Genomic DNA, 55,698 nt, shown 5'->3' with positions numbered 1-55,698 from the left:
CGCGGAAGCCGTTGTCCGGTGGGCGAGTTCGGGCCGGCAGGAGTCCACCGACCTGCGCACGCCGCTGGCCACCATCCGCTGGTCCGTCGGCGGGGTGATCCTGGACGCCAACTCGGCGCTGCTCGTGCTCTTCGCGCTCGCCGCCGTCACCGCGCTGACGCTGTTCCTTTCCAGGTCCAGGTACGGCCTCGCGGTGCGGGCCGCCGCCGACGACCCGGCCCGCGCCGCCCAGCTGGGCGTCCCGGTACGGCGGGCCGGGACCCTCGTCTGGATCGTCGCCGCCGGGCTCGCCGCGGCCGCCGTCTCGCTCCAGGTGCCGATACTCGGGCTGGCCGGCGGGCAGGGTCACGGCCTGCTGTTGCGCGCGCTGGCCGCGGCCGTGGTGGCCAGGATGGTGAGCCTGCCCGTGGCGCTGGTCGCCGGGCTGGCCACCGGCGTGATCGACCAGGTGGTCTATTCGCTGTTCGGCGGCTCCACGCCGGCCGACGTGCTCTACGCGGTGCTCATCGTGGTGGCGTTGCTGCTGGTCAAGCCGCTGCCTGGGCGGACGTTCCGGCCCGCGCAGGCGCTCGCGCCGCGCGGCCGGGTGCATCCGGCGTGGGCGCTGCCCGCGGTGGTGCCGGTGTTCCTGGGAGAGGGAACGGCCAACCGCGCGGCGACCGTGGCGATCTACGCGATCGTCGTTGTCTCGGTCGTGGTGGTGGCGGAGTGGGCGGGCGAGCTGAGCCTGGGACAGTTCGGGTTGGCCGGGGTGGGCGCCGTGGTGGCCGGACGGTTGACGGCCGATGCCGGGGTGGCCTTCCCGACCGCCGCGCTCGCGGGCGCGCTGGCCGCCGGACTCGCCTCCGTCCTGCTCGGGCTGGCCACGCTGCGAGTGCGCGGGCTGGGCTTCGCGGTGGCCACGCTGGGCTTCGCGGTGGCCGTGCACTCGGCGATCCCGCTGCTCGCGCCGCGTGCCCGGCCGGCGCTGGTCGCCTCCGACCGGGTGCTGTACGTGATCGTGGTGATCGTGCTCGGGCTGGTGATGCTCGGGCTGGTCAGGCTGCGCCGTACCCGGACAGGACGCGCGGCCCTGGCCGTGCGCGACGACCCTGCGAGCGCACGCGTGTACGGCATCAGCCCGATCCGCGTCCGCCTGACCTGCTTCGCGGTGGCGGGGATGGTGGCCGGGCTCGGCGGCGCGCTGCTCGCGGTGCACCAGCACGCCGTCACCGCCAGCTCGTTCCCGGTGGCCGAGAGCATTGCCGTGCTGACCATGGCCGTCGTGGGCGGCGCCTGGTCGCCCGCGGGGGCGGTGCTGGGCGCGGTGGTGATCAGGGGCTCGACGCTCTTCCTGCCCGCCGACTTCTCGCTGCTGCTGACCGGGGCAGGGCTGATCGCGGTGCTGCTGCTGGCCCCGGGAGGGCTGGCGGCGCTGCGGCCGGTCCGAGCAGCGGCATGAGGACGCGCGGCGCGGTCGCGCTCATCGCCGCCTCCGAACTCCTGCTGGCCTTCGGCGGAGCGGGCACCGGCGTGCTGCTGCCGGACATCCAGCGGGCCTTCGGGCTGGAGCTGACCGGGATCACCATGGTGGCCACCCTGTCCACGCTGGCCGCGACGCTGTTCGGGCTGCCGGTCTCCGCCTGGATCGACCAACGGGCCAGTCGGGTCACCTGGGTGGCCGCCGGCGCCCTGCTGGCCGGGCTGTCCGGCGCGGGCGGCGCGCTGGCGCCCACCGCGGTGCTGTTCGGCCTGGCCTGCTTCCTCGACGGGTTCGCGCTCGGGGTGACCGGGCCGGTGCGCAGCAGCGTGCTGGCCGACTACACGCCGGTGGGCGGGCGGCCCGCCGCGTACGCGGCCACGTCGGCGGCCAGGTCGGCCGGGACGATGCTCGGCCCCGCCGCCGTCGGCGCGGTCGCGGTGCTGGCCGGATGGCGGTGGGCGCTGCTGGTGACCAGCGCCCTGGCCCTGGCCGTCGGCCTGGCGAGCCTGCGCCTGCGCGAACCGGTGCGCGGCGCCCAGGAACGCCTCGCCCTCGGCCTCGATCACCCGCAGGAGGAGTCCAGGCCCAGGCTGGCCGAAGCGGTGGCCCTGTGCCGGAGCGCCCGAACGGTTCGCAGGTTGTGGTGGTCCACGCCGTTCACGGTCGGCGCGCTGGCCGCGCTCGGCCTGTTCCTGCCCCTCTACCTGCAGGAGAGCTTCGGGCTGAACGCCGTCGAGCGCGGGCTTGCCGGGGCGCTGGCGCAACCGTTCGCCATCGCCGGCCTGGTGCTCGGGGCGCCGCTGGCCGGGCGGCTGCTCGCCGGCCGACCGGCACGGCTGTTCCGCGCGGTGTCGGTGATGGGGTTCGTCTCCGGCGGCTGCGTGGTGGTGATGGCGCTGGCGCCGTCGCTCTGGCTGCTGCTGGCCGCCTCGTGTCTGCTGGCGCTGGCCGGATCGGTGCTCGGCCCGGGCATCTCCACGGTGCTCTCCCTGGTCATGCCCGCCAGGGCACGCACGGTCGGCTTCGCGATCGCCGCGCTCTGCTCGCTGCCCGGCATCGCGCTGCTGCCGGTCATGGGAGCGATAGGCGAGGCGTGGGGATACCGGGCCGCGCTGGTCGCGCTCGCCCCGGTCCTGGTGACGGGCGCGCTCGTCCTGGGCATGTCAGGGAACGGCTTCCTGGCCGATCTGCGTGACGCCCGGTCACTGTCGGCGGCACTGTCGGGTTCCTTCCTCGCGCTGCGCGGGGTGTCGGTCGACTACGGCACGGAACGGGTGCTGCGCCCGGTCGATCTCGACGTGGCCGAGGGCGAGCTGGTCGCGCTCCTCGGCACGAACGGGGCGGGGAAGACCACCCTCCTGGGTACGGTCTGCGGTGCCGTACCCACGTCCGGGGGTGGGGTGGTCTTCTCAGGGCGGGACATCGGCGCGCTGCCCGCCGCCGAGCGCGCCGCGCTCGGCATCACGCTCGCGCCGGGCGGCAGCGGCGTGCTCGGCTCGCTCACCGTCGCCGAGAACCTGCGCCTGGCCGCGTGGGCGCACCGCCGCGAGGCCGGGGACCGCATCGCCCAGGCGCTGGAACTCCTCCCTGATCTGGTGCCCACGCTGGACGCCCGCGCCGCCACCCTGTCCGGGGGCCAGCAGCGCATGCTCACCCTCGCCCAGGCGCTCGTGGCCAGGCCCAGGCTGCTGCTGATCGACGAGCTCTCGCTCGGCCTGGCGCCCGCCGTCGTCGAACGACTGCTCGCGGTGATCCGGCGGCTGCACCGCGAGGGGACGACCATCGTGGTGGTGGAGCAGTCGGTCAACCTGGCGCTGGAGCTGTGCCCGCGCGCCGTGTTCATGGAACGCGGCGAGATCCGCTACGACGGCCCCTCAGCCGGCTTGCGCGAGCGTCCCGACCTGCTCAGATCGATCTTTCTGTCTCCCGGTACGGCCCCGGTTTCCACGCAGGCGGGCCCTGCGGTGCTGCGCGTGACCGGGCTGAGCCGCTCCTTCGGCGGCATCACCGCCGTCGACGGGGTGAGCTTCACCCTGCGGCGCGGCGAGGTGCTCGGGCTGATCGGCCCGAACGGCGCGGGCAAGACCAGCCTTCTTGACCTGCTGTCCGGTCTCGACCGTCCCGACGCGGGCCGGATCGAGTGCGCCGAGGTGCTGGGCCGCTGTTTCCAGTCGGCGGGCTCGTTCCCCGCCCTGACCGTCACCGAGGCGATCATGGTCGGCGGTGACCGGCGGCTGGCCGTCCGCGAGCCCTTGGCGCACCTGCTCGCCCTGCGCGCCGCGCGGTCCAGCGAGAAGGAGGCCCGCACCTGGGCCGAGGAGCTGATCGAGCTGCTCCACCTCGGCGACTATCGCGACCACCGGGTGGGCGAGCTGTCCACCGGCACCCGCCGCGTCGTCGACCTGGCCTGCGCCCTGGCTCACCGCCCGGGAGTGCTGCTGCTCGACGAGCCGTCAAGCGGGCTGGCCCAGCGCGAGGTCGAGCAGCTGGCCGCGCTGCTGCTGCGCGTCCGCGCCGAGCTGGACGCCGGCCTGATCGTGGTCGAGCACGACATGCCGCTGCTCGCCAACCTCGCCACCCGCCTGCTCGCCCTGGACGCCGGCCGGGTCATCGCCTGCGGCGCGACCGCCGACGTGCTCGCCGACCCCGCCGTGCTGGCCTCCTACCTGGGCGGCGACCCGCGCGCCGCCCAGCGGTCGGGGAGCCAGGATGCGTAGGGCACCGGGATACGCGCTGGCAGCGCTGTGCCTGGCCGTGCTGCTCGCCGCCGCGCAACTCCTGCACCAGGCGGTCCCGCCGCTGCCCGACTACCTGCGCGACGACCCGGCCTGGCGGCCGCCCGTCGCGACCGCCGACTGCTCCCGCCGCGCCCAGCTCGGCAAGGACTTCCCCTGCCGGGCCCGGCCGCTCCCCAGCTCCGGCGGGACCATCGTGATCGTCCTCTACCTGCCCTGGGAACGGCCCGACGTCACCGCCATGCGCGCCACCATGGGCCTGGCGAGCCTCGACGAGATCGAACGGCAGGCGCACACTTCCTTCGCCTACTTCACCCACGCCTTCGAGACCTACGGCCGCACACCCGTGCTCAAGGTCTACCGCTCCCAGGCTCCGCCGACCGACGACCCCGCCCTGCGCGGCGACGCCACCACCCTCGACGAGGACCTCGACGCCGACTTCGTGATCGGCGCCGTCCACCCCACGCTGATCGACGAGCTCGCCAGGCGCGGCATCGTCTCGCTCAGCGCCGCCTACCTGACGGGCGACTTCCTGCGCGCCCACGCCCCCTACCACTACAGCCTGCTGGCCGACACCGACACCGTGAACCGGCTGCTGGCCTCCTACATCGCCCGCCGGCTCGGGCCGCGCGCCGACTACGCGGGGCGGGGCCTCAAGGGCAGGCAGCGCCGCTACGCCGTACTGCACAACGCCGACACACCCGTCGGCGAGCAGCTCGCCGCCGCGCTGCGCGCGCAAGGTGTACGGCCGGCGATCACGATCGGCTACCCCTCCGACTCCAGCGCCGTGGCCACCTACGCCAACCTCATCCAACAGGTGCGCTCCGCCGGAGCCACGACCCTGGTGTGCGCGTGCGCCCCCGAACCCCTCGCCTACCTGACCGGCATCGCCGCCGGCCAGGGCTACCAGCCCGAGTGGATCATCGGCGGGCACGACTTCAACGACGTGGACGTCGCTGCCCGCGTCTTCGAGCCCAGCCAGTGGCGCCGCGCCTTCGGCATCAGCACCCTCGCCACCCCCGACCGCGACGACCGGGGCGACCCGACGTACTGGAGCATGGCGCTGCTCTTCCTCGGCCTCGAATCCGCCGGGCCCACCCTCGACCCCGGCACCTTCCGTCAGGGCATGCGGCTGCGAGCCGTACCCGCCGACGCCAGGGAGATCTGGTGGGACGCCGAGGCCCGCGTGTACCGCTCGCCGGACGGCGGGCGCCGCCGTACCACGTGGCCTGCCACCCCCGCCAGGCCCTTCGACCCCGCCTGCCTACCGCGCGATTCCTGCAAGGAGTGACCCCCGTGAACCTGACCGACTTCCACAGCACGCCGCAGCGGCCCTTCGACCCCGCTGCCCAGTTGCTCGGGCGGGACGGCGCGCCCCTGGATCCCTTCGCGGCGTTCACCGGGGAATCCGCGGCTCTGGCCGATTACCTGCACGTCATGGGGTACGCGCTGCTCAAGGGTGTCTTCACCCCGTCGGAGACCGCCGAAGCCCTGGCCGCGGCCCTCCGGCTCGCCGAGGCGGCGAAGGAGGGAGACGGACGTTCCTGGTGGGGCCGCGACGCTCAGGACACCCCGGTGCTGACCCGCATCCTGTGGAGCGGCGACGAACCCGCCATAGCCGGGATGTCGGCCGACCCCCGCATCCTGTCGATGGCCGCCTTGTCACCCTTCGGCCTGCGCCCGGCGGGACCCGGCATGATCCTGTACAAGACCCCGGGCGTGACGGGCGGGCTGGCCGACATCCCGTGGCACCGGGACTGCGGCATGGGAGGACACGAAGAACGCTGCCCGATGCTCATCGCCAGCGTGTGCCTGCGCGGAGGGAGTCCGGCGGCGGGGGAACTGCGGGTCCTGCCGGGGTCGTGGCTGACGGCACCCTCCTACGGCGAGCACGAAGGCGTCGGGCTGGACCTGCGGCCCGGAGACGTTTCCCTGCACTACAGCGACATCATGCACGCCTCGTTGCCGGCTGTCGGCCCGGTGGGCCGGATCAGCGTCCTGATCGCCCTGACCCCGGCCGGCCGCGTCCCGCCCCCGGTGTGAATCCTCTGCTGGTTCCCAGCTCAACACGGTTCGCAGGTGCCGGTGCGGTAGCTGTCGCGTAGGCGGTGTTCCGCGACGGCGCTCGCGCCGAGTTCGTCCAGGCCGAGCAACGCGGCGCCGACGGCTGGGGGCACGTCCACCACGCGAGGCGTCGCCTTCGGGGCGGTGCGGGCGCAGCCGGTGTGGATGCGGTCGAGCAGGTACGGGTCACCGCCGGCAAGGACGCCGCCCCCGAGCACGAGGTCGACGGGGACGTCCAGGAGGTCCAGCCGGCGCAGCGCCGCCGACACGAGCAGGACCACCTCATCGGCGAGCCGATCGACCACCTTCCTGGCCACGGTGTCACCGTGCCCCGCGGTCTCCAGCAGCAGGGGATTGAGCTCCTGCAGCCGGGTTCTGCAGACGTCGCCGAAGTGGAATCGCTCAACGAGCTCGGCCACCGAGGACACCCCGAAGTGGGCGGTGACGAGGGGGCGCAACGCGGTGTCGGGGCCGCGGCCATCCTCGGCCCGCACCGCCCGCCACAGCGTCTCGTCGCCCAGGAACAGGCCGCCACCCCAGTCACCGGACAGCCGGCCGATCGCCGGGAACCGCAGGGTCCTGCCGTCGGGTGCGACACCGACGCAGTTGATGCCCGCCCCGCAGACCACCGCTACCCCATGCCCGTGCGGGGTGCCTGCGCGCAGCAGGGCGAAGGTGTCGTTGTCGACGGTGATCCCTTCGGACCAGCCCAGCTCCCCCAGCGCCTGTGTCAGCGCCTCTTGCTCCCGGCCGAAGTCGACTCCGGCGAGGTACGCCGCCGTGTGGCGAACGTAAGGCGCCCTGGCCGCTGGATCGAACTGACGCACCGCCTGCTTGACCAGCGCGTCGAGAGTGGCGGCGCTGGCGGCGACACCCACCCGCTGCGCCGACGCCCCCGGGCCGCGTACTTGGGACAAGACCGTGCCGTCGGTCGTGACCAGGAGGACGTCGGTCTTGGAGTTGCCGCCGTCGAGCGCCAGCACCGCGTCGATCACGCCGCCGCCCACGGCAGGAGGTCGCGGTTGACCGAGACCAGCCGGTCGGCCAGGGTCTCCGCCTGGTCGATCTGTCCGATGAGCGGATGCGCCATCAGCGCGTCGAACACTCGGTCCCGCCCTCCGTGCAGCGCCGCCTCCAGAGCCAGGCTCTCGTACGCGGTGACGTGCGCCACGAGTCCGCTGATCATCGGCGGCAGCGGGGCCACCGGCAGCGGTGCGGGACCCGCGGCGGTGATCCGCGCGGGGACCTCCACCACGGCGTCGGCAGGCAGGAACGGCAGGGTGGAGCCGTTGCGGGTGTTGACCACCTGCACATCTCCCCTGCCGGTCAGTATGGACGCCACGAGCTGGACGGCCGCCTCCGAGTAGTAAGCGCCACCCCGTTGCTCCAGCAGCGCCGGCTTGGCGACCAGGCCAGGATCGCGGTACAGCTCGAGGAGACTGTTCTCGATCCCGGCCACGGTCTCCGCCCGTGACGGGCGGGACCGCTGCTCGGTCACGATCGCGTCGTGACGGTAGTAGTACTTCAGGTAGTACGACGGCACCGCGCCGAGCCTGCGCATCACCGCGGCAGGCAGCCCGACGTGCTCGGCGAGCCGGTCGGCGTGGTCCGTCAGCAGGCGGGGCAGCACGTCCACACCGTCGACCCGTACCGCACGCACCCAGGTCAGATGGTTCAGCCCGACGTGTTCGAGGGCGACCCGGTCAGGGGCGACGCCGAGCTGCCCGGCGACCCAGCGCTGGAAGGTGATGGCGACGTTGCAGAGACCCACCGCGCGGTGACCGGCGTCGAGCAGCGCCCGGGTGACGATGCCGACCGGGTTGGTGAAGTCGACGATCCAGGTCTTCTCGCCGGCGATCCGCCGCACCCGTTCGGCCACGTCGAGGACGACCGGCACCGTGCGCAACGCTTTGGCGAGGCCTCCCGCGCCCGTGGTCTCCTGGCCGAGGCAACCGCACTCCAGCGGCACCGTCTCGTCGGACGCGCGGGCGCGCTGTCCGCCGACGCGCAACTGGAGCAGTACGGCTGCCGCCCCGTCGGCACCGGCCTCCAGATCGGCGGTGAGGCTCAGCTTGGCCGGGTGACCGGCTTGATCGAGGAGGCGGCGGGCGAATCCGCCTACGACCTCAAGGCGGTCGAGGTCTGGGTCGACCAGCGCGATCTCCTCGATCTCGAAGGCGGCGTGACGATCGGCGATCCCACTGACCAGCTCCGGGGTGTAGGTGGAGCCGCCCCCGACGACGGTGAGTTTCAACCTTTGACTCCTGTGAAGGTGATCCCTCGGACGAAGGACTTCTGCGCGAACACGAAAAGGACGATGACGGGCAGCATGACCACCACCGTCGCGGCCATGGTGAGGTTCCACTGCACCTGGTGCGCGCCCCGGAACGAGGCCAACGCCAGCGAGAGCGTCCACCGGTCCGGATTCTCCCCGGCGTACAGGAGAGGCCCGAAATAGTCGTTCCAGGTGTACATGAAACAGAACAGGGAGACGGCGGCGATGCCAGGGCGGGTCATCGGAAGCAGCACGCGAAGCAGCGTGCGCAGATCGCCGCAGCCGTCCACCCGGGCGGCGTCGAGATACGACTGCGGCACCGTGAGGAAGAACTGCCGCAGCAGGAAGATGCTGAACGCGTCGACCAGGAAGTACGGCAGGATCAGCGGCCACAGGGTGCCGGTGAGGTGGAGGCGGGCCCACAGGATGTACAGCGGGACGGACAGCACCTGCGGCGGGATCATCATGGCGGCGATCACCACCAGGAACACCGCCTGGCGGCCCCGCCACCGCATCCGGGCCAGCGCGTAGGCCGCCGGCACACTCGACAGCAGCATCCCGGCCGTGGCCAGCAGCGAATACAGCACGCTGTTGCCCAGATACGCCAGCAGCGGCGCGGTGTGGAACACCTCCGCGAAGTTCTCCGGATGCCAGGAACTCGGCCACAGGTCGGCCGTCAGCGCCTGCCGGTCGGACATGAACGCGGTGAGCGCCACGAAGACCAGCGGCAGGACGAACATCACCCCGATCGCCAGCGCGATGCTGTGCACCGCGACCCAGCGCAGGACGCCGCGTCCCTTCGGCCGGCGCCGCGCTGATCGGCGCGGGGACGCGCGGCCGGAGTCGACACCGCGGGCTGTGAGGGTGGCCATCAGTTCGCCTCCTCGACATGGGACGCGCGGCGCAGACGCTGTACGAAGAGCACCGTGAACAGCGTCGAGACGACGAACAGGACGACCGACATCGCTGAGGCGTAGCCCATGTTGTAGTAGTGGAATCCCTGCTGGTAGATCCAGACGGGGAAGGTCAGCGTGGAGTTGTCCGGATAGCCGATGACCCGCCGGCTCCCGGCGATGTCGGCCGACCCGGAGGCCACCGACGCGGCCACCACGGCCTGGGTGAAGTACTGCAGCCCGAGGATGATGGAGTTGATCACCCCGAAGACGAGCACGGGCGCGATCGAGGGCAGGGTGATGTGCCAGAACCGCCTGACGGGCCCGGCGCCGTCCAGCCCTGCCGCCTCGTAGAGCTCGGCGGGCACGTCGAGCATCCCCGCCAGCAAGATGATGATCAGCTCGCCCGAGGCCCACAAGGTGAGCAGGGTCAGCGCCGGCTTGGCCCACGCGGGGTCGCTGAACCACAGCGGACCGGAGATCCCGAACCAGCCCAGCACGATGTTCACCGGCCCGGTGCCCGGATTGAACAGGAAGGTGAAGGCCAGGGTGGCCGCCACCGGCGGGGCCAGCGCGGGCAGGTAGACCAGGGTCCTGAACAGCCCGGCGCCGCTTCTGACGCGGGCCAGCACGGCCGCGACGCCGGTGGAGAAGACCAGGCGGAGCACGGTGATGACGACGACCAGCCACACCGTGTTGTAGGCCGCCTTCCTGGCCAGCGGATCGTCCGCCACCAGGTGGACGTAGTTGCGCAGCCCGACCCACACCTCGTCGTTGAGCAGGTCGTAACGGGTGAAGGAGTAGTAGACCAGGGCGCCGAGCGGGTAGGCGAAGAACAGCGCCAACCCGGCCAGCGCGGGCGCCATGAAGACCAGCGGCCGGATCCAGTGTCCCGGCCGGGGCCGGATCCGCCTGACGAAGGCGGACCCGGCCACGTGCGGTGTGACAGTCATCGCTGCTCAGCCGCCGAGTTTGGCGTCAGTGTCGATCTGCGCGCCCGTCTTCGCCAGGCCCGCCTTCAGGTCGGTGACACCACCGCCCTGGTAGGCGATGGCGAAGTCCTCGGTGGTCTTGAGATAGGCGCCGCCGTTGGAGCTCGCCGGGTTCGTGGCCAGGTTGGGGCTGGCGAAGATGTCGAGGAAGGTCTTGAAGTGGGCGTCCTGCTGCAACGCCGGGTCGTTGAGCGCGGGAATCGTGGAAGGGACGTTCTTGAGGCCGTGGGCCAGCTCCTGCAGGGGCGCGGGATCCGTCGTCAGGTACTTGACCAGCTCCCAGGCTGCGCCGGCGTTCTTGGCGCCCTTCGGGATCCCGATGATCGTGCCCGTGGTGTAGCCGCCCCCGTACAGCTCCGGCTTGTTGTCCGCGACCGGGAACGGAGCCGTGACGTACTCCAGCGTGGGCGCCTCGGCCGCGATGAAGGCGGTGCGGAACTCACCGTCCATCATCATGGCGATCTGGCCCTTCTCGAAGGCGTGGTCCGGTGAATACTCCTGACCGAGGCCGGCGGTGAATTTCGCCAGCTTGTCCTTGCCGTAGAAGTCGGTGAACTTCTTGGCCCATTCCAGCATCGCCTGCCACTGAGGGTCGGTGCCGATGGCCGACTTCCCGTCCTGGGCCGTCCACTGGGCGCCCCAGCTCGCCGCCCACATCTGCACGTGGTTGGCGTAGAAGCCGATCGTGGGCACGAAGCCGGCGACCTTGATGGAGCCGTCGGGGTTGAAGACCGTCAGCTTCTTGGCGTACTCGAACAGCTGCGACATCGTCTTCGGCGGCCCGTCGAGACCGGCCTTGGCGAACATCGCCTTGCTGTAGTAGAGGCCGTACACGTCGGCGAGCAGCGGCATCGCGCACCGTGTGCCCTTGAACTCGGTGTAGGCGCGGGTGGCGGTGGGAAGCAGGTTCAGGTCCACCTTGTCGCGCGCGATGTAGGACTTGAGGTCCTGCCAGGCGCCGCCGGAACAGAACTGGCCGATGTTGTCGGTGGAGAAGGAGATGGCGACGTCCGGAGGGTTTCCCCCTCTGATCGCCTGGGCGACCTTGTCGTCGTCCTGGCTCCCCTGGTTGTTGACGGTGATGTTGGGGTGCTTGGCCTGGAAACCGTCCAGCGCCTTCTGGAGCACGCCCAGCTCGCGACCGCTGAACTTGCTCCACACGGACAGGGACACCTTCTCGTCGGCACTCGGAGCAGCGGCCGTACCCGACGACCCCTTATCTACCGCCCCGCACGCACTTGCCAGCAGCGCGAATGCCACACACGCCGCCGCGACACCGATTCGTCGCATCGAAACCCTCCAAGGGGGGTGAACTGCTGACCCGCCGCCATGGCCGGTCAAGGGTTGGAGGCTGCCGTCAGGAGGGGATGGCAAACACCTCATCGCGCGCTCCGGCCAAGGCCAGCCGCAGCGCGCCCGAGCGGACCGGGTTTCCGGTCACCAGGCTTGGTCGAATCGCCGGCCGGGGAAGGACGAGCTCGCCCAACTCCTCGGTGACCAGGTCGCACAGGAGGCTGCCGCCGGCTCGGCCGATATCGCCCGTGAGGACCACCAGCTCGGGATCGACCACCGACACCACTCCCGCCACGGCCAGCGCCACCCGGCGGGCCAGGTCACGGAGGAAGGCCGAGCGCGGGACATCCTCCGAGAGAAGCTTCTCCAGATCGTCTCCGTCGAGGCCGTGTGCGCGAGCCAGCGCCATCAGCGCCCTGATGCCGAGCACGTCCCCGACCCGCTGGGCGCCGGTCACGCCGGGCTGCGGGCAGGGCATCCAATCGATCTCGCCCGCGCCGCCGGAGGCGCCCCGCAGTAGCCTCCCCCCGGAGACCACCGCGGCGCCGATGCCCTGGCCGATCCAGATCAGCACGAAGTCGTCGACCCCGACCGCCCTCCCGACCGCCATCTCGTCGAGAGCGACCAGATTCACGTCGTTCTCGACCGCCACCGACGTGCCGAGCGATCCGGAGAGCCGGTCCAGGACGTCGAAGCCCTGCCACGCCGGCAGATGCGGCGCGAAGCTCAGGTGCCCGGTGCGCTTGTCGACCGAACCCGGCAGCCCCACCACGACCCGGCGCAGTTGCTCGATGCCCAGGCCGACCTCGCCGGCCGCGGCGGAGACCGCACGGCACAGATCCTCCACACCGAGGTCCGCTTCCTCGCCGGGACGGTATCGGTACTCTGCGACGATCTCCCCGCAGATATCGGACACCGCGACGTCCAGCACGTGCGGGGTGAGGTCGACGGCCGCCACCTGGGCGAGCGCGCCGTTGACCGCCCAGAGCTGCGCGCGCGGTCCCTTTCCGCCCTCCCGGAATCCGGCACGCAGCACGTGGCCGCTCTCCTCGAGCCGGAGCAGCAGGTCGGCCGTCGCCGGTTTCGACAACCCGATCTGCGATTCCAGCTCCAGCCGGGTCAGTGGCCCTCGGTCGAGCAGGGCCAGCAGCGCCGCGCGGTCGTTGATCCGGCGTAGCAGCTGAGGGCTTCCGGCGCGCTGTTCCACCAGACCTCCCTACTGTCTGGGAACTTCCCAGACGATTGACGAGGAATGTACCTCATGCCCATCGGCCCACGTCAAGGGTGTTCAGCACAGAAACCGGCAGAAGATCACGAACAGCATTCGTGGAGGACTCCACCGAGCCGGTTACATCCGCCGGAGTGGCTCCTCAAGCGAGACATCCGTCATGCCGCGACCCGCGCGACGGCAGGCTGACCGAAGGTAGGCGGCGGCACAGAACCCCACTGAGCCGGATGGCAGTCGTGTACGCCGACATGGATAGCTAGAGTCACCAGCTGAAAGGCCTTTGCGTGCCGGCCGGACGAGCTGTGATCATGCCGCTCATGAGTTGCGTCTTCTGCCGCATCGTCGCCGGCATCGAGCCCGCGCAGACCATCCACGAGGACGAGCATGCCATCGCCTTCCTCAACCTCGCCCAGGCCACCAGGGGTCACACGCTGGTCGTCCCGAGAGCGCACCACCGGGACCTGGGGGAGATCCCGGTGGAGACGGCGGCACACGTGATGCAGGCCGCGGTCGCGGTGTCCCGGCAGGTCGCCGGCGCGCTCGGGGCTCCTGGCGTGAACCTCTGGCACGCCAGCGGCGAGACGGCCTGGCAGAGCGTCTTTCACTTCCACCTCCACGTGGTGCCCCGCTTCGAGTCCACCGACCTCACGCCGCCGTGGACGGAGGTCGAGCACCCGGTCGAGTCACTCAAGGGGCTGGCCGAGGAGATAAGGGCCTGGCGGTGAAGGCCAGACGATCACCGTCGATGGATCACTTGGGCCTTGCTGAGTCATGAGAGGGATCAGGGGATGACAACAACGCCGCTCGCCGAGAGCGTCTGGGTCTTTCACCGAACGGGTCAGCGGTGCCCTGGCCGCCGGATCGGAGAGGTTGTCGCCTACGACGCGCGACTCTTGCCCGAGTATCAAGTGGCCGGACGGCCGACCATCGATCGCAGCTTCCTGTTGCTCGACCAAGGCATCCAGTTGACCAGGCCCGCTGTGTTCGATGGCCCGGTAGAGGGGTGGTGGTACGTCGACCTGGTCGAGATCGAACCGACCGAGGCCGGACTTGTCGTTCACGACCTCTACGTCGACTTCCTGGTGCCACCCGGGGCCGATCGCTACCACGTCCTGGACCTCGACGAGCTTGCTGATGCCCTCCACCAGGGCCGGATCACAGCCGCTCAGTGCGCCACGGTCCTTCGCAGAACGCAACGCTTCATCGACCGGCACCTGCGTGCAGACGAGGAAGGTTCCGTTGATCCTCCGCACCAGTTTCCGCCGGCCTGCATCGCGGTGCTGGAGTCGCTTCCTTGCTTCTTCGAACAATCACGTGCAGCCAGGGCCGGGGACATGACCTGACTTCGCCCCAGGTCCTCCAGGGACGCGTCCCTCGACGGCAGCTCATCGGAGTCGAATAGCGGCCTACCAGTTGCGACGTGCGGAAACGCCTCATGGCGGGCGGGTCCGCTCGCCGGGCTGTGCCATTTCTGACTCGCTGACCTGCCTTAGACGGACTGCGTGTACTTCGTAGCGACGGGCCGTGTTGGCTCGCCCTGCGTATCAGTTAGCGCGGAACCTTGAGACCGTCCAGCACGATGCGCAGGGCCCGTTCGATGGCCTCGTCTCCCCCAGGGGTTGTTACATGGGCAAGGGCCCGCAGGAGCAGGGACACGTCGTCCACGGTGACGTCCGCTCGTACCGCTCCGGCCTCCTGGGCGCGTTCAAGAGCGCGTCCGACCGTGCCCAGGAAGGTGTCGGCCGCCGAGATCACCTGCGGGGACAGGCCCTGCCCGTCGTCACTGTGGGGCGGCAACAGGTCCATGAGCGCCATCTTCGCGGCACCGACGGACACCAGGGTACGGAGCAAGGTGGTGAACGCCTCCGCGGGATCGCTGATGCTGTCGGCTAGATCACGCGCCTGGCCGGTGAGCCCGTCGAGATAGCGAGCGGCCGTGGCCTCGACCAGGTCCTGCTTGGTGGGGAAGTTCCGGAAGACGGTGGCGATGCTGACCTGCGCCCGACGGGCGATCTCTTCCGTGGAAGCCGCCGCCCCCTTCTCGCCGAAGACCTCCTCGGCCGCGAGCAGGACGCTCTCCCGGTTGGCGGCACCGTCTCGGCGCATGACGACTCTCCTTGCTATCCGTAGTGCAGACTACGTATGATGCGTAGTGGCGACTTCGTTTAAGGGTATGGGAATCCCCTCTCGCCAGCCAACGCCTGCCAGGCTGCGGCCGACTTCACGTGGGCGGCGTCACTCTCCTCGGCATGCCCCTCATTGCGGGTTGGCGCGCGTACCGAGTGCCGCGAAAGCGCCCTTTCAGCGCCTGGACACTCAAGGAGTCTCATCAATGTCCGTACTGGACGGGAACACAACGGTCGTGATCGTGGGATCGGGAGTCGCCGGTCTCGCTCTGGGTAACTTCCTGCTGCACAGCGGGGTCGGCTGCGTCATCCTGGAACGCCGCAGTCGTGAATATGTGGAACAGCGGCAACGGGCGGGTGTCATCGACACCCGCGCAGCCCGGATGTTCCGCGAGTGGGGCCTTGAGGAGCGGGTCCTGGGCGGCGTGCCCTTCGAGCCGGTCATGAACTTCCGGATCGACGGTCAGACGCGCCCGTACCAGTTCCTGGGCGACGACAACGGGGACGGGCGCTTCTGTCCGCAGCAGGTCCTGGTGCGCAACCTCATCGACACCTTCGTGAGCGACGGCGGAGACCTGCGCTTCGAGGCCGAGGACGTCGCGCTGGAGAACATCCGCGGTGAGCGGCCCCTCGTGCGCTACCGGGACGCGACCGGCGCCACGAGGACGCTCACCTGCGACCTTGTGGCCGGCTGCGACGGAGACCACGGGGTGAGCCGGGCGGCCATTCCCGACGGCCATCTCACGCGCTACACCCGCGAGTACGGCTACGCGTGGTTGACCGTGCTGGCGGAGGTCCCGGCCAACCATCAGTCGATGATGGCGATCCATTCCCGTGGATTTGCCGGCCAGTTCGCGCGCGGCCCGCAGGCGAGCCGTTTCTACCTGCAGTGCCCGCTCGACGACACCACGCAGCAGTGGTCCGACGAGCGGATTTGGGATGAGATCGAGGCCCGCTTCGGTGAACCGGTGGCTACCAGGGGGCCGATCTCCAGCAAGCAGATGGTCCCGCTGCGCAGCGTGGTCTACGACCCGATGAGTTACGGACACCTCTACCTGCTGGGCGATGCCGCCCACATCGTGCCGCCCATGAGCGCCAAGGGCATGAATCTCGCCCTGCATGACGCCGACGTTCTGGCCAAGGCCGTGGTGCGCCAGGTCAAGGACAACGACGCAAGCCTGCTCGAGGACTATTCCGCGACGTGCATGCGACACGTGTGGAACTACCAGGCATTCGCGGCGTGGTTCACCGACCTGATGCACGACAGCGGTGACGCCTCCTACCGAGGCGACTTCCAGCACCAGATCGCCCGTGCAGAGTTCGAGCGCCTGTATGCGTCGACCACAGCGAACCGATTGTTCAGCGAGTTCCTCACCGGCTTGAACTAGCCACCCGCCCAGCTCAGCCAGGCCCACACCGGTCCCGCGCGGACCTGGCCGCGCCGAAGCCCCTCTGGAAGTACAGAGTCATCCACCCATGCCATCCAGCGCCCGGACCCGGACCAGGTGCTGCTGGCATGGGGCTCTCCGCCTTCGATTGCCAGGGCGAGCGCGTACCCCAGCCGCGCAGGGGCATCGAGCTAGCCGGTGGCGGGAACCATCGGGATGCGCCATTCAGTGTCGTAGTCGTCTTCAAACAGGAAGTAGTCGACCGCCCCGGGAGCATCGGCCACCAGGTGATCCGTCGAATCTCGCCCATCCGAACTCCCGAGGACTGCCCGGCGCGTCGCCCTCCACCCCGCGACCCATGGCCTCTCCCCCACCAACCGGCCCAGCATCATCAACCCCATGGCGCGCGCCCGAGGAGATCCGCAAAGACAAGGGCCACTTCCTGGTCTACGACCACACGTTCGCCCGCCGCTCCGACGACGATCAGCCCTGGCTGCACGCCTGGAACGAGGCCAATCTGCGCTGGCCGTATGAGGGGCCGCGCTCGCGCACCGGCACGCACTGGGCTTCCTTGGAGGCCTCACGAGAGCGGACGCCGGCCGATGCCCAAACGAGCAGCATCGCCGGCCTCCGATTCTTCAAAAGTGCGGACTTCCCGCTTATTTCTTGATCTCGTAGCGAAGAACTGCCACGCCGTTTTCGAACGAGGTGGCCTCGATCAGCTTCAGGTCTTGCCGATCCTCGAAAATGCGCGTTCCCTTCCCGCGTGACGCCGGGCAGACGAGCAGGGTGATCTCGTCGACGATGCCGGCGTCCAGCAGGGAGTGCATGAGTTTCAAGCTCCCCCACAGCCAGATGTCCTTGCCGCTCTGCTCCTTGAGCTCCCGGATGGTGGCGGCCGGGTCGCGCGTCACGGTCGCGGCGGGAAAGTCGCCCCAGGGGGCGTCATCCAGCTTCGACGAGGCGACGAACTTGGTGAGGTTGTTGAGCTTCTCGCCGTACTCGCCCTGCTCGCCGGCGTACGGCCAGTAGCCCTTGGCCTGGGCGTAGGTGTTCGCGCCGAGAATCAGCGTGTCGACCGCGTCGATGAACCCCATCACGCTTGCCTTGAACGCAGGGTCGGTGGTCTCGGAAAAGGGCTCCCCTGACACGAAGCTGAGCCCGCCGTCCTCCTCCGCGGCGATGTTGTCGACGGTAACCCACTGCTGGACTATGAGCTTTCGCATCACTGACTGTGTCCTTTCGAGTATCTGTCGGCTGAGCAGATCCGCCGGTACGAAGCCTTCGTGACGGATCCGGCGCCGGAGGAATTGGAGCGGTTCTTCTTTTCGGGGACGAAACCGCGCGCGGGTTCTCGACCTCTACCTCCTGGCGGACTTCAACGAATCCGCGCACTCCGAGGCGGCCACAAACGGGCACGGGGAGAGCCACTTCGCGTCCATGGCGCGCCAAGGACTCGGTGGTGCCCCAGAACCAGCCGCGTCGGGTCGCCGCTTCTCGATCGGCACCCGGTGCGGCCGGCCTTGTCCGCGTACTGCGAGCGACCTCACGCCGCTCAGGCGCGCTGACGCTCCTCCCGCTGCCGGATCAATTCCTCGACCGGACTCGGCAGGGTCGTCTCGAAGTCGATCAGCTTCGCCCAGGTCGGGGTCACGACGATCCGGACCATGCCGTCCTGGTAGAGGGAACGCACCTCCGCCTCCCACTCAACCCGTTGCTCGGGCGTCATCTCGTAGGTGCTGGTCGTCTGGAGATATTCGTCCGGGATGCCATCGACGAAGTCCAGCTCGGCACGGCCGCGGACGAGCAAGATCTTCGGCGGGTGCGCCTCGGTGTCGATCGTCATGGCGACCATCGGGTTCTCGCTCAAGGCCTGGAGCTTCGGAGCGTTCTTCGGAGTGCACATGACGATCTCCGAGCCGTTCCAGGCAAAGATGATCGGGATATTGCGGGGTGTGCCGTCCTTTGCGACATAGGCCAGGCGGGTCACGTCGCGGGCCAGCAGTTCCCGGCTGAGGGGCCGGTTCAGAACCTCGGTGATCTCGTTCGTGAGCACGGTCATATCTCCCATGATTGTTTTCTTGATCCGCCTAACCTTCCACCGGGCTCCCCCGCTCGACGGTGGGTGACTGATGGGCGGGAACGTCTCCGACGGCAGATCCGAGTAATCCCGCGGCGACCTCCCGCTAGAGGTGCGGAACACGAGTCGGATTGCGCTGGTTGGTCTCAGGTCGGCCGCGACGGACCGTCAGCCGAGCTGCTGGGCCAGTCCGACGATGATGCCCTCAGGGCCGCGGATATAGCAGAGCCGGTAGCTGTCCTCGTACTGCTCCAATGTGCCGACGAGTTCGGCACCGTGGCGGCGCAGGCGGGCAACGACGTCCTCGATGTCGTCGACGACGAACATGACGCGGCGAATGCCCAGCATGTTCGCCGGCGCGTCCTTCGGCTCAGCGCTGATCGCCTTCGGCGTGTGGAACATCGCCAGCTCGATGCCGCCGACGCCGCCCGGGATCCGCAGCATCGCGACCTCCTGCCGAACGCCGTTGAGCCCGATGACACGCTCCGCCTGCTCCGCCCAACGCCCCTCGATCGGCGCCCTGCCCTCCAGCTCCATGCCAAGCTCGACGAAGAAGGCGATGGCCGCGTCAAGGTCGTCGACAACGATGAGAACGTTGTCCATCCGCTGGATCGTCATGCTGGGCCTCCTTCATCACGCGGCCGGTTCGTGGCCGCTGGTGTCCCTGGGACGGAGCCGGCACCGCATTCTCGACATCCTCCACGGCTGGTGCCCCAGCTCTCGTCAGCGATCGTGCCGCTGCTCGTAGATGCGGCGCTCGTGACAGCGAACACGGCCGCGGCCCCCGTCATCGCGGATCTCCCGACATCCACGCTCGATGCAGCCCTACGGCGAGCAGCCACAGCACGCACACCACCGGCATCGAAGCCCTGATCACCGACCGGAACACCGAGCGCGGACGCGACCGACGCCCCAGCGATCCATGAAGAACAGACAGCCAGATCCCTGTGGCACTCGGGCATTCCATCCGGGGACTGGACACCTGAGACCCTGAATCCTGCTGGTTCGGGGAGATCGAGAGAGCGTCCCGTTGGGGATGAAGAACCACCCGCCGCAGTTCCCCAGTCGAATAGGCGAGCCCACCAGTATCGACCCCCGACCCGGCACAAGAACCCGCGCACCACCATGCGGCACACCCGACCCAGCGGCGCAGCCGTTGCCAAGATCGCCGGTATCCAAGACTACGGGGACTCCTACGACGAGTTCCGCAGCGCCTGTTCAGCCGGGTCAACCCCCTCAAGACGCGTTGGCCATGGTTGGGATCCCTCTGGGTGAGCTCATGGGCGGAGTGGCGGTGGTGGCCGCAGGATTGGCGCCGGTGCTGCTGGTCTGCGGGACTGCCCTCACCACAAACCTCGCCGCGCTGCGAGATGGACCGGCTGCGAGTGCCGGGGCGCTCGCGCCGCAGCATCTCCAGGGGAAAGCGCTGACGCTATGGGAAGCTCGCACCACTGACAGAGGTAGGGCGTAGTGCAGGTCAGCCTCACCTGCCGCTTCCAAATCCGTTACCCGATCACCTGCGCCACCACCCGAGACGCCACAGATGGCGGCTGGTGGGGCCGACCGTACCGGCAGGCCATGTTCCCCAAGGCCAGCATCGGCTAGGCCACCTCTTCGGCCAGGCGGTCGACGAACTCGATCCAACCGACGCGGGCGCCCTCGGCGTGCTCCTGCGTGGTGTTGACGCCGTACTGGTGGAAGCGCACGTGGGTGCCCGTGCCAGCGGTCGTGAACTCAACCGTCACCACTGAGGCGGGGCCGTCGGGGTCGCCGGTGGTGAACACGAGCCGCTCGGGCACCCGCACCTCGCGGAAGATGCCCTGCAGCGTCACCTCAAACCCGTCGCCCGACACCAGCGTCGCCTCCCACCGCCCACCGGGGCGCACGTCCAGATGCACCCGCTCGGCCGGGGTGGCGTAGGCGCGCGGCCCGAACCAGCGGACAAAGCGCTCAGGGTCGGTCCATGCCTTGTAGCCGTCCTCACACGGGGCATCGAAGCCGCGGTCCAGCTCGTACCGCACGGTGGGCGTCGACATGTCCGTGGTCCCTCTCTCGTCGTTTCTCTGAAGTGGTTCCGCCTTCGCCCCCGGCTTTTACGCTCTTCTTCCTGGGACCTTTAGGGCTGTACCGGATAGCGCGCCCGAGTCGCGCGGCTGTCGTCTTCACTCCGCTGCTGATCAATGACACCGTGACGTCGGCGATGTACGCGATATCAGCCCCTTATCCGGTACATCGCCCCGCTCTGCAGTGTCCTGCTGGCGTACTCCGGCCGTCCTCCTAGAACGGCCTCGGTCCACATGGATGGACCGGGGCCGTTCGTCGTCACCGGGCTTGGGCTACCTCTGCTTTGGAGGCTGCGGGTCACAGGCTGCGGGCGGTGATGTCGCCGTTGGAGGTGGTGGCGCGGATGTCGAGCTCGGTGGTCCCGTCGTTCTTCAGGGCGTTGGTGATGCGGCCGTAGCTGGTGCCGGCGTCCAGGGCCGCCGAGACACCGGCGGCGGCGACGATCGAGATGTCGCCGGACTGGGTGCTGAGCACGACCGTGCCGCCCGCGGCCTCGGCGATCCGGATGTCACCCCGGGAGGTGCTGATCTCCGCGGACCCGCCCAGCCGGCCGACCTCGACATCGCCGTCGACCGCGGTGAGCCGGACGCTCGCGACCTCATCGATCTTGATCTGGCTGTAGGCGCCCTCGAAGGCGACATCGCCCAGACGGCCGACAGTCCGCAGTTCAGCACTGGCCGCCTTGGCCTCGACGCGGGAGCCGGCGGGCAGCTGGACCGTCACCTCGATGGATCCGGACGGGCCGAAGTACTGGTTCTTCGCCTCGGCACTCTCGATCCGCAGCACACCGTCGGCGTACGCCACCGTGGTCTGCTCGGCCGCCTTCACATCGCGGCTCTTGGAGGCATTCGCGGGCACGACCTCGACCACGGTGTCAGCCCGGTCGGCGGCGATGAACTGAACGCGCCCGGCGGGGATGTTCAGGACGGCGGAGATCGCGGCGGGGGTGTCGAACTTCTGCATCATGTGCTCCTGTGCTGCGTTGTTTCGAGTTCGGTGTGGCCCAGTTCGCGGCCCCGAGGCCGCGATCGCTGAACCGTTCATGGCGTCTACCTTCGCCGACCGCTCTGATACCGGGCTGTCACCGCCCTGATGCCGCCACTGACATGGCCCGGAACTCCCGAAGGTACGGCGAGCCGCCGCTTAGCCTTGGCGCGGAGCACCGCTCTACTGGCCGTTTACCAGCGGGAATGCCGGTTCCCGGAACCTATGGGGAAGCAGCATGGCTCACCAGCTGGTGTGTCCTGTCTCGTTGAGGTCGAGGCAGCCCCACTCATTCGAGGTATCCGGCGTCGTCTCATCCTGTTGAGGCACTGATCCGGACTACGATCCGTCTCGATGAGCGCCAAAAGCACTGGGCCACCAGCTCCCCGTCTCGCTGACATCCGGTCCCGTTGGCTCAGCGCCGTAACCGGCAACCTCCACGACGATCCGGTGGTAGCCGGTGCCGGCCTGGTCGGCTCTCTCGGAACCGGCCAGGCCGACGACTGGAGCGACATCGACCTGCTCGTCGTCGTAGATGACGCATGCATCCACGACTACGCGGCACCCGGCCGTCTTCCGTGCGGTCCCGGAGAACTGGCGGTCGCCTTCGATGCCCGCCACAACGGCCCTCGGGGCACCAGAGCGGTCAGTGGCCAGTACCTCATTGATGGACTTCCGCTCTGGGTCGATTGGCACATCCACCCGATCTCGCAGGCGAGCTGGGCTGCCGACTGTGCTGTCATCTTCGACCGGCGAGGCTTCGGCCGACTGTCGGCCACCTTCTCCGAGCATCTCAGCGCCGGCGACCACGAGCAGGCGACCCCCAAAGGCCCCACGGACCATCGAGCATTGCAGCTCGCGCTTGTCCCGATCGCGGGCAAGCGGATCGCCCGCCGCTCACCAGACGCGGCCCAGATGATCGAGTTCATCGGCGGCCCCCATGCGCCTGACGCCTCCTGGAAGGATCAGCTCGCCACTTTGCGTCAGCTACTCGGCGGATTCACGGCGCTCGGCCTGCCCGACAGCGTCGCCGCCGGGCGCGCTTACCTCGATCTCGTGGAGGAAACTCTCAGCTGACTGCCTCATCAATTCGTCTCATCCATTCTGAGGCACCGCAGCTCTGGGAGGTTTCATGTCCTCAGTTCAACGAGACAGGACCTCGCCAGACCTTGCGGATTCTCATCGGAGGTAGCGCAGTCGTTGATCAATCTCGAAGACCGCGCGCCTGACCGATGACAACAGCACGATCTGCCCTTTATCCCGAAACAGCGTTCGGGGACAAACATCTCGCCACACTGTCAACGCCGCAATTCGGTAAGGGCTGCACCCACACCCCCAGATTCGGACCGGCGGGTAGTCGGCACTAAGCGCCGATTTCATGACAGTGAAACGTGGGAAACCTTCAGCGATCAGCGGCCGTGCCACACAGGAAGTCTGCATCGTCGATACATGGCCGCGGTCACGCCTACTCCGGTGAGCCGCTCGGCCAGGGTGGTGGCGGAGCCCAACCGAGGCGCCGACCTTAGCAGAGGGCTCCAGGCCCGGTATCGACACAGGCGTTCTCTCGGTACGGACCGACGCCCCCCACCGTGAGCCCCGCCCTGCTGCGCACTGCCTCTGTATGGGAGTCGCCGCTCCGGGTTGAAAGTACACGTCAGCAGGGAAGGAAGCCCCCTCGGCACCAGTCCGCCCTCCTGCGCACGGCCTGCGATGAGGAGTCAGTGCTCCAGTTCGAGTCGAGACGTCAGCAGAGTGAAACAGCCTCTTCCGGCGTTCACCGAGGGGCTTGGAAGTCATTAGGTATCGACACCGATACGCGGGCAACCCCGGCCATAACGCCGGGGTTTTTCGTGTCCGGTTGTTGCGCGACAAGGACAGTGTGCGGCGACAAGTCATGTCAGCAGGGGTCTGGGGCGGGTTGCCCGGTAGTGGGATCGAGTAGTTCCAGTCGTTGCAGGATGGTCTCTCGGACGCCTTGACCGAGCTGGTCGACCTGCTCGGCGCGCTTGCGGCCCGCTCCGGAGCGGAACAGCCTGCCCTCGGCCGGCGGCCGGTACCCCTCGTTTCGGGCGGTCTTACATTGAGTAGGCGCCGGAGGCGAGGGCGATGACGCCGACCACGGTCATCAGCAGCGCCGAGCCGGGGTGCATGGCGATCGAGATGCGGATGTCCTGCTTCTTCCAGGCCAGCCAGACGCCCGGGTAGAGGAAGACGAGCTTCGACAGGACCGTCCAAGGGGCCCAGAAGTGGTACACCGAGAAGAAGAAGGTGTTGAAGAACGGGGCCCACTTGCCGAGCTGCGGGAGGCGGGGCAGCAGGAAGCCGCGGAAGTAGTACTCCTCGAGCAGGGGCAGGGTGAAGCCGGTGAACGGTGCGCAGATGAGCAGCGTGGTGAGCACCAGCTCGTGCGAGTAGCCCTGGAGGTAGGCGTTGCCGTCGGGGCCGGCGCCCTGGTAGTCCACCCAGGTGAAGAACCAGTCGTAGACGATGTTGTCCAGCCGGGTCAGCGAGAGCGAGACCACGGTCATCCACACCAGGCACGCGGCCCCGAGCCAGAAGACCTTGCCGCGCGAGACCGGCTTGTCGCGGTAGCGGACGACGCCCTTCATCGTGAAGCGGCCGGTCTGCTTCTTGCCCAGCCACAGCAGGAATAGCTGGAGCGGGAAGAGCACAACAGCGAGGGCGATGGCCCAGGCCAGGAAGATCGGGAAGGCTATCGCCCGGACCAGAGGGGCGGCGATGAACGCGTACACGGCGACGATGACCGCGCCGGGCACCAGGTGCAGTGCGATGGAGAGCGGAACGGAGTGACGGTCTGCGAGGAGCTTCGCGACGAAGCCTTTCGGCTGGGCGCCTTGGGTATCGGCCGGGGGCTGCATTGCTTTATCCATGCCGAGAATCGTCGCCCCGCGAACCTACACGGACCTGACATCGCTCTGACACGGCTTCGAGTCGCCGTGAAAGGCGCAGGTCACGGGGGGTACGGCCCGGGCGAGAGCTGTCGCGTCGCGGGTTCGGCGGGGATCGGATATGCCGCAACCCGGCCTTCGAGACCGCCGAGATCGACAACGTCATGCTCGGCCACGCCAACGGCGCGCTGGTCGAGCCGGGCCGTTCCTGGCGTTGAGCAACGGGGATCCGAAAGCCAACAAACGTCCTGGTGCGGGCCGAGGGAGCAGCCGATCCTCGCCTGACCGACTTCGAGTTCGCCGGATTCACGCACGCCCGAACGAAAAACGGCAGGCAGGTCCATCTCGTCGCCTTCATGGAAGCGGCCGCTGCCCCCGCTCGGGCGCCACGGGGCTCTGCCGAGGCCGTCAAGCGCCGCATACCCAGCACTCAGCGAGGATGATCCCAACCGATGATCCGAAGCCGGCCCAGAGCCGTGGGACGCATTGGGGAGAGACACACGCCAACGATCGGCATCAGCCGTAGACAGCAAGATCTTTTAGTGCCGCACTGTGGGGCTCAGTGACAGTTCGTACCTCATCGTGCGCCTTTCGGTGTCACACCGTGCCGGATCCTGACGGTGCGTTCCGTGGCGTACGAGTACGGCGGGATCCTACGGACGCACCATGGCGCCTACTTCTTCGTGTGGGAGAGTGCCAAGCTCGCGATGTGTCACGAGATGGACCGGAGCCGGCCGCGGGATTGGCGCCGGAGTTGGTCGATGGCCTCGGCCGTCTGGTTGTCGACCGGGAGAAAGACGACGAGTTGTTGGGCCTCCGTGAGCAGTTCGAGCGTCTGACGAAGCAGTCGAAGTTGGTGCCCGGCCGGGTGGTTGAGCCGGAGAATGCCACGTCGCGGCACCACATGACGCTTCAGGCGGCAGGTGAAGTCGGGCCCCGCGATGGGTGCGAGCTCCGCGGTGAGCCACTCGAGATTCTCCAGGGATGGCGCCTGCCACAGGTCGAAGGCCTGCTCGTCCGCTATGTCGTCCCAGTCGACGAAGAACGTCCGGGCGCGGGGGTCGGTGAACAGGTAGCGGTTGAGGTTCGGATGGGCGGCGTCGAGCAGTCCGGTTCCGCTGGTGACCAACTGATAGCTGCTGGTGTGGGCGAGGACGTCGCCCAGCCGGTTGGTCACGATGGCGACGCCGGGTTCGAGGAGGCGGAGTGTCTGCAGGACAGACGGTTGCACGCGTCGGGACGGTGGCACAGGCCGGATGTGGACGGAGCATTCGTCGCCGGTGATCTTCGCGAGGTAGCGCAGGTGGTTGCGCTCCGAAGGGCTGAGGCGGAGCGCGTCGGCGAGGGCGTTGATGATCCCCGGCGATGGATTGCGGTCACGGCCCTGCTCGATGCGGGTGAGGTATTCGACGCTGATGCCGGCCCACGTGGCGAGGTCCTGTCGGCGCAGACCCGGTGACCGGCGTCGGCCGCGGTCCGGCAGTCCACAGGATTCCGGCTGGATGCTGTCGCGCCTGGCCCGGATGAAATTCCCCAGTGGCGTCCCCACGTCGATAGGGTACCGAGCCGCCCATTGATCGCACAGTGCGGAGGGTGGCCCTCCGGGGGCCAGCCTGAACACGGCCTGGCTTCGGCCACGGCGCGGCTTGATCGTGGTGTGCATGGAGAATACGTCGACGCGGCGTTCCGGTCAGGCGTTGCTGGCATGGGGGCTGCTTGTGGTGGCAGCGAACCTGCGGGCGAGTCTGACCGGCGTCGGGCCTTTGTTGGATCACGTGCAGGCTGATCTGGGTTTGTCCCCGGCCGTGGCGGGCCTGCTGAACACACTGCCATTGCTGACGTTCGCGGTGCTGTCCCCGCTGGTGCCTCACCTGGCCGCGCGGTGGGGAGCCGAGCAGCTCCTTGGGGGCGCGCTCCTGGTGCTGACGCTGGGGATCGCGCTCCGGTGGGTGCCGACGGCAGTCGGCCTGTTCGCGGGAACCGTGCTGATCGGGGCGGGCATCGCCGTGGGCAACGTGCTGCTGCCGAGCCTCATAAAGCGCGATTTCCCCACCAAGGTGGGACTGCTGACCAGCGCCTATGCCACGGTGATGGGCGGTGTCGCCGCAGTGGCGACCGGGGTGGCGGTGCCGATCAGTGAGGTCGCCCCCGGCGGTTGGTATACCGCGTTGGGTTGCTGGGTCTTGTTCGCGCTGGTGGCTGTCCTGCTGTGGCTTCCTCAAATGCGGGCTCCGCGGCGTGCCGCACAGGCGATTCGCGGACACCGGTTGCCGTGGGGTTCCGGGCTGGCGTGGGCGGTCACGGCGTTCATGGGATTGCAGTCGCTGGGCTTCTATGTCGTCGTGACGTGGTTGCCTCAGGTTTTCCAGGACAACGGCATGAATGCGGCCACCGCGGGATGGCTGCTGTTCCTGTTCCAGGCGGTCGCGGTGCTGACCAGCCTGGCGGTGCCCGGCGCGATGCGGTGGGCGCGTAACCAGCGCGTGCTGGCGGCGATCTGCTCGGCAGTCATGCTCCTCGGCTACCTTGGACTCTTCGTGGCGCCGGGATTGGCGTTGCTGTGGAGTGTTGTCCTCGGGTTGGGCGGCGGAGCCTGCCTCGTGCTCGCGTTGGCCTTCATCAGCCTGCGCGCACAAGACGCGAGCGTAGCGGGCGCGTTGTCGGCGATGGCGCAGTCGATCGGTTACCTGGTGGCCGCCGCGGGGCCGGTGGTTTTCGGGCTGCTGCACACGGTGAGCTCCGGCTGGCAAGCACCGATCCTGTTGATGTGCGTGGCCGCGGCCGGCCAGACGATCGTCGCGCTGGTGGCCGGCGCGGGCACGGTGCGCTCAGCCGCCGGCCAGGTGCCTGATCGCGTCCCATCGCCCGGGGACTGATCCATCCGGGCAGGGTGCGACCATGAACTCGGGGGCAGGGCGTTGTCAGATAAGCATGCGGGGGCGCGACCGACCGAGGCGAACCTGGAGGTGAACCTGCGAGTGCCGAATATCATCCTCCTGGTCGCCGACCTACACGTCCGCATCGTCGACGCTGTCACCGGAGAACTCCTCCGCGAGCTGACCATCGACCCCACCCGCGACTACCAACCCAAACAACAAGAAACCCCCGAACCCGTAGGTTCGAGGGTTTCCGATGTCTCGCGACATCACATTTGTAGCGGGGGCAGGATTTGAACCTACGACCTCTGGGTTATGAGCCCAGCGAGCTACCGAACTGCTCCACCCCGCGTCGCAGACATAAGACTATCGGAACATTGAAGTGCGGAGAGCATGATGTTCATCTGAGCTCTCGACCGGATTCGAACCGGCGTCTACGCCAGGGCTCCCACCTGCCCTGACGGGCGGGACTCGATCCCTACTTCTGGCGGTGTGCTTGGCCGCTAGACGACGAGCGGTACCGCCGTGAGGTTGATGCGACCCCCACGTTTGTCCCGGGTGATCTCGGTCACCGTCAGCACGGCCACTCCGGCCATGGCGGCGACGGTGAAGTCCTCCAGTGTCAGCACCATGTGTCCGGCGAGGTCGAACCGGGCCGTGAAACCGACCTGAGGGGTGATCCGGAAACTACCGTTGCCCTGCCACTGGATATTCACCTCTTCGCGGCCCGTCACCGGATCGACGTACTCGCCCCTGACATTGATCGTGCTGTCCGGGGTGAGGTCGCCGGCGTCGTTGCCCAAGGGCACATTCACCTCGATCTGGGACCAGTCCACCGCCCTTCCAGGGTTGGTGACGACCAGATACACCGTCCCCTTGGACGTGGCTTTCCGCCAGGCCGCTGACGCCTCCAGGGTCGCCGGGTCAGTGAGGATGGTGTAGGTCAGCGCAGTCAAGGTCACGACTCCTTTTCTTGGACAACGACGCAGGCCGAAGACCTGCCCACTACGGGAGAACCAGGCCGGGCACGACAGGCGGCGGCACGGATGACACGCCCGAAAGCCGCCAAAGAGGCCCCCTAGATCCAAACGCCAGGATGAGAGCGCAACAAGAGCACTCAAGGAGGCTATGTACAGGGCGCTTCGGCAATATCCTCAGCATCTTGACAAGCGCTGGTCGACTCCGCACATAAGCGCATCACGGCGGCCCTGGCAGCAGACCAGCCGCATCGCTACTGCCGCCGGCAGCCTCTGGAGCCGCTATGCCCCAGGCGATGACTACGAGCTCGACCACAGCCAAATGGGCGACAGCGCGGCTCATCGCAGGCCAGGGCCTTACACCTTGATTCAGCGGGCTACCGCTAGCAGACCTTTCGGTATGGAACGTCCTTCAGGTAGCGGTTCCAGTCGGACTCGCTCAGCCCGTGGCCGACGCGCCGGCACACCGCCGCCGCGACCTGCTCCGGCCCGACGGGGAACTCCAGGATGGCGCCGTCGGCCGAGTAGTACAGCTGGGTTCCGTCGGCGCTGAAGGTCAGCGAGTCGGTGTCCTGGATCGTCTGGGTGGCGAAGGAGCCGCCGATCCGCCGCCTGTTGACGGGGTCCCAGAGCTGGACACCGCCCCCGCCGCCCGTCGCGAGCAGGTCGCCGCCCGGTGAGAAGACCAGCGCGCCGTTCCCGCCGCCCGATCTGGCCAGCATGGGCCGCACCGCCGTCGGCCCGGTGGGGTCCCAGAGCGAGATGCGTCCCATCTCGTCGTAGGCGATGGCCATGAGGCCGCGGCTGCTCAGGGCGACGCCCGCGCCTCCGAGCCAGGACGTGTCGTAGCCCGTCCCGACCGGCTTGCCGGTGGCGACGTCCACGAACCTGCCGGAGCCGGTGGCGAGCCGCTTGCCGTCGGGCAGGTACGGGCCGCCATCGCCGATCGTGCGGTTGGCGTGCAGGACGCGGCCGGTGGCGGCGTCGAGCACCGCCAGCCAGTACTCGTCGACTTGGCCGCGTGGGCCAAGAGCAAGCGCGATGGTCCGGCCGTCGGGGCTGAACTCGACCCGTGACGGCAGCTGGGTGTCGGCGTGCGGCGAGAGGATCGACCAGACCCGTTTGCGGGTGCCGACGTCGATCAGCTCGATCCGGCCCGAATCCTGCCCGATGACGAGCCGCCTGCCCGGCGGGTCGAAGGCCAGCAGCTGGGATGCGCTGTAGCCCTGGAGGGAGAAGCGGGCGACCTCCTTGTGCCCGCGCACGTCCCACAGCCGGACGTGTTTGGCTTCGAAGCCCCCGATCGCGGCCCACTGGCTGCCGGGGCTGAGGACGGCATTGCCTCCTACCTTGGTCGAGGCCGCCCGCGGGGCGAGGTCGACGCTGATGACGCCGTCGTCCACCAGGTAGCGAAGCGTCGTGCCGTCGAACCTGACGTCGGTCAGCTGACCCTCCGCCTGGTAGGAGAGCAGGCCGTACCCGTGGTCGGCGACCTTCCAGACCTGGATGTTCCGCGTGTTGAACGCGGCGAGGTAGCGGCCGTCGGGGCTGAAGCGGAGCTGCGAGAAGGAGGAGTCGCCGCAGACGTCGCAGGTCCATTCGCCCGTGTCGCGGGGTCGTCCGGTGGCCGCATCCACCAGCACCACGTTGCTGCCCGCGCATGCCAGGGTGGCGCCGTCGGGCGAGAACGCGGCGACCGGGTGGGACTTGCCACAGCGGGAGTAGCGCGGCTCCGGGGTCAGGCCGGGCAGGGCGCGCACGGCGAAGCCGCCGTCGGGAAGCACCAGGTGCCGGCCGGTCTGGTCGATCAGCGGTTCTCGGCTGGGCAGGTTGACGCCCTTGCCGAACGTCCTGCCTGTGCGGATGTCCACCAGGTGATCGAGGCTGCTGTCGTAGCTGACGGCGAGAGTGGCCTCGTCCTCGCCCATGGTGACGTGCATGTCCGTGGTGCCGGGCGGGAAACTCCACTTGAGCAGCCGCTTGCCGGTGGCGAGGTTCCAGACGCCGAGTTCCTCGTACGTGGCCAGCATGAGGAGCCGGCCGGTCCTGCTCAGCACCGGGTCCTGACGCATGCCCCCGCTCAGCCCCAGCCCCTGCCAGCCGCCCGTGCGCCTGTGGGTGCGGACGTCGTACACGTTGACGCCTCCCTCGCTGACGCTGACCAGCGTGTGACCGTCGCGGCTGAGCGCCCTGCTGGCCACGCCCTTGACCGGCGGGTCGCGGAAGACGGCGGTTTCGTGCTGCTGGAACGAGGCCGTCAGCGCGGAGCGGGCCTCGCTCTGCGGGGAGACGCGCCAGGCGGCCACGCTGAGCAGCATGGCCAGGCCCGGGTCGATGGTGCGCATCCGGTCCGCCTCCGCGGCCACCTGCTTGGCGGTGAGAACGTCCCGCTGCCCCGTCGCCTCCTGGCGCTGCCACAGCGCCAGCCCGCCCGCTACCAGCGACACCACCAGCAGTCCTGCCAGCGCCGTGGTGGTCAGGGTCCTGCGCCTGCTGCGTTTCCTGGTCAGCGCTGTGCCCGCCTGGAGGAAGTCGCGCTCGCGCGGGGTGAGCGTCACGTGGCGGCGGCCGGTGGCGGCCCAGCTGAGCGCCTGTTCCAGCCGGCTGCCCTGCAGCAGGTCGCCGTCGCGCCTGCCGTGCTCGGTCCAGTGCCGCGCCGCTCTGGTGATCTGCCCCAGTACGGCGAGCCCGTCGCGGTCGGTGTCCACCCACCTGCGTAAGCGCGGCCAGGCGCGCAGCAGCGCAGGACGCGACAGCGCGACCGACTCGTTCTCCACGGTGACCACGTACGCGAACGCGCGCAGGACGCGCCGGACAGCGGCGGCCTCGGGCTCGGAACGTCCGTCGAACAGCTCGTCGTGGGAGGCCGACCTGCCGGTCTCATGGCCGTGCTCGTCGACGGCGACCAGGCGCAGGAACACCTCGGCGGCCAGGTCACGCTCCTGGGGGCCGAGCGCGGTGTAGGCGTCCTCGGCGATGGTGCCGAGCGCCGGGTCGCCATCGCCCTGCCCGCGTACGCCCTCGGCGTCGCGGCTGCCCTGGGCCAGGAGTCCCCGGGTGTCGGCGGCGTCGCCGCTGACCAGCGCGAGCAGCAGGTCGCGGGAGGACGGCCTGGTCGCGGGGTCCTTGCGCAGCGCGACCGAGACCAGCGCGGCCAAACCGGGCGGCAGCGCGCCGAGGTCGGGCTGCTGCGACAGCACCCGGTGCATGACGCCGCCCAGGTTGTCGGCCTCGAACGGGTCCTGTCCTGTGGCGGCGAAGACCATGATCGCGCCCCACGCGAACACGTCCGCGGGAGCGCCCGCCCGCTGACCGGTGAACACCTCGGGCGCCATGTAGCTGGGCGTGCCCGACACCTCGCCGGTCCTGGTCAGCGACATGTCGAGGGTCCGCGCGATGCCGAAGTCGATCACTCGCGGGCCGTCGGGGCCGAGCAGGACGTTGCCGGGTTTGAGGTCGCGGTGGATGACGCCCGCCTCGTGGATCGCCGTCAGCGCGGTCGCGACGGCCGTCGCCAGCCGGTGCAGGTCGTCACCGGTGAACCTGCGTCCGTCGCGCACCGCCTGTCCCAGGCTCGGCCCCGCCACGTACTCCGACACGATGTACGGCCTGGGCGCCTCCAGGTCGGAGGCCAGCACCTTGGCCGTGCAGAACGACGCCACCCTGCCGGCGGCCGTCGCCTCCTTGGCGAAGCGGTCGCGGCTGCCGTCATTGCCGGTCGCGTGAAGCATCTTGAGCGCCACCCGGCGGCCGTCGGCGTCGTACGCGTCGTAAACGACGCCCTGACCGCCCGAGCCGAGCCGTCCTGCCAGCCAGTACTCACCGATGTGCTGCGGATCCCCCGAGCTCAGCGATTCCACGGCCGGTTAGACGCAGATCATTACCCTGGAGTTGTCACGCCGCTGGAGAACAAGAGCCCCAAGGAACGCCCTCGCCCGCCGGTCGCCGCGACCCAGCGTTCGCACCCGCTGGTGGACGGTCGCCACAGAGCGCGCCGGTTCCTCCCGCGCGGACGCGCAGAACCGGCCGGGCGGTCAGGATGGTTGGGGACCACCCCATGATGACGCCTGCAGGCGAAGGACCTGCGGCTGAGAAGCCGCAGGTCCACAGCAGCGAACGCGAGCTCAGCCCCCGGTCTTGGTCACGGTGCCGTCCTCGGCGTTGACCTTGACCCCGTGCCAGGTCTCGCCGGGGCCCATGACGTCGGCGTCCCAGACCAGGGCGTTGTCGTTGTACCTGTCCAGGCTGATGTGGGTGATCTCGCCCTGCGGCACCGCGGCGGACACCTTCTCCACCGCGTCCTTGAAGGTTTGCTTGGCGGCCTTGACCAGGCCGACGACCCTGGCCTTCTCGCTTGAGCCGGTGTCCTTGACCCGGGGTTCCGAGATGGCCTTTCCTGCCGCGTCCACTTCCAGCACATGCTCTGTGCCGTCGGGCCCGGCCAACTGGATCTCCCAGATCTTGCCGTCGTTCTCCGCCTGGACCGAGAGGATCGTGGAGCCCTGGACGGCATCGGTGGCCGCGGCACCCGCTTTCTCGAGGCTCGCCGTGTCGCCGGCTTCCTGGCCGGGGTCGCTCGGCGACGTCGTCAGGGCGGCGATGACGTCGCGTGCGGGCGCTGCCATCCTGACACTGGACTGAGTGCCGGCGCTCCCACAGGCCGCAGCCGCGAGCAGGGCCGAGCCGGCGAATAGGGCGCTAATGATGGCCTTTGTTCGTTTTCCACCATTCATACCGGTGACGCTGCCCGTGGCTTCACAAAGCCACGCCCGGAAGTCGGGCAATTCGGTCCGGGGACCATCATTCACCGGGTGTCTGGGCCACGAAGTCGAGCTCAAGCGGTTTGCTCGACCCAGGCCCCTCGCCGGCACGCCTGAACCCCATAGCCGGACTCTCACCGCTGCTTGAGGTCGACACTGTGTGGGACCTTTTCTCCATTGGCTGGTGATATCCGGAGGGCTCCCAACACCTACTCAGTAGACGGTGCCAGACGCGCCGGAACGCTGAACAGGAGACGGAGCTTGAACGATGAAGCAAGTTTCACCCGCATGTTCCACGAGCATTACGAGTCGGTTCTGCGGTACGCGTTACGGCGGGTCGGCCCGGCGGACGCCCCGGACATAGCCGCCGAGACGTTCAAGATCGCCTGGGAGAAGTACGACCAGTTCCCCCGCGATCGCGCGCTGCCTTGGCTGTACGTCACCGCCCGGAATCTCGCGATGAACCTGATCAGAAGGGAAAAGCGCCAAGACGGAGGCCAACCGGGAACTGGTGCTCCTGGTGTGCTGGGAGGGACTCGACCTCCGCCAGGCCGCGGCGGTCGTCGGTTGTTCCAGGCCTGTGGCTGCGATGCGACTGCATCGCGTACGCAAAAAGCTCCGGCACCTGCTCGCCGACGAGCCACCTTCTGCCACCACCCGTCATCGGTCCTATGGGGAGAGCGTCATATGAACAACGATCTCAAGCAGCTCAAGATCATGCTCGAAGCGCACGACCCGGCCAGGCAGGTGCGAGCGGACTCAGCGGCGCTCTCCACCACCCTGCAAGAGATCATCGACACCCCGCGGTCCTCCCCGACGGCCACACGGCGGCAGCGGCGGCGTTTCCGGCCGCGGTGGCTCATCACTGTTCCAGCCGCCGCCATCCTGGCGGGCGCGGCGCTCGCCGTGACAGTCGTCGTACGGCCGGCCGACGTCGGCCCCCTGCACGTAGGCCCGGCTGAAGCGCTGGCGTTCACCAGGAACGGCGATTACATCGACGTCCGGATCATTGACCCGGACGCCGACCCCAAGCGCTATCGCAGTGAATTCGCCGCGCAAGGCCTGGACGTCGACCTGCGGCTGGAACCCGCGTCACCGAGCCTTGTCGGCCGGATGATCAACGCGTCGATCGAGGGAGAAACGACCGTTACCTCCAACGGCCACCTCGTCTCGAAGATCAAGGAGATCGACGACGAGTCCGGCTGCGGCAACACGTGGTGCAAGGCCGGGGTGAGCATTCCCGTCGACCTGAAAAAGCACGTCAACTTCACCTTCGGCCGGGCCGCCCGTCCCGGTGAACGGTATGAGTTGGCAGGTGACCCAACCGCTCGCGGTGAGATTCTTGAGGGGATCGACCTGCAGAACAAAACGGTCGCCGAGGTCAAGCGCATGGTGGAGGAGCGGCACGCCACGATCCAGCGGTACTACGGCGCCGAGCCCGAGGATTCGGGCAGCCAGAGCTGGGATTACGAGAGCCACGTCCTGCGGCCGGAGACCATCCCCGACACCTGGTACGTGCACGAGGCGTGGGGCGGCCACGACAAGAACACAGTAGAGCTTGTGGTGGCCTCGTGGCCCACCAAAGTGGTGCGGGATTGACCCACCGTCCAGCCTCCGCCCGGGCGCACTCGCCTCCCTCCCCACCGAGCCGGTGACCGTTCCCGAAGCCGTCCTGGCTCTCCCCGGAGGAGAACACACGGCAGACCTGTCAGAGCCTCGCTTCATCTCGGCGATGCCGGGCAACGTGAGCCCTTGCAGCCGTGTCGTTGAGTGGAGTCCTCAGCCTGCTGGGGGATACACGGTGTCGATGAGGTCGGTCAGGAACGCATCGAGGTCGTCGAGGCCGTACGCCTTGAGCGTCTCGGGCGGTTGAGCGAGCAGGTAAGTCAGCGCACTGTTCACGCACATCGTGACCATCGCGGCGCTGCGCCGGGTCGCCGGCAGGCCGGCCGCCCTGTGCGCCTCCAGGTGCAGCGCCAGGTCGGCGCGGGTGAGCTCAGCCATCGTCTCCTGCACGCGCGGCCGACGCGCGGCCTCGGCATGCAGCTCGATGTAGGCCAGGACCCTGGACCTGTTGGCCGTGAGAGCACGATCGAGCAGCTCGCGCAGCAGCGCGACGAGGTGCCCACGCCCCTCGATCTTGGCGGCTTCCATCAACCGAAGATCGGCCCAGTAACGCTCAACGCAGCGCTCGGCCGCCCCCTGCAGGAGAGCGTCGCGGCTGGCGAAGTAGTTCTTGGCCGTGCCCTCGGGTAGCCCGGCCTCATGGTCGACCGCTCGATGGGTCAGCCCTCTGCCGCCCTGACGGGCCAGCACCTCGATCGCGGCGTCACGCAGCAGGTCGCGCCGATCCCGGTTCTCCGCCATGGCCCTCATCATCGCAGCTTGCCCATTCACCACAACAGTGGTACCACAGATGGGGTAGTTGACGAAAGGAAGCGACATGAATCGAACCGCCGCGATCGTGGGAGCCGGGATCGGCGGACTGGCGACCGCCGTCGGCCTAAGCAGGATCGGCTGGGAGGTGACCGTGCTCGAACGCTGGCCAAAGATCAATCCCGAAGGCACGGCGCTCGGCATGCGTCCCGACGCGCAGGCTGCCCTCGCGCAGCTCGGCCTGCGCGAGGAGCTGCTCCGCCGTACGGTCCCCTATCGCCAGGCCGTCATCCGTACGCCGCACGGTGAGCGGATCGCGGACCTCCCGCTGGAACGCATCGAACGCAAGGGCGGCTCCCCCGTGCTGATGCTGTCCAGGATCTCCCTGATGAATATGCTGATCGACGCCTTGGGGGACACAGCGATCAAGACCGGCACGAAGATCACCGATCCGGAAGCACTGCGCGGGCAGTATGACCTGGTGGTGGGAGCGGACGGGCTACGCAGCACAGTACGCGAGGCCTATTTCGGCGCCACCGTGCGGCCACGTTACTCAGGGATCGTGGCCTGGCGAGGTGTCGCACGATTCAACCCGCCGTCGTACGGCGAGACCTGGGGGGCCGGCCAGGTGCTCGGCATCACGCCCCAGGAACCGGGGTCAACCAATTGGTACGCCGCGGTGGCGACACCGGAAGGTCATCGGGAGACCCTCGATGAGTTGCGCGCCCGCTTCGCCGGCTGGCACGACCCGATCCCGCGCCTGCTCGCCGAGGCTGATGAGGAGGCCGTGCTGCGGCATGAGATCTACGACCTGTCCCCGGGCCTGAAGTCCTTCATCGTCGGCAACGTGGCGCTGGTGGGTGATGCCGCGCACGCCATGACCCCCTCCCTTGGGCAAGGCGCGTGCCAGGCGCTGCTGGACGCGGCCGCCCTCACCACGTGCCTGGACACCGCCGGCGACGTGAGATCGGCGTTGCGCGCGTACGACGCCCAGCGCAGACGGCCTGCTCAACGTGTCGTGGCCAGGTCCCGCCAGATGACGAGGTTGGCCGGCCACCGCTGGGAAGGCCCCCGCAACATCCTCATGCGCCTGCTACCCGCCTGACACGCGATGCGCGGAGTCGGCCCCGGTATGACCTGCCGGCGTGGCCGACCGGGTCCACCAGATCCTGCTCGAGCGGATCGACTGGTCGCGCGCGGCGATGGACAGCCATCACATCGACGCCAACAATGGGGTCTCGGGACGGGCCCGTCGCCGGTCATCCGCAGCAAGCCCGGCTTTACGTGCTGACCAGCGTCCCCTGGTTCTAAGCGTGAAATGTGGGTTCTGGGATCGCAACGGCTCCCACGTCACAACCGCGAGCTTCCGACATCGAAGCTTCAGCGGCTCAAGGTGCGCTCTGATCGCGGGTCTCGCCATGATCGGTGTCCGGCGCCATCGTCTGGATACGTGCCTCCGCGACCTGCCGCATGATGCGGCGGGCCCCGCACGCCTCGGCGGTGGCGTACGCCTCTACGGCCAGCGCCACCGCGTCGTCCCGTCGCCCCTGCGCGGCGGCGATGTAGATCAGCCCTACCTGGTTGGCGGCGACAGCGGCCGGCAGCCCGAGCTCCCGGCATAGCCGTACCGATGCCTCCAGATGCTCCCGGGCGGCGTCCAACCGACCCGCGGCATGGTCCGCGATCCCCAGGTGCCGGAGCACTTCCCACTGGGTGTATCGGTCGCCAGCCGCAGTGGCCAAGCCGTACGACTGCTCAAGGAGAGGAATGGCGCGGTCGGGGTCGCTCCGTACGACCTGGTGGAAACAGCCCTCCCAGAACACCGAAGCCGCCTCGCCCGCCGCATCACCCAGCGTCCGGTACAGGTGTGTCGCACGCTCGAACAGCGCCAGCTCACGTGGGTCCTCGCGCCGGTCATCGAGGAACCGCGCGTGCAAGATCCGTCCCCGGGCCAAGGCGAGATCGGCTTCGACCTTGTCCAGCTCCCGCTCCGCCGCTGCCAGCCCACCGACATCGCCGACGAAGACAGCGTTCTCATAAGAGAGCTTGGCCTTCTCGATGCGTCCCCCCATGCCTGCCCCGCTCATCTCGGCGATGCCCCTCGTTGCGGTACATGAGACCGTACGCCGACGATCTCAACAAGCCCTCAGTGGGCGTTTGGTCCCGCGAGGAGCCGCCCTCGGCATCGACGTCGAGGGCGTCCGCCGCGACCCCACCAGCCGAGGATTCACCACCCTGCCGCGCCGCTGGGTCGCCGAACGGCCCCCTCGGCTGGCTCGAGCTGCCGTAGGTCACCCGCTGAAATCCAGATGCGCGCATCCGGATGTTCGCACGACAATGCCGAGCATGACGATCACCCGAATCAATCCCAGCGACCTGCACCCAACCCCCGGCTACAGCCACATCACGGTGATGGAGGCGGGGCGGCTGGCGTTCCTGGCCGGGCAGTGTCCGCTGGACATGACCGGCACCCTGGTCGGCGACGGCGATCTCGACGCGCAAACCGACCAGGTCATCGCCAACGCACTGGCCGCCCTCGCCGCCGTGAACGCCGACCCCGACAGGGTGGTCCGTTCGGTCATCTACGTTGTCAGCGAGAACTCCGCCGAACTCGGACGCGTCTGGAAGCGACTGCTGGCCTCACCGCTCGGACCGGGCTTCACCACCGCCAGCACCCTGCTCGGCGTCGCGCAACTCGGCTTCTCCGGCCAGCTCGTCGAGCTCGACCTCACCGCCGCCCTTGACCGATAACGCCCCATGCGGGCCGAGCCGCGCACCGCTCGGCTACAGCTGAGCCCCGGCCGATGGCGCCAAGCTGCACGAGATCTTCTCCGACCCGCTGACCCTGCAACACCATGATCTCCGCGTCCCTCGACGCTTGACTGCGGCCCAGCAACATCAGCCAGCCAAACACTCGACGGAGAAGCACAAGACACGACCTTGTCCGCGGACACGGACTCCGTCAAACCACAGGTCAGCGTCGTCGTCAAGGCCATGGAGAACCGACGTCCCGTGTGTCAGCCGAGAAGCTGAGTGGCGACGAGTTCGCGATGGTAATCGGGGGAGCCGAACATGGCTTGGGTGGATTGGGCGCGGCGAAAATAGAGGTGGGCGTCGTGTTCCCAGGTGAAGCCGATGCCTCCGTGGATCTGGATGGTGTCCGCCGCGACCTGGAGGTAGACCTCCGAGCACAGTGCCTTGGCCAGGCTGGCGACCGTCAGCAGCTCATCCGCCTCCTGGTCGGCCGCCTGGGCGGCGTGGTAGACCGCCGACCGGGCCCGTTCGATCGACAGCAGCATGTCGGCACACCGGTGCTTGATGGCCTGGAAGCTGCCGATCGGGCGGCCGAACTGCACACGCAGCTTGGCGTACTCGACGCTCATGTCCAGGCAGCGCTGGGCGCCGCCGACCTGCTCCGCCGCCAGGGCGATGATCGCCGACCGCAGGGCGGACTCCATCGCCGCCCGGGCAGGCCCGAGACGGCGGGCCGGCACCCCGTCGAGGGACAGGGCGGCCTGCTTGCGGGTCAGATCGATGGTCTGCAAGGGTCTGCGGATCAGCCCGGGGGCGTCGGCGGCGACGGCGAACAGGCTCGGACCCGACTCTTCCGCGGCCACCACCAGCAGCAGGTCGGCCGTGTGCCCGTCGAGGACGTAGGTCTTGTGGCCGGTCAGGACCCAGGTGTCCCTGTCGGGGACGGCCACGGTTCGTAGGCCGTCCACGCTCCATCCCCGGTCGTCCTCGGCCAGCGCTACCGTCGCGACGGTGGTCCCGTCGGCGATACCCGGCAGGAACTCCTCCGCACCCACCGCGAGTACGGCTCGCGCCGCCAGCACGGCCGAGCCCAGGTAGGGCGCGCACAGCAGCGCGCGGCCCATCTCCTCCAGCGTGACCACCAGTTCAGCGGCCCCGCATCCGGCACCGCCGAACCGCTCGGGAATCGCCAGGCCCTGGAGCCCGAGCTGCCCCGCCATGGTGGCCCACACCCGCGGGTCGTAGCCGCTCTCGGTCTCCATCAGGCGGCGGACCTCGGCGGTCGGCGAGGAGTCCCGGAGGAATCGCCGCACTTCCGCACCGAGCTGCCGTTGCTCATCAGTGAAGATCACTTGGAGTGGCCTTCCCATAAGGTCATTTACCGCAAATAATATCGACATGGTTGTCGAAAATCCAGGTTCCTTGGAGGGCATCCGCGTGCTGGACCTGACTTCCGTGGTCATGGGTCCGCTCGCGACCGCGATCCTGGGCGACCTAGGCGCGGACGTGATCACAGTCGAGAGCCGGCGCGGCGACATCAATCGCTTCATGGGCGCCGGACCGCATCCGCACCTTTCGGGCGTCTCACTGAACCTGCTGCGCAACAAGCGCAACCTTGACCTCGATCTCAAGAGCGAGACAGGACGGGAGGTCCTGCTCCGGCTCGCCGCGACCTGCGATGTCTTCGTCACCAACCTCCGGCCGGGCGCGCTGGCCCGGCTCGGCGCGACGTATCCCGACATCGCGCTGGTACGCCCGGACGTCATCTACTGCCAGGCGCATGGGTGGCCGTCGGACAGCGACCGAGCCGACGAGCCCGCCTACGACGACATCATCCAGGCCGCGAGCGGGCTTGCCGATCTGGCCGTTCGCGCGGGCGGCGAGGCGCCCGGGCTCATGCCCACGATCGTCGCCGACAAGGTGTCCGGCCTCACGATCGTCTACGCCGTGCTCGCCGCGCTGTTCCACCGGGAGCGCACCGGTCAGGGCCAGCGGATCGAGGTCCCGATGGTGGACGTGGTCTCCGCCTTCCTCCTGGTCGAGCACGGCGCGGGCGCCATTCCCCAACCGCCGGCGGCGCCGCCCGGATACAAGCGGATCCTCACGCCGGAACGGCGCCCGCAGCGAACCCGGGACGGGTGGATCAACGTGCTGCCCTACGACCGCGAGCACTACGACACTCTGTTCACCGTGGGCGGCCGCCCCGACCTGGTCGGCGATCCGCGCTACGCGACCGGGCGTGACCGCATCGCCAACTCCGATTTCCTGTACGGCCGGCTCCGGGAGATCATCGCGGGCCGGACGACCGCCGAGTGGCTGGAGATCTGCAACCGGCACGGCATCCCCGCGGCCGCGATCGGCCGGTTGGAGGACCTGGTCGACGCGCTGCCCGAGGCCGAGCATCCGGTGGCGGGCCGGTACAAGGTGATCCCGCCGCCCATCCGGTTCGGCCGGACCCCCGCCTCGGTCCGCCGTCCCGCGCCGCTGATCGGCGAGCACAACCGGGAGGTGCTCGCCGAGATCGGATTCACCGACGAGGAGATCACGGAGCTCACTGAGCAGGGAGTGCTGCGAGAAAGCCGGCGACGGCGCGATTGAACAGCTCGGGCCGGTCGATGTTGGCCTCGTGCCCGGCACCCGGGATGACCACCTTGACCGCTCCGGGGATCTTGCCCGCCATGTAGTCCGCGGCGGCCAGGAACGGCGTATCGTCCGCGCCGACCACGATCAAGGTGGGCACCTTGACATCAGGAAGGGAGCGGATTACGCGGTCGTCGCGCTGGGTCAGGATCCCCCGTGCGGCCAGCGCCAGGCCGCGCGGTTCGACCGTGCGCGCCTGCTTGTCCGCGTAGCCGTTCCAGCGCTCGCGGGACCGGTCGTCCTTGAACCCCGGTCCCGTGTCGCACAGCACCAGCGCGGCGACCCGCTCCGGATGCGCCGGCAGGAAGGCGAGCGACAGGTAGCCGCCCAGCGACAGCCCGCCCAGGACCGCCCGCTCGGCCCCGCAGGCATCGAGGATCGTGACCATGTCATCGACGCACGCGTCCTGCGAGTAGAAGGACGGGTCGTCCGGGCACTCGGTACGGCCATGGCCGCGGATGTCCCAAGTGATGACCCGCCGATCGGCTCCGAGCGCCGCCAGGTTGCCTGTCCACATCGCCGAGGAGGATCCGTACCCATGAGTGAGCAGCAGGGGCGGCAGGGCGGTAGCCGTACCGTGAACCGAGTAGTTGATCTTCATCGGGCGTTCCCCCTGATCTCGCGGAAGGGGACATCGCGATCCACGACGGGTTCTTTGGGCAGGCCCAGGACCCGTTCCCCGATGATGGTGCGCTGGATCTCGTCGGTCCCGCCGGCCAGCGAGGCGGCGGGAACCGACAGGAAGACCTCCGCGATCGTCCCGCCGAGCGGGGCGTCCGACCCGGCCAGCATGCCGGACGGGCCCGCGATCAGGGCGTGTACCCGTGCGGCGGCCCGGGCGATGTCGCTGCTCGCCAGCTTGGCCAGGGATCCTTCCGGGCCGGGAGGGCGCCCGGCGGCGCGCGCGGCCGCGGCCCGCTGCGAGGTCCAGCGGGCCGTCCAGACCAGGGTGATCAGCTTGACGATCTCCTGCCGGACGACCGGGTCGGTGTGCCGGCCACTCGCGATCGCCCGCTCGATCACCAGGTCGGGACGTCCGGCCCGTTGCGGGTACCACCGGTACGGCTCCATCGCCCGAGCCGACTCCTCGGCCGCCTCACGCCGGCAGCGACCGGCGTCCGGACCGGCGACGGCCCTGCGGCCCAGGTCGACCATCCTGCGCTCGTGCGCGAGGGTCGTGAGGGCCACCGTCCAACCGTCGTTCACCGCCCCGACCGCGTTGGCGGCAGGCACCCGGGCCTCCTCGAAGAACACCTCGTTGAAGGACGCGTGGCCGTTCATCTGCCGCAGTGGACGGACCTCGACCCCGGCCTGGCGCATCGGAAGCACGAAGTAGGTCAGGCCGCGATGCTTGGGAGCGTCCCAGTCGGTCCGCGCGAGCAGCATGCCGTAGTCGGCGTGATGGGCGGAGGTGTTCCAGACCTTCTGACCGCTGATCACCCAGGTGTCGCCGTCAAGGTGCGCCCGGGTCCGCAGTCCGGCCAGGTCGGAGCCCGAGCCGGGCTCGCTGAACAGCTGGCACCAGTGGATCTCGCCGGTGAGCGTGGGCCGGACGAAACGCCGCTTCAAGTCGTCCGAGCCGTGGGCGAGGACGGTCGGGGCGGCAAGGTGCATGCCCAGGCCGTCCGCCGGTCCGACCGCGCCGATTCGACGGAACTCTTCGGTGACCTCCTGCGCCGCGGCGGGCGGCAGACCGCGACCGCACCACTCGCGCGGCCACGTCGGCGCGCCCCATCCGGAATCCGCCAGGCGCTCTCGCCACTCGCGAAGGCTCAGCTCAGGATCCCAGTTCTCGTGAAGCCACTCTCTGATCACTTCGGCTCCTTCAATCCGACGGCACGTGCCCAGATGCCGGTGAGGGTCCGCGCGGCGGTCTCGTCGTCGTAGCCGTCGCCGCCCGCGAACCACCAGTACGCGAAGTTCGACAGCATCGACACCAGCGCGCCGGCCGTGGTGTGCGCGTCGATCTCCGGGTCGGCCACTCCGGACTCCTGCCAGCGGCGGATGGTCCGGGCGACCCGCTCGACGTGCCGCTGTCGCCCGGCGAGGCGGATCCGGTGGACGTCCGGATCCATGGTCGACAGCTGTTCCAGTAGTGCCCAGAACGCGCTGTTGGCTCGGTAGAGCTCCAGGTAGCGGCGGTTGGACCGGTCGAGCGCCACCACGGTGGGCAGCCCGCGGTCGGCGGGGTCCGGCGCCACCGCCGCGTCCAGTTCGCGACTCACCTCCTGCGCCAGGGAGCGAAACACGTCCTGTTTGGACGCGAAATAGGTGTAGAAGCTGCCATGAGCGACCCCGGCCTCGGCGGCGATGTCGGCGACCCGGGTGTCGAGGTAGCCGTCGCGCTCGAACACCCGCCGCGCGGCCTCGAGCAGCTCCGCGCGGGCGCGCTGCCCTTTCGGCGTGACGCGCTCCTCGTGACCTGCGCGCCGCGCCGCGCCGGTGCCCGCGGGTGTCCACCCGCCTCGGGTCCGCTTCATTGTCCCGTGAAGGCCGGTGTACGGCGTTCGCCCATCGCCCGGACGCCTTCGGCGAAGTCGTCGGTGCGCATGAGCCGGGCTTGTTCGGCGGCTTCGTGCTCGACGGCGCCCCGAACCCGGCCGGCCAGGTAGCCCCGCATCGTCTCTCGGATCGCCCGTACGGCCAGGGGCGCCGACTCGGCGATCTCGGTGGCCAGGGCGTGCGCGTGCGCTCTGAGCTCGGCGGGGTCCACGAGACGATCACACAGTCCCATCGCGGCCGCTTCGGAGCCGTCGACCCGGCGTCCGGTATACAGCAACTCCAGCGCGCGCTGCGGCCCGATGATCCTCGGCAGGGTCTCGGTCAGCCCGAACCCGTGGTGGAATCCCAGCCGGGCGAAGTTCGCGGAGAACCGCGCCTGCGGACTCGTGACCCGGAAGTCGGCCGAGCACGCCAACCCCAGACCCCCGCCGATGGCTGCCCCCTGCACCGCGGCCACCACCGGAATCCCGGCCTCGAACAGCCGCACGGCTTCCTGATAGAGGCTCGTCACACCGCCGGTCGGCCTGCCGAAGTCCGCTCCCGCGCAGAAGTTCTTGCCCTCCGAGCACAGGACGATCGCCCGGCACTCTCCGCCCGCATCCAGTTCGTGATAGGTGTCCGCCAACGCCCGCACCAACTCGAGATCTAAGTAGTTGTGCGGCCCCCGGCAGATCTCCACCGTCGCCACCCGGCCCTTGAGGCCCACCGACACGTCAGACATGCATCCTCCAGGGTCGACATGCATGTCGAGAATAATCCCCCAGCCTTCCGCCGTCCATGCCATCACGCCCGAGTACAGGCGAACCACCTGCGGCACGCGGCCGTGTCGCTCTGGGCTCAACGCCGGCGTGCACGCGCCTGAGGCGGTCGAGCGGTCGCGATCGTCTAGTCAGCTCGAGGCTCAGCGCCTCTTGACTTCACGTGTAAGGTTCTCGAAGTGCTTGATCAGCCTTCGCGACAAAGGTGATACGCATGTCATATCCCTCCCATGACCGGCGCCCGGAACCAGCGCGGCCGAGAGTCAACCCGGCGCGAGTGTGGGGAGGCGGGGTGGCCGCTGCGGTGGTGGCGGCACTGATCGTGGTGGTCGGAGTCATGATCAGCAAGAGGATTCTCGGCATCCGCGTTCTCACCCCCGACGGGGCGACCGCGTACGGCAGCTCGGCGACCACGGGATACGCGATCTCGGCTGCCGCTGCCGCGCTCGTCGCCACGCTACTGCTCTACATCCTCATGCTGTCGACACCGGAGCCGACCAAGTTCTTCGGCTGGATCGCCGGGCTCTTCACCGTCATGATCACGATCCTGCCGTTCATGCATTCCGCCGACCTCATCGGGCAGATCGCCACGGCCGTAATCAACCTGGTCATCGGCATCGCCATCGTCTCGCTGCTGACGTCGATCGGGCGCACAGCGATCGAAGAGATGCCTGACCCCGAACCATTCTCGTACGGCCCGCCCCGCGGTCACGAGCCGCGCGCCTACGAACCCCGGGCGCACGAGCAGTCCAGGTACCACCAGCGCACGCACGAGCCCCGAAATTACGACCCTTACGACTGAGGATCCCCGCCTTCTCCAGCTCGCGCAGGATGCCTGTACTGCTTCAAAGTCATCGCATAGGGCTTGAACTGGGAGGTCTCTGGGAGGGCTACGCGGCTCGTTGATCAGCCCGTCGAGCACCTTGCGACGCTTGATCGGGCCTTCCAGGGATACGTTGGTCCGCTCGTCGTGATCGGGTGGCAGCTTCCGACGGGACTGGTGCGGCCGATGACCGTTGTAGTGATCGGCATACTCCACCAGTTCTGTTCAACACGCGCCGTCGTCGCCCAACTCCGCGCGGTTGGCTTAGACGTGCGCGACGAGGACGCGGCGCGCCTGTCGCCGTTCGTGCGGCACCACACCAACATGGACCTGCCCGGCGGAATGCGAACCCTTCGCGACCCGGACGCCGCCGAGTAATAAGTGCCGGACAGCTTCGGCCGGGGGCAGTCCGGTTGAGCGAATCGCCCCGTTGACGGGCCGGTCACCAGGTGAGGCGTGCAGCCGAAGCGCTCAGGAGTTGAGTGCGTGCCCGATCGTTGCGTCCACGTGGTCCGGGATCTCGCCGTGGCGATCGCCCACTGTCGGTGTCCCGGCGGGTTCGAACATGAGGATTGCGGCGCCGGACGGAGCGTACGGCTTGTGCTCTGTACCCCGGGGAACGGTGAAGACCGCGCCCTTGGGGAGCAGGACCGTGCGCTCCCCCGCGGGCTCACGCAAGGAGATGTGCAGTTCCCCGTCGAGTACCAGGAAGAACTCGTCGGTCTCGTCGTGGATGTGCCAGATGTGTTCGCCTTCAACCTTGGCGACGCGGACGTCGTAGTCGTTGACGCGCGTGACGATGCGGGGGCTCCACAGGGCGTCGAAGGAGGCCAGAGCCTTGCTGAGAAGGATGGGTTCGTTACTCATGGGCTCATCCTTCGCCGCTTCGTATGGTCAGCGTGAGTGCTAGGAATTGCATATGGCGAAAGAATCCTCGCATACGGTTCGCGCGGCGGGCGTACACCGGGTGGTCGTGATCGTGGACGAGAATTCGAACCCCTTCGAACTCGGCTGCGCGACCGAGGTCTTCGGCCTGCGCAGACCCGAGCTCGGCCGTGACCTCTACGACTTCAGGCTCTGCGCCGCCGAGCCCAGCATCGTGATGCGGGACGGGTTCTTCACGCTCACGGGAGTCGCCGATTTGGAGGAGGCCGACACGGCGGACACCTTGATCGTCCCCAACCGCCCCGATGTCGAGGTGCCCCGCCGCCCAGCTGTGCTCGATGCCGTCCGACGCGCGCACGCACGCGGTGCGCGCCTGATCGGGTTCTGCAGCGGCGCCTTCACCTTGGCAGAGGCGGGGGTCCTCGACGGGCGCCGGGCCACCGCGCACTGGCAGTGGGCGGACTCCTTCCGGACCCGCTTCCCTTCTGTGCGGCTCGAATCAGACGTGCTGTTCGTGGATGACGGTGACATCCTCACCGCCGCGGGGAGCGCGGCTGCACTCGACCTTGGGCTGCACGTGGTCCGCCGCGATTATGGCGCGGAGGTCGCCAACTCTGTGAGCCGGCGATTGGTCTTCGCGGCCCATCGGGACGGTGGACAGCGGCAGTTCGTGGAACGCCCCATGCCCGACCTGCCGGACGAGTCCCTGGCGCCTGTCCTGGCCTGGGCCAATGAACGGCTGGACGCACCGCTCACGGTGTCTGACCTTGCGGCGCGTGCGGCGGTCAGTCCGGCAACGCTACATCGCCGCTTCCAGGCGCAACTGGGTACGACGCCGTTGAGGTGGCTCACGGGCGAACGACTTGCCCTGGCATGCCGGTTGATCGAGCGGGGTGAGTCCCGCTTCGAGGTGGTCGCGAGGCGCAGCGGGCTTGGCACCGCGGCCAATTTGCGCACGCTGATGCGCCGCGAGACTGGCATCACTCCGTCGGCGTACCAGCGCCGGTTCGGGCCTGAGGCGAATTGACCGCGAGCGCCTTCTTCCGGCGAACCAGCTGTGCCTCAACGTCGGCTATCGCCAGGGGCGAAGAGGCTGGTGACCTCGGCGACGGTACCTGCGTACGTTCTCGGTCTTCTTGTGCCGGGACTTGGCCATCAGCAACTGGACCCCTGCGATGAACGATGAAGCGGTACGGGGTGCTGGACCTGAGATACACGCGGGTCCTGGCGACGTGCTGAGCGGCGCTGAAGGTCCGCAGTCTGGTGATCCTTTCCAGTCTCAAGAGACTGTTCGAGACGGACACCGCTGCGGTTCGGCTTGCTGTAGGCGCGCCTACCGATCCGTCAGTGTTTGTCCGGCGGCCTGCCGTGCTCGGCGTCCAGGGCACCGGGCCCATGCTCCCCCTCGTCGAGGGGGATCTTCTCGCCGCCATAGGCCTTGGAGATGCGGCCACGCAGCTTGCCGAGCGGCCCACGCATGCCCTTGGGCAGGATGCCCGCGGCATCCTCGTCCACCGCGACCGCGGGCACCGGCGCTTTGCTCCGCAGCACCGCCTCGTCGCGGGCGTCCGGCGGCGTGTGAACCTCGATGAACTCACCGTGCGGCAGGCGCTTGATGACGCCCGACTCCACGCCGTGCCCGATGACCGCCGCGTCGGAACGCTGCAGGCCCAGGCAGATGCGGTAGGTGACGATGTACGCCAGCACCGGCATCACGATGATCGCCACGCGGCCCGCGTAGGTGGTCGCGTTCAGGCTGATGTGGAAGTTCGCCGAGATCTCGTCGTTGGCTCCCATGACCCACAGCACGCCGTAGAACGCGATGGCCGACATGCCGATCGAGGTGCGGTGCGGGTTGTTGCGCGGGCGGTCGACGATGTGGTGTGCGCCCTTGTCACCCGTCACCCAGCGTTCCAGGAACGGATAGAGCGCCAGGCCCGTCATGACGATGCCCATCGGCACCAGCGCCGGGATGATCACGCTCAACGGCAGCGTGCCCGCGTGAGCCGTACCGAAGAGATTGATCTCCCACGCCGGCATGATGCGCAGCGCGCCCTCGAGGAAGCCCATGTAGAAGTCGGGCTGCGAACCCGCCGAGACGTCCGCCGGGGTGTAGGGACCGAACAGCCAGATCGGGTTGATCTGGGTGAAGGTCGCCAGACCCGCGATCACCGCGAACGTGAACAGCGTGAGCGCTCCGGCCTTGGCCATGAAGGCCGGGTAGAACGGCGCGCCGACCACGTTGTGGTTGGTGGCTTCCTTGCCGGGCATCTGCGTGTGCTTCTGCACCCAGGTGAGGGTCACGTGGGCGCCGATGAGCGCCAGCAGGATGCCGGGAATGAGCAGGATGTGCAGCGAGTAGAACCGGGCGATCACATCCTCACCCGGATACTGACCACCGAACAGGAAGAACGTGATGTACGTGCCAATAAGCGGCAGCGAGATCATAACCCCCTCAGTGATCCGCAGGCCCGCCCCCGACAACAGGTCGTCGGGCAGTGAGTAGCCCGTCAGGCCCTCGACCAGCGCCAGCGTCAGCAGGATGACGCCGATGAGCCAGGTGATCTCACGGGGCCTGCGATAGGCGCCCATGAAGAACACCCGGAGCATGTGGATCGTCATGCTGGCCACGAACATCAGGGCCGCCCAGTGGTGCATCTGCCGCATGAGCAGACCGCCGCGGACCTCGAAGCTGATGTCCAGCGACGAGGCGTAGGCCTCCGACATCGCCACGCCCTTGAGCGGGGCGTACACGCCGTCGTAGATGACCTCCTGCATGCCCGGCTTGAACCAGAACGTCAGGAACGTACCGGTCAGCAGCAGCAGGATGAACGAGTACAGCGCGATCTCGCCCAGCAGGAACGTCCAGTGGTCGGGGAAGATCTTGCGCAGGTTTCGCTTGAGGAAGTTGCCCGCCCCGAGCCGATCGTCGAGGAACCTCGACGGTGCCGCGATCGCCTTCGGCACGCTGTCCATCATCGTCCTCCTGGGTGCCTGTCTCCGGTGGCCCTCAGACAATGGAGCGCCCACCCACCAGCCGCGATACCGATCATCACGGCCAGGACGGTGATGACGAGCCGGACCGTATCGGCTGAGGTGCTGTAAGGTGCCCCCGACACAGCCACGGCCAGCACCGCACCCCCAGCGGCCGCCGCCAGCACGGCGACCACAACCGCGGCGCCGACCTGGCCCAGTGATCGCAGCCGTCGCGACGAGGAACGCCCGACGCCAAAGGCCTCCCCCAGACGCCCTATCACCGTCTGAGGGCTCTCGCTGACGTCGCCCACAATGCCCTGCCGGGTCGTGCCGGACCGGTCACTACTCAGGCACACCCACCAGTCCTCCTGGGCGAACAGAATCGAGTGACTACCAGAGGCCGTCAGCCTCAGATAGGGCTGCCCTTCCGGGAAGTGCCGGATCTTGCAACGGACTCCGGGTGCGGCCGCGTCCAAGGCATCGACCATCGCCATCAGACGCGCATCCGGCCTTGCCATGATTCACAAGACCTCCCCTCACTTCCTCTTTACAGGTTTTCGTTGCCCAGTCGCATTCGGTTGCCCACGAATTCGACTAAAACATGTACAAAGAACACCGCTTGCATCACCCTCCAGGAGGTCGGCATTCCAGTGGACCCGAGCGTGCGACTGACATTGGGGTACGGCGAGCAGCGCTCAGGCGGCAGGCTCGGAGTCGGTCCAGCCCGATTCGAGACGGTGCCTGGTGCGAGATCAGCCTGGAGCCCGCCGGGTTCCACCACGAGCTTCTCCTGGGCGAGTGCCTGGCCGGTTGTCCCGTCCATGATCAGACGTGATTGCAGGAGGGCCCCTGTTCGCCTCGGCCGGCTGCTTGATCGCGATTGCGGTGCCTGTGCGGCCTCCCGCGTCCTTGACGTCGGCGATTACCTCGATGGTCTTCAGATGCGGCATCGGGTCATCGGACTCGGTGCCGTCCACCTTGAACAGCGTCCGTTGCACGCCGACCGTGTGCCAGTAGGCACCCGTCTGTTCAGGCCGGTTCTCCAACCAGTGCGTGGCGGTCAGCGAGATCTCTCGAGCGGACAGCCGGATGTGCTGGCTCGGAGCCGCCTTCGTGGCCGAGGGCGCTCGCGGAGCCGTACCTCCCGCGTTTGGTAAGCAAACGGCGACCGCGGGCGCCGCCGCGGCGGCGCAGGAGACTGAGACCCCATACCCTCCCAGCTGATCCTTCCATTGTGGTTGACGCTTCGAGTGAGGCCGGGGTGGACGCCGTGGACGTTCCGTACACAGCCTTGTCGGAAACGCCCGGCAGGCAGCAAGTGTCGCGGCGCGAACTGCCTTGATCAGCGAGTTCGTCCGAGCTGAACATCGGCGTGGATCGCGAGTACGGCGCCACCCGCCCTGTGCCCTGTTGTGTCGTGCCCCGCAGGGAGCACCATGCAATTGGGCACTGAAGTGTGCCCATTTGACGTTTCTAAAGCCGACTTCGCTATCACGGCGACCGCGTCCACAGAGTCTACGGTGCAGTCCGATAGCCGGATTTGGCGCCATTCGTTGAAAGGAGGACGGCCTGGGACGACGGGACTGGCCACCGGAACCGGCACGGTTCAATGGCGATCAGCAACGCCCCGTCGCCAGTTTCCTCCGAACCCGACCAGGTGACCCCGAACGGCTACACCACCTCATACACGAGCTCGTACACGCCCTGGCCGTCGCTCAGCTGAACATGTTTCTGGCCGGTGCCGCGCTCGGCTCCTGTGACGGTGACGGTTCCGATGAGATCGTCGCCGCCGAGGCCGCCATCCAGATCCCAGACCTGGATCTTCATCGCGGCCGATCCCAGGGGGAACGTGTTGTCCAGCCCTAGCTGATCTCCTGCGGACATGTCCACGGGGAACGGCCCGGGCAGTGGGACGTCGTCGACTCGGATCATGATCTCGTCGGTGGCGGGTGCGGTGTCGGAGGCTGTCCGGCACGCCAGCGACACGAGCCTGAGCGTCGCCGGCTGCACCGTGGGGGCGACGGTTACGCGCACCAGGTGGATCGGGGCGGGTTCGGTGAGCGGAGGGACGAGCTCGCCGGGGTCGAAGAGGCGAGGCGGTGAGATCTGCCCGCGCGAGAGCTTGATCGCGTGCTGCATCGCCGCGTTGATCAATCTGGTGTAGGCCGAGATCGCGGCCATGAGCACCTCGGCGGCGGGCGGGTCGCGGAAGAAATCCGGGTGCCTGAGCGCGAACTCCAGGTCGTTCCTGGCCTGGATGTAGCCGAGCTTGCGCTCCCGGGCGTCGGCGAGGGCGAAGAGGAAGGCTTCCTGCTCCTCGGGGGTGGGCACGGGCAGGGGAAGCGTGTCGTAGGTGACGACCTCGGCCTCGTATGCCGCCGAACTGTCGGAGGCGATGGCCGGGAACTGCTTGAACCGGCTGATCACCTCGCCGATCTCGACCGTGGGGGAGATCTGCGCACCGGAACCGGCCTTCTGGAACATCGTCGCCGTGTACTCGGAGCGGGTGCTGGCGCTCTTGTTGGCCTCCTCGAAGGCGGCCTTGAAGCTGCCGGACGCGACCAGGCCGTTGGCCTCGGCCTGCAGGGTGGCCGCCAGCGAGGTCTGGTGGCTGACCGACACCGACGTGATGCGGATAACGGCGTAGAACTCTCCGCCGGTCTGCAGCCCGCGCACGAAGCTGTCGCCGAAGGCGCGCTTGAACTCATCGAACCGCAGCGCGTCGAGCAGCGCCTTGGCCTCTGCGGTGACCTTGAATCCCCGTCCCCGGCGCAGCGCGTTCTCCACGACGACACGGGCCACGAGGAAGGTCGAGGTGGAGTTGTAGTTGGACGATTCGGAGAACGTCGTCTTCGCCGACGCCGAGAAGAAGCCGTAGCGGCCCTGTGCCTCAAAGGACATCCCCAGGGTTTCCTGCAGTTCCTCGTGCGTACTGACGATGGTGATGGTGGAGGTCACCGTCTGACCGGTGGCGACGGGATCGGATGAGACGGTGAACCCTTCGAGGGCCGTCCCCACGGCCAGTCCGGAGTCGCTGTTGAAGCCCATACCGATCTCTTCGTCGTTGAAGAGAACCCTGCGGACCTGCGGAATGCGCGCCATTGCCACAGATTCCCCCCGTCCGGGGCCGGGCGCATGAGTACGGTCTACTCAGGGGGGAATCAGCGCAGGTAGGAGACACCGTCAGTTGTCGACAGCAGCTGCAGGAGCGAGACGATCGTCGTCACCGCGGTGTAGGCCAAGCGAACACAACCGACGAACCGGGCGCAGCACTCGAAGCGTCCGTGGAAGGACCGGATCCCCTCATGTCATCGGTATCGGTTCGGGCCACCGGCGCCACCATCGACATGCTCGGTTCATGCTCCTCGCCAGACGGAACGGGGGAACAGCGGGCGGCATTGTTGGACATTTTGAGAGCCCCACAGCAACCGTGTGGGGTGCCAGAATCCGTGCGCAGAGGCTGACCTTGGCTTCTACACTTTCGCCTCCTATACCTGGTCGTTGTCCGAGTCTTTGAGGGGCTGGTGTTTGGATCTCAGAATCGATTTCAGCGCTTCGCGTCGGAGAAGGCGGTGGGGAGCGGCCCTTGTATCGGGCGGCTCCCCTGCCTTAGTCCCAGGTCAACGGGCCCGGATGGACACACGGGTGCCGTTGGCAGGAAGTGTGACACCATGCGCTGACCTGTCGCAAATACCAAGTGGTACCGCTAGGTCCAGGCCGTCGGGTTCGCCACCCCCGTGTTCGCGATGGGTCGCGGCGCAATCGGGTTGTCAGCGGCCTGCTGGACGCCTCAGCAGTCGCCGAGCCAGTCGACCTGCGTGATCGCGTCGAACAGTGCGGGATCGATGGTGACCGGCGTGCTGCGCTCGGTCGTGTAGGTGTGGAACGTCGCGCGCATCGGCACCGAGTCGAAGGGGCCGACCGTTAGCACCGGGGTGCCGAACGCCGTCCTGAATCTGAACGTTCCGTGCCAGATGTCGGCGTTGTTCGTGTGCCGGGTGTAGGTGAAGGCGTCCCAGGTGAAGCGGGACCTGCCGCTGGCGTCTGGCTTGTCCAGGCGGACCTCCGACTGGAAGGCAGGTGAACCCCCACCCAGTTGCGTACAGTCTCCGGCGGAGAACGGGAACGGCAGTGTCGATGTGATCCCCGGTGGAAGCCCTCGCGAGGTGTCGGTCGGCCCGACCACGACTCCGATATCGCTTCCCGGGGCAGCTTGTGCGACGCTCGGAAACAGCAGGACCCCGGCGGCCACCGCGCCCAGGACCACCGCACTCCAACGGTTCAGGACTCTCATCCTTCTCCCTTCCGCGGAGGTGCTCACCCCCGCAGTCTTAGGGCGTTCCAGCGCGTTCCAAGGTGTGCCACCGGTATGCGGCGGCACGAGCCAGGACTTCTTGGACGTAGGTTTCTGGACGGTGTTCGCTCCAGACCCGGAGTAGGTGGCGGTCGCAGGTGGGCGGCATCACTCGGCCGGCTCCGGCAAGCGATCGTTGATCGTTTTCCAACCATGGCCCCTTACGTTGCAGGCATGCCTAACATCGGTTGGATCGAGATCATCATCTTGTTCCTCATCCCCCTGGCGGCACTCTGGGTCGTCATCTACACCGCTGTACGGGCGGCGATCCGCCACAGCAGGTGACACCTCGACCAGCGTGCGAGGACGTAGCGGTGCCGCGGGTATCTGCCGTGAAGGTGTACCACTTCAGAATTCATCGCGGGCTACTTGATCTGTGGTTTTGACCTCAGCCACCGTGCGGGCAAGATCGCGGTCTGTGTCGGTTCGTCTGCTGTATCTGACCCTGATTCGGGTGTTCGGCTGGCTGGTGTTGCTGGGACGTGGTCAGTCGTTCAAGGACGTCGAGATCATGGTGCTCCGGCATGAGGTGGCCGTGTTGAAGCGTCAAATCGTCCGACCGAAGCCGATTGGGCTGATCGAGCGCTCCCGGCGGCATTGGCCCGCTTCCTCCCGACGATGCTGCGGGCTCACCGGCTGGTCGCCCCGGGCACCTTGTTGGCGTGGCATCGTCGTTTGACCAAACGCGCATGGATCTATCCCCACCGCCCTGGCCGTCCCGCAACGGGCAAGGAGGTCCGGGACCTGGTCCTCCCTCTGGCACGCGAGAACCCGAGGTGGGGCTATCGGCGGGTACACGGTGAGCTGGTTCGGCTCGGCTTGCAGGTCAGCGAAGCGACGGTGCGAAGAATCCTGGGCTCGCGCCGATACAGACCGGCTCCCCGAGGCCTCGACACCTCCTGGCGGAAATTCTTACGCCTGCAGGCCAAAGGGCTGTTGTTGGCCTGCGACTTCTTCCACCATTCAGGGCCGGAGGACGACGGAGCCCCGCTCGTCGTGGCCCAGGCGCTGCGTGATTTCTTTGGCGCACAATGACGGGCAGGGGCCGTCAACGGCACTCGCGTACCTCACCATGCGCTACCCCTATTCGTCAGCGGCGCTGGGATCACGGAGCTCGCGCAGCTCACCGCCCAGGTCGGGACGGTTGAACGGGTAGAACCCGTGGAAGTTGATGTGCTCGAACAGCGGGGGTGAGAGGCGGACGCGGATCTCTTGCGTGACCTGGCCGCCCTTGATGCCCAGCCTGCCAGCTTCTTCACCGCAGCGTCGATATACAGGCTGTTCCACCAGGTGATGGCGATCAACATCGGTCGGCAGAGCCGGAGTAGACGCAGGTCAGGCCTATATCCGTGGAATTTTCGGCGATTGCTACGGGGACCCCAACAGCCACCAGTCCGGGAGCAGGTCCCGGATCGCCTCGCAGGCGCAGCGGGTCTTGCCCACCGACGAACAGCCGCGGCTTGGCCTGCTCCACCCGGACCAGCCCGCCGTCTGGCTTGGGCGGCGGCATCTGGTGGAGGTCGCCGATGTGGCCGACGAAACCGCCGCTGACCACGATGGCGCGATCCCCGCTCATGACCGGACCAGACGATGCGCCGCCCATCGCGATCGACCGCCCCCCTTCGGCCACCGTCGCGCCGGGGCCGTGCGCCCGCACCGGACCGGAGATCTGGCCGGCCACCATCCCGCCTGACATCCCTCCGCCCATCACCGGCGAGGCGGGTCCCGATGATGCCGGACCCGGTGGCGTCTCGGCATCGGCGGCCGGGGCGCGGGCATGCAGCCACAACCCCAGTCCCGTCATCAGCAGCCCGAGAATACCCACGACCATGCTGACCACGCTGGCGCGCTGATCGAGCACCGCCAGGAGCTTGTCCGGTAGGTGGAGCGGGCCGCGCAGGAACCCGACCACCCCCGCCGCCACGGCCAGCAGCGAAACGAGGAGCACCAGCCCTGCCCCAACGCGAGGCCACCGCCGCCCACTCCGCGACGACTGCTCAGAAGATGAACCCACCCCCACAGCGTGAACCCGACGTCACCCACCACCAGACCCCGTCACAAACCTGTTATCTCCTCCTTGACCAGCTATGCGCGTCTTCCAGTGATCGGCGGCTGCTAGAACAGCTGGCATGACCAGCCGCACGCTCCTGGAAAAGAAGGCCGCCAGCCGCATCCAGTCGGCGGCCGCGCGCAGTCCCGCCAGCGCCAGCAGTCGCGAGGGCTGCGACCGTAGAGCGCAGTCGGTCGCCGGGGCTGCAGCCGGTCCAGAGCGGCGCGCAGCTTCGGCTGCTCGCCGCGGGTACTCGCCGTCTCCACCACCGCCTCGCGGCAGTGCGCTCCGGCGAGGGCGTCAAGCTGGGACTGGTGGTCTTGACCGCGGGTGGATACCCGGGCGTACCCGACCGGTGTGTCGGCACCGGGGTTGCGGGAGGTTTCCGAGACGATGCTCGGCATGACGACCGCCCCCGTAAGGGGCTACTCCTGCGGCCCGAAAATCTCCTCGACGAACAGCGCTGTGGGCAGG

General features: G+C 68.4%; 51 protein-coding genes, 1 tRNA gene and 1 pseudogene (1 of these 53 running past the window's edge). 21 read left to right on the top strand and 32 right to left on the bottom strand.

Annotated features, from left to right (window positions below):
- The 4 genes in view from KIK09_RS54620 to KIK09_RS54605 are tightly spaced (at most 5 nt apart) and all read left to right on the top strand, a layout consistent with a single transcriptional unit that may run on beyond the window.
- A protein-coding gene (locus tag KIK09_RS54620; RefSeq protein WP_214327544.1) for an ABC transporter permease subunit crosses the window boundary here: on the top strand, positions 1-1,441 show its 3' portion. 443 nt of this gene lie to the left of the window's left edge; 1,441 of the gene's 1,884 nt are visible here — the last part of the coding sequence; its start codon lies off the left edge, out of view; the stop codon is at positions 1,439-1,441.
- Positions 1,438-4,179, top strand: a complete 2,742-nt coding sequence (locus tag KIK09_RS54615) for an MFS transporter (RefSeq protein WP_214327543.1) — start codon at positions 1,438-1,440, stop codon at positions 4,177-4,179. Before KIK09_RS54620 ends, KIK09_RS54615 begins: the two co-directional genes overlap by 4 nt.
- Positions 4,172-5,488: a type 1 periplasmic-binding domain-containing protein gene (locus KIK09_RS54610; RefSeq protein WP_214327542.1), complete on the top strand. Its 1,317-nt coding sequence runs from the start codon at positions 4,172-4,174 to the stop codon at positions 5,486-5,488. Before KIK09_RS54615 ends, KIK09_RS54610 begins: the two co-directional genes overlap by 8 nt.
- Before the next feature lie 5 nt (positions 5,489-5,493).
- Positions 5,494-6,240 (top strand): phytanoyl-CoA dioxygenase family protein, encoded by a 747-nt coding sequence (locus tag KIK09_RS54605; RefSeq protein ID WP_214327541.1) that lies wholly within the window; start codon positions 5,494-5,496, stop codon positions 6,238-6,240.
- A gap of 20 nt (positions 6,241-6,260) precedes the next feature.
- On the opposite strand, the gene KIK09_RS54600 is transcribed toward KIK09_RS54605, so the two are convergent.
- The 6 genes from KIK09_RS54600 to KIK09_RS54575 all read right to left on the bottom strand — a co-directional run bounded on the left by KIK09_RS54600 (position 6,261) and on the right by KIK09_RS54575 (position 12,921).
- Positions 6,261-7,268, bottom strand: coding sequence for an N-acetylglucosamine kinase (locus KIK09_RS54600; RefSeq protein ID WP_308164850.1), 1,008 nt, complete (start codon positions 7,266-7,268; stop codon positions 6,261-6,263).
- Entirely contained in the window at positions 7,253-8,515 is a 1,263-nt protein-coding gene (locus tag KIK09_RS54595) for a 6-phospho-beta-glucosidase (protein WP_214327540.1), read from the bottom strand. The genes KIK09_RS54600 and KIK09_RS54595 overlap by 16 nt, the downstream gene beginning before the upstream one ends.
- Complete coding sequence (locus KIK09_RS54590) at positions 8,512-9,408, bottom strand: carbohydrate ABC transporter permease (protein WP_214327539.1); 897 nt, start codon at positions 9,406-9,408, stop codon at positions 8,512-8,514. The genes KIK09_RS54595 and KIK09_RS54590 overlap by 4 nt, the downstream gene beginning before the upstream one ends.
- Positions 9,408-10,382: a carbohydrate ABC transporter permease gene (locus tag KIK09_RS54585; RefSeq protein ID WP_214327538.1), complete on the bottom strand. Its 975-nt coding sequence runs from the start codon at positions 10,380-10,382 to the stop codon at positions 9,408-9,410. Before KIK09_RS54585 ends, KIK09_RS54590 begins: the two co-directional genes overlap by 1 nt.
- Before the next feature lie 6 nt (positions 10,383-10,388).
- Positions 10,389-11,582, bottom strand: coding sequence for an extracellular solute-binding protein (locus tag KIK09_RS54580; RefSeq protein WP_214327537.1), 1,194 nt, complete (start codon positions 11,580-11,582; stop codon positions 10,389-10,391).
- A gap of 196 nt (positions 11,583-11,778) precedes the next feature.
- Positions 11,779-12,921: an ROK family transcriptional regulator gene (locus KIK09_RS54575; RefSeq protein ID WP_214327536.1), complete on the bottom strand. Its 1,143-nt coding sequence runs from the start codon at positions 12,919-12,921 to the stop codon at positions 11,779-11,781.
- Between the two features lie 338 nt (positions 12,922-13,259).
- On the opposite strand from KIK09_RS54575, the gene KIK09_RS54570 reads away from it, so the two are divergent.
- Both KIK09_RS54570 and KIK09_RS54565 read left to right on the top strand, forming a co-directional pair.
- On the top strand, positions 13,260-13,667 hold the full coding sequence (locus KIK09_RS54570) for an HIT family protein (RefSeq protein ID WP_214327535.1): 408 nt from the start codon (positions 13,260-13,262) through the stop codon (positions 13,665-13,667).
- Positions 13,668-13,730: 63 nt separating this feature from the next.
- A complete protein-coding gene (locus tag KIK09_RS54565; RefSeq protein ID WP_214327534.1) occupies positions 13,731-14,285 on the top strand; it encodes a DUF402 domain-containing protein in 555 nt (184 codons plus the stop codon).
- 205 nt (positions 14,286-14,490) lie between these two features.
- Here KIK09_RS54565 and KIK09_RS54560 read toward each other — a convergent pair whose 3' ends face one another.
- Positions 14,491-15,048 carry a TetR/AcrR family transcriptional regulator gene (locus KIK09_RS54560; protein WP_214327533.1) on the bottom strand — a complete coding sequence of 186 codons (558 nt, stop codon included), beginning with the start codon at positions 15,046-15,048 and terminating at the stop codon, positions 14,491-14,493.
- 226 nt (positions 15,049-15,274) lie between these two features.
- Here KIK09_RS54560 and KIK09_RS54555 point away from each other — a divergent pair, with 226 nt between their 5' ends.
- Positions 15,275-16,456 carry a 4-hydroxybenzoate 3-monooxygenase gene (locus KIK09_RS54555; RefSeq protein ID WP_214327532.1) on the top strand — a complete coding sequence of 394 codons (1,182 nt, stop codon included), beginning with the start codon at positions 15,275-15,277 and terminating at the stop codon, positions 16,454-16,456.
- Between the two features lie 358 nt (positions 16,457-16,814).
- On the top strand, positions 16,815-17,126 hold the full coding sequence (locus KIK09_RS54550; protein WP_214327531.1) for a hypothetical protein: 312 nt from the start codon (positions 16,815-16,817) through the stop codon (positions 17,124-17,126).
- On the opposite strand, the gene KIK09_RS54545 is transcribed toward KIK09_RS54550, so the two are convergent.
- The 5 genes from KIK09_RS54545 to KIK09_RS54525 all read right to left on the bottom strand — a co-directional run bounded on the left by KIK09_RS54545 (position 17,116) and on the right by KIK09_RS54525 (position 21,563).
- Complete coding sequence (locus KIK09_RS54545; RefSeq protein ID WP_214327530.1) at positions 17,116-17,682, bottom strand: dihydrofolate reductase family protein; 567 nt, start codon at positions 17,680-17,682, stop codon at positions 17,116-17,118. The two genes, KIK09_RS54550 and KIK09_RS54545, sit on opposite strands and share 11 nt — an antisense overlap.
- A 329-nt stretch (positions 17,683-18,011) precedes the next feature.
- Complete coding sequence (locus KIK09_RS54540) at positions 18,012-18,518, bottom strand: pyridoxamine 5'-phosphate oxidase family protein (protein ID WP_250575345.1); 507 nt, start codon at positions 18,516-18,518, stop codon at positions 18,012-18,014.
- A 186-nt stretch (positions 18,519-18,704) separates the two neighbouring features.
- The gene (locus tag KIK09_RS54535; protein WP_250575344.1) at positions 18,705-19,154 is read right to left on the bottom strand and encodes a VOC family protein; all 450 of its coding nucleotides are present in this window, start codon (positions 19,152-19,154) and stop codon (positions 18,705-18,707) included.
- Positions 19,155-20,137: 983 nt separating this feature from the next.
- A complete protein-coding gene (locus KIK09_RS54530; RefSeq protein WP_214327529.1) occupies positions 20,138-20,572 on the bottom strand; it encodes an SRPBCC family protein in 435 nt (144 codons plus the stop codon).
- Between the two features lie 325 nt (positions 20,573-20,897).
- Positions 20,898-21,563 carry a DUF4097 family beta strand repeat-containing protein gene (locus tag KIK09_RS54525; RefSeq protein WP_214327528.1) on the bottom strand — a complete coding sequence of 222 codons (666 nt, stop codon included), beginning with the start codon at positions 21,561-21,563 and terminating at the stop codon, positions 20,898-20,900.
- Between the two features lie 375 nt (positions 21,564-21,938).
- Between KIK09_RS54525 and KIK09_RS54520 the strand changes: the two genes are divergently transcribed.
- Positions 21,939-22,661 (top strand): nucleotidyltransferase domain-containing protein, encoded by a 723-nt coding sequence (locus KIK09_RS54520; RefSeq protein WP_214327527.1) that lies wholly within the window; start codon positions 21,939-21,941, stop codon positions 22,659-22,661.
- A 998-nt stretch (positions 22,662-23,659) separates the two neighbouring features.
- Here the strand turns inward: KIK09_RS54520 and KIK09_RS54515 are convergent.
- Together KIK09_RS54515 and KIK09_RS54510 are read right to left on the bottom strand one after the other, a co-directional pair.
- Positions 23,660-24,475, bottom strand: a complete 816-nt coding sequence (locus tag KIK09_RS54515; protein ID WP_214327526.1) for a CPBP family intramembrane glutamic endopeptidase — start codon at positions 24,473-24,475, stop codon at positions 23,660-23,662.
- Between the two features lie 730 nt (positions 24,476-25,205).
- Positions 25,206-26,156 carry a helix-turn-helix transcriptional regulator gene (locus tag KIK09_RS54510; protein WP_250575343.1) on the bottom strand — a complete coding sequence of 317 codons (951 nt, stop codon included), beginning with the start codon at positions 26,154-26,156 and terminating at the stop codon, positions 25,206-25,208.
- On the opposite strand from KIK09_RS54510, the gene KIK09_RS54505 reads away from it, so the two are divergent.
- Positions 26,155-27,369 carry a CynX/NimT family MFS transporter gene (locus KIK09_RS54505; protein WP_214327525.1) on the top strand — a complete coding sequence of 405 codons (1,215 nt, stop codon included), beginning with the start codon at positions 26,155-26,157 and terminating at the stop codon, positions 27,367-27,369. The genes KIK09_RS54510 and KIK09_RS54505 overlap by 2 nt on opposite strands.
- A 278-nt stretch (positions 27,370-27,647) precedes the next feature.
- Here the strand turns inward: KIK09_RS54505 and KIK09_RS54500 are convergent.
- The 4 genes from KIK09_RS54500 to KIK09_RS54485 form a co-directional block, all read right to left on the bottom strand.
- Positions 27,648-27,721, bottom strand: a tRNA-Met gene (locus KIK09_RS54500).
- Between the two features lie 151 nt (positions 27,722-27,872).
- Positions 27,873-28,325 (bottom strand): hypothetical protein, encoded by a 453-nt coding sequence (locus tag KIK09_RS54495; RefSeq protein ID WP_214327524.1) that lies wholly within the window; start codon positions 28,323-28,325, stop codon positions 27,873-27,875.
- Between the two features lie 404 nt (positions 28,326-28,729).
- A complete protein-coding gene (locus tag KIK09_RS54490; protein WP_214327523.1) occupies positions 28,730-32,206 on the bottom strand; it encodes a protein kinase domain-containing protein in 3,477 nt (1,158 codons plus the stop codon).
- 264 nt (positions 32,207-32,470) lie between these two features.
- Positions 32,471-32,971: a PepSY domain-containing protein gene (locus tag KIK09_RS54485; RefSeq protein ID WP_214327522.1), complete on the bottom strand. Its 501-nt coding sequence runs from the start codon at positions 32,969-32,971 to the stop codon at positions 32,471-32,473.
- 423 nt (positions 32,972-33,394) lie between these two features.
- Between KIK09_RS54485 and KIK09_RS58815 the strand changes: the two are divergent.
- The 3 genes and pseudogenes from KIK09_RS58815 to KIK09_RS54475 all read left to right on the top strand — a co-directional run.
- A pseudogene (locus KIK09_RS58815) lies at positions 33,395-33,532 on the top strand (sigma factor); the annotation flags it as partial.
- A gap of 85 nt (positions 33,533-33,617) precedes the next feature.
- A complete protein-coding gene (locus tag KIK09_RS60905; protein WP_372455833.1) occupies positions 33,618-33,797 on the top strand; it encodes an RNA polymerase sigma factor in 180 nt (59 codons plus the stop codon).
- A complete protein-coding gene (locus KIK09_RS54475) occupies positions 33,794-34,705 on the top strand; it encodes a hypothetical protein (RefSeq protein WP_214327521.1) in 912 nt (303 codons plus the stop codon). The genes KIK09_RS60905 and KIK09_RS54475 overlap by 4 nt, the downstream gene beginning before the upstream one ends.
- Positions 34,706-34,885: 180 nt before the next feature.
- Here KIK09_RS54475 and KIK09_RS54470 read toward each other — a convergent pair whose 3' ends face one another.
- Positions 34,886-35,473, bottom strand: a complete 588-nt coding sequence (locus KIK09_RS54470) for a TetR/AcrR family transcriptional regulator (RefSeq protein ID WP_214327520.1) — start codon at positions 35,471-35,473, stop codon at positions 34,886-34,888.
- A gap of 76 nt (positions 35,474-35,549) precedes the next feature.
- On the opposite strand from KIK09_RS54470, the gene KIK09_RS54465 reads away from it, so the two are divergent.
- Positions 35,550-36,587: an FAD-dependent monooxygenase gene (locus tag KIK09_RS54465; RefSeq protein WP_214327519.1), complete on the top strand. Its 1,038-nt coding sequence runs from the start codon at positions 35,550-35,552 to the stop codon at positions 36,585-36,587.
- A gap of 283 nt (positions 36,588-36,870) precedes the next feature.
- Here KIK09_RS54465 and KIK09_RS54460 read toward each other — a convergent pair whose 3' ends face one another.
- A complete protein-coding gene (locus KIK09_RS54460; protein ID WP_214327518.1) occupies positions 36,871-37,554 on the bottom strand; it encodes a tetratricopeptide repeat protein in 684 nt (227 codons plus the stop codon).
- 274 nt (positions 37,555-37,828) lie between these two features.
- Here KIK09_RS54460 and KIK09_RS54455 point away from each other — a divergent pair, with 274 nt between their 5' ends.
- Positions 37,829-38,233 (top strand): RidA family protein, encoded by a 405-nt coding sequence (locus tag KIK09_RS54455; RefSeq protein ID WP_250575342.1) that lies wholly within the window; start codon positions 37,829-37,831, stop codon positions 38,231-38,233.
- 266 nt (positions 38,234-38,499) lie between these two features.
- On the opposite strand, the gene KIK09_RS54450 is transcribed toward KIK09_RS54455, so the two are convergent.
- Positions 38,500-39,606 (bottom strand): acyl-CoA dehydrogenase family protein, encoded by a 1,107-nt coding sequence (locus KIK09_RS54450; RefSeq protein WP_250575341.1) that lies wholly within the window; start codon positions 39,604-39,606, stop codon positions 38,500-38,502.
- Positions 39,607-39,634: 28 nt separating this feature from the next.
- Here KIK09_RS54450 and KIK09_RS54445 point away from each other — a divergent pair, with 28 nt between their 5' ends.
- Positions 39,635-40,834, top strand: a complete 1,200-nt coding sequence (locus tag KIK09_RS54445) for a CaiB/BaiF CoA transferase family protein (RefSeq protein ID WP_214327515.1) — start codon at positions 39,635-39,637, stop codon at positions 40,832-40,834.
- Here KIK09_RS54445 and KIK09_RS54440 read toward each other — a convergent pair.
- From KIK09_RS54440 to KIK09_RS54425, 4 genes are read right to left on the bottom strand one after another with little or no spacing between them, the layout of a single operon-like run.
- A complete protein-coding gene (locus KIK09_RS54440) occupies positions 40,788-41,477 on the bottom strand; it encodes an alpha/beta fold hydrolase (protein ID WP_214327514.1) in 690 nt (229 codons plus the stop codon). The two genes, KIK09_RS54445 and KIK09_RS54440, sit on opposite strands and share 47 nt — an antisense overlap.
- Positions 41,474-42,691, bottom strand: a complete 1,218-nt coding sequence (locus tag KIK09_RS54435) for an acyl-CoA dehydrogenase family protein (protein ID WP_214327513.1) — start codon at positions 42,689-42,691, stop codon at positions 41,474-41,476. The genes KIK09_RS54440 and KIK09_RS54435 overlap by 4 nt, the downstream gene beginning before the upstream one ends.
- Complete coding sequence (locus KIK09_RS54430; protein WP_214327512.1) at positions 42,688-43,356, bottom strand: TetR/AcrR family transcriptional regulator; 669 nt, start codon at positions 43,354-43,356, stop codon at positions 42,688-42,690. Before KIK09_RS54430 ends, KIK09_RS54435 begins: the two co-directional genes overlap by 4 nt.
- Positions 43,353-44,099: an enoyl-CoA hydratase/isomerase family protein gene (locus KIK09_RS54425; RefSeq protein WP_214327511.1), complete on the bottom strand. Its 747-nt coding sequence runs from the start codon at positions 44,097-44,099 to the stop codon at positions 43,353-43,355. The genes KIK09_RS54430 and KIK09_RS54425 overlap by 4 nt, the downstream gene beginning before the upstream one ends.
- Positions 44,100-44,350: 251 nt before the next feature.
- On the opposite strand from KIK09_RS54425, the gene KIK09_RS54420 reads away from it, so the two are divergent.
- Entirely contained in the window at positions 44,351-44,938 is a 588-nt protein-coding gene (locus KIK09_RS54420) for a DUF6069 family protein (protein WP_250575340.1), read from the top strand.
- A gap of 63 nt (positions 44,939-45,001) precedes the next feature.
- Positions 45,002-45,337, top strand: coding sequence for a transposase (locus tag KIK09_RS54415; protein WP_214327509.1), 336 nt, complete (start codon positions 45,002-45,004; stop codon positions 45,335-45,337).
- Positions 45,338-45,430: 93 nt separating this feature from the next.
- Here KIK09_RS54415 and KIK09_RS54410 read toward each other — a convergent pair whose 3' ends face one another.
- On the bottom strand, positions 45,431-45,826 hold the full coding sequence (locus KIK09_RS54410) for a cupin domain-containing protein (RefSeq protein WP_214327508.1): 396 nt from the start codon (positions 45,824-45,826) through the stop codon (positions 45,431-45,433).
- A gap of 52 nt (positions 45,827-45,878) precedes the next feature.
- Between KIK09_RS54410 and KIK09_RS54405 the strand changes: the two genes are divergently transcribed.
- Positions 45,879-46,871 carry a GlxA family transcriptional regulator gene (locus tag KIK09_RS54405; protein WP_250575339.1) on the top strand — a complete coding sequence of 331 codons (993 nt, stop codon included), beginning with the start codon at positions 45,879-45,881 and terminating at the stop codon, positions 46,869-46,871.
- A 317-nt stretch (positions 46,872-47,188) separates the two neighbouring features.
- Here the strand turns inward: KIK09_RS54405 and qcrB are convergent, their stop codons facing one another.
- The 3 genes from qcrB to KIK09_RS54390 form a co-directional block, all read right to left on the bottom strand.
- Positions 47,189-48,820, bottom strand: coding sequence for a cytochrome bc1 complex cytochrome b subunit (qcrB, locus tag KIK09_RS54400; protein ID WP_214327558.1), 1,632 nt, complete (start codon positions 48,818-48,820; stop codon positions 47,189-47,191).
- 1,671 nt (positions 48,821-50,491) lie between these two features.
- Positions 50,492-51,922: a hypothetical protein gene (locus KIK09_RS54395; protein ID WP_214327507.1), complete on the bottom strand. Its 1,431-nt coding sequence runs from the start codon at positions 51,920-51,922 to the stop codon at positions 50,492-50,494.
- 688 nt (positions 51,923-52,610) lie between these two features.
- On the bottom strand, positions 52,611-53,114 hold the full coding sequence (locus KIK09_RS54390; protein WP_214327506.1) for a hypothetical protein: 504 nt from the start codon (positions 53,112-53,114) through the stop codon (positions 52,611-52,613).
- Between the two features lie 478 nt (positions 53,115-53,592).
- Here KIK09_RS54390 and KIK09_RS54385 point away from each other — a divergent pair, with 478 nt between their 5' ends.
- Positions 53,593-53,853 (top strand): hypothetical protein, encoded by a 261-nt coding sequence (locus tag KIK09_RS54385; protein ID WP_214327505.1) that lies wholly within the window; start codon positions 53,593-53,595, stop codon positions 53,851-53,853.
- Positions 53,793-54,209, top strand: coding sequence for a helix-turn-helix domain-containing protein (locus KIK09_RS60900; protein ID WP_372455832.1), 417 nt, complete (start codon positions 53,793-53,795; stop codon positions 54,207-54,209). The genes KIK09_RS54385 and KIK09_RS60900 overlap by 61 nt, the downstream gene beginning before the upstream one ends.
- 48 nt (positions 54,210-54,257) lie before the next feature.
- On the opposite strand, the gene KIK09_RS54375 is transcribed toward KIK09_RS60900, so the two are convergent.
- The 3 genes from KIK09_RS54375 to KIK09_RS60895 all read right to left on the bottom strand — a co-directional run bounded on the left by KIK09_RS54375 (position 54,258) and on the right by KIK09_RS60895 (position 55,628).
- Entirely contained in the window at positions 54,258-54,461 is a 204-nt protein-coding gene (locus tag KIK09_RS54375) for a transposase (protein WP_214327503.1), read from the bottom strand.
- Positions 54,462-54,474: 13 nt separating this feature from the next.
- Positions 54,475-55,122 (bottom strand): hypothetical protein, encoded by a 648-nt coding sequence (locus KIK09_RS54370; protein WP_214327502.1) that lies wholly within the window; start codon positions 55,120-55,122, stop codon positions 54,475-54,477.
- 167 nt (positions 55,123-55,289) lie between these two features.
- Positions 55,290-55,628: a recombinase family protein gene (locus KIK09_RS60895; protein ID WP_214327501.1), complete on the bottom strand. Its 339-nt coding sequence runs from the start codon at positions 55,626-55,628 to the stop codon at positions 55,290-55,292.
- Positions 55,629-55,698 lie beyond the last annotated feature (70 nt).

This window comes from Nonomuraea sediminis (genome assembly GCF_018531495.1).
Taxonomy (GTDB): domain Bacteria; phylum Actinomycetota; class Actinomycetes; order Streptosporangiales; family Streptosporangiaceae; genus Nonomuraea; species Nonomuraea sediminis.
This window is presented reverse-complemented; position numbering and strand designations above follow the sequence as displayed.

What these genes read in the sequence shown, in the direction of transcription:
- KIK09_RS54615 (WP_214327543.1), top strand. Translation starts at nt 1,438, where the DNA reads ATGAGGACGCGCGGCGCGGTCGCGCTCATCGCCGCCTCCGAACTCCTG.
- KIK09_RS54610 (WP_214327542.1), top strand. Translation starts at nt 4,172, where the DNA reads ATGCGTAGGGCACCGGGATACGCGCTGGCAGCGCTGTGCCTGGCCGTG.
- KIK09_RS54590 (WP_214327539.1), bottom strand. Translation starts at nt 9,408, where the DNA reads ATGGCCACCCTCACAGCCCGCGGTGTCGACTCCGGCCGCGCGTCCCCG.
- KIK09_RS54585 (WP_214327538.1), bottom strand. Translation starts at nt 10,382, where the DNA reads ATGACTGTCACACCGCACGTGGCCGGGTCCGCCTTCGTCAGGCGGATC.
- KIK09_RS54570 (WP_214327535.1), top strand. Translation starts at nt 13,260, where the DNA reads ATGAGTTGCGTCTTCTGCCGCATCGTCGCCGGCATCGAGCCCGCGCAG.
- KIK09_RS54565 (WP_214327534.1), top strand. Translation starts at nt 13,731, where the DNA reads ATGACAACAACGCCGCTCGCCGAGAGCGTCTGGGTCTTTCACCGAACG.
- KIK09_RS54560 (WP_214327533.1), bottom strand. Translation starts at nt 15,048, where the DNA reads ATGCGCCGAGACGGTGCCGCCAACCGGGAGAGCGTCCTGCTCGCGGCC.
- KIK09_RS54555 (WP_214327532.1), top strand. Translation starts at nt 15,275, where the DNA reads ATGTCCGTACTGGACGGGAACACAACGGTCGTGATCGTGGGATCGGGA.
- KIK09_RS54550 (WP_214327531.1), top strand. Translation starts at nt 16,815, where the DNA reads ATGGCCTCTCCCCCACCAACCGGCCCAGCATCATCAACCCCATGGCGC.
- KIK09_RS54545 (WP_214327530.1), bottom strand. Translation starts at nt 17,682, where the DNA reads ATGCGAAAGCTCATAGTCCAGCAGTGGGTTACCGTCGACAACATCGCC.
- KIK09_RS54540 (WP_250575345.1), bottom strand. Translation starts at nt 18,518, where the DNA reads ATGACCGTGCTCACGAACGAGATCACCGAGGTTCTGAACCGGCCCCTC.
- KIK09_RS54535 (WP_250575344.1), bottom strand. Translation starts at nt 19,154, where the DNA reads ATGACGATCCAGCGGATGGACAACGTTCTCATCGTTGTCGACGACCTT.
- KIK09_RS54530 (WP_214327529.1), bottom strand. Translation starts at nt 20,572, where the DNA reads ATGTCGACGCCCACCGTGCGGTACGAGCTGGACCGCGGCTTCGATGCC.
- KIK09_RS54525 (WP_214327528.1), bottom strand. Translation starts at nt 21,563, where the DNA reads ATGCAGAAGTTCGACACCCCCGCCGCGATCTCCGCCGTCCTGAACATC.
- KIK09_RS54520 (WP_214327527.1), top strand. Translation starts at nt 21,939, where the DNA reads ATGAGCGCCAAAAGCACTGGGCCACCAGCTCCCCGTCTCGCTGACATC.
- KIK09_RS54515 (WP_214327526.1), bottom strand. Translation starts at nt 24,475, where the DNA reads ATGGATAAAGCAATGCAGCCCCCGGCCGATACCCAAGGCGCCCAGCCG.
- KIK09_RS54505 (WP_214327525.1), top strand. Translation starts at nt 26,155, where the DNA reads ATGGAGAATACGTCGACGCGGCGTTCCGGTCAGGCGTTGCTGGCATGG.
- KIK09_RS54510 (WP_250575343.1), bottom strand. Translation starts at nt 26,156, where the DNA reads ATGCACACCACGATCAAGCCGCGCCGTGGCCGAAGCCAGGCCGTGTTC.
- KIK09_RS54485 (WP_214327522.1), bottom strand. Translation starts at nt 32,971, where the DNA reads ATGGCAGCGCCCGCACGCGACGTCATCGCCGCCCTGACGACGTCGCCG.
- KIK09_RS54475 (WP_214327521.1), top strand. Translation starts at nt 33,794, where the DNA reads ATGAACAACGATCTCAAGCAGCTCAAGATCATGCTCGAAGCGCACGAC.
- KIK09_RS54470 (WP_214327520.1), bottom strand. Translation starts at nt 35,473, where the DNA reads ATGGCGGAGAACCGGGATCGGCGCGACCTGCTGCGTGACGCCGCGATC.
- KIK09_RS54465 (WP_214327519.1), top strand. Translation starts at nt 35,550, where the DNA reads ATGAATCGAACCGCCGCGATCGTGGGAGCCGGGATCGGCGGACTGGCG.
- KIK09_RS54460 (WP_214327518.1), bottom strand. Translation starts at nt 37,554, where the DNA reads ATGGGGGGACGCATCGAGAAGGCCAAGCTCTCTTATGAGAACGCTGTC.
- KIK09_RS54455 (WP_250575342.1), top strand. Translation starts at nt 37,829, where the DNA reads ATGACGATCACCCGAATCAATCCCAGCGACCTGCACCCAACCCCCGGC.
- KIK09_RS54450 (WP_250575341.1), bottom strand. Translation starts at nt 39,606, where the DNA reads ATGGGAAGGCCACTCCAAGTGATCTTCACTGATGAGCAACGGCAGCTC.
- KIK09_RS54445 (WP_214327515.1), top strand. Translation starts at nt 39,635, where the DNA reads ATGGTTGTCGAAAATCCAGGTTCCTTGGAGGGCATCCGCGTGCTGGAC.
- KIK09_RS54440 (WP_214327514.1), bottom strand. Translation starts at nt 41,477, where the DNA reads ATGAAGATCAACTACTCGGTTCACGGTACGGCTACCGCCCTGCCGCCC.
- KIK09_RS54430 (WP_214327512.1), bottom strand. Translation starts at nt 43,356, where the DNA reads ATGAAGCGGACCCGAGGCGGGTGGACACCCGCGGGCACCGGCGCGGCG.
- KIK09_RS54425 (WP_214327511.1), bottom strand. Translation starts at nt 44,099, where the DNA reads ATGTCTGACGTGTCGGTGGGCCTCAAGGGCCGGGTGGCGACGGTGGAG.
- KIK09_RS54420 (WP_250575340.1), top strand. Translation starts at nt 44,351, where the DNA reads ATGTCATATCCCTCCCATGACCGGCGCCCGGAACCAGCGCGGCCGAGA.
- KIK09_RS54410 (WP_214327508.1), bottom strand. Translation starts at nt 45,826, where the DNA reads ATGAGTAACGAACCCATCCTTCTCAGCAAGGCTCTGGCCTCCTTCGAC.
- KIK09_RS54405 (WP_250575339.1), top strand. Translation starts at nt 45,879, where the DNA reads ATGGCGAAAGAATCCTCGCATACGGTTCGCGCGGCGGGCGTACACCGG.
- qcrB (WP_214327558.1), bottom strand. Translation starts at nt 48,820, where the DNA reads ATGGACAGCGTGCCGAAGGCGATCGCGGCACCGTCGAGGTTCCTCGAC.
- KIK09_RS54395 (WP_214327507.1), bottom strand. Translation starts at nt 51,922, where the DNA reads ATGGCGCGCATTCCGCAGGTCCGCAGGGTTCTCTTCAACGACGAAGAG.
- KIK09_RS54390 (WP_214327506.1), bottom strand. Translation starts at nt 53,114, where the DNA reads ATGAGAGTCCTGAACCGTTGGAGTGCGGTGGTCCTGGGCGCGGTGGCC.
- KIK09_RS60900 (WP_372455832.1), top strand. Translation starts at nt 53,793, where the DNA reads ATGCTGCGGGCTCACCGGCTGGTCGCCCCGGGCACCTTGTTGGCGTGG.
- KIK09_RS60895 (WP_214327501.1), bottom strand. Translation starts at nt 55,628, where the DNA reads ATGCCGAGCATCGTCTCGGAAACCTCCCGCAACCCCGGTGCCGACACA.